Here is a 45,313-nt window from a genome sequence, read left to right on the forward strand (position 1 = left end):
GTCATGCCGTGCAGGTCGAGCCGCGCCTCGGGCACCAGCTTGCCGCGCTTCATCCGGGTAAATGCCTTGGAGTCCATCCGCACTGGTTCGCGCGAAAGCCGGTCCGAGGTGGTACCGAGGTAGTCGTAATGCTCGGGCGACGCGGGCGCGGAGCTGCCCATCGAGAAGGGCGGAAGGGGATCGCGCGGCGGCGGCAGCGGCTTGCGCGGCTTGGCCGAGGGGTCGACCGCGGGCTTCGGCTTGGCCGGAGCGCCAGGGAGCCGCGTCGCGGTCTTCGCGACCTGTTGCCAGAGTTCGAGCTCTTCCGGCCGGAGACGGCGCTTGCTCATAGGACCGATTCCGGCAGCAGCGCATAGGCGCGCTGGATCGGCAGCAGCACGAGCAGCCGCCCCGTGTCCTTGATCTCGCCCGCCCGCTGCCCGGCGGTGTCGCCGGTCCCAAAGAAGATGTCGGCGCGCTGTGCGCCCTTGATGGCCGACCCCGTATCCTGCGCAATCGTCAGGCGACGCATCGGCTCGGCGCCGTCCTTCTCGATCCAGACCGGCGCGCCGAGCGGGGTGAAGGCCGGGTCGACCGCGATCGAACGCATCGGCGTGATCGAGCGGTTCATCGCACCAAGCGGGCCACGGTCGGCCGGAACCTCGTTCACCTCGCGGAAGAACACGTAGGAGTCGTTGTGATAAAGCAGCTCCTCGCCTTCGAGCGGGTTGGTGCGCACCCAATCCTTGATGCGCTCGGCCGAAACCTGGTGCGCTTCGAAGGTGCCACGACGCACCAGTTCCTGCCCGATGGAGTTGTAGGGCTGGCCATTAGCGCCACCGTATCCCACACGCAGATGCCGGCCATCCGGCAGACGGATACGGCCAGATCCTTGAATTTGCAGGAAGAAAAGCTCCACCGGATCATCGACCCAGGCGATCTCGAGATCGCGGCCCTCCATCACCCCCGAGGTCAGGATCTCGCGCCGGGTGAGCCACGGTCGGGTCTCGTTGGCTTCCACCGGCATCCGGTAGATCGGGTAGCGAAACTGCTGCGAGGGCACTTCCGAGCCGTCGAGCTCAGGCTCGAAATAGCCGGTGAAGAGACCGTCCTGACCATCGCTGATCAGGACGGGACGGAAGAAAAGTTCGAAGAAATCGCGGGCGTCGTCTGTTTCACGTGCAACAGCGCAGAGGCTTGTCCAGTCCGGCGCGTTCATGTCGCCACAGGTCTCGGCGAACACCTTCAGCGCCGCGGCGTGATCGTCCTCGGCCCAGCCGTCGAGATCGGCAAAGTCGAGGATCTCGTATGTGGTCTCGGTTTCCGCCGCGCTCATGGTGCCTGCCATCGCCATGCCTGCCACAAGCGCAGCACGGATCGCCCGCCACATCGTTTATTCGTCGGTTGCGACCAGCTGCCAGTTCGGATCGTCGGTGCCCATGTTGCGGGCATAGGTCCAGACATCCTTCTGACGCTTCACCGTCCGGGGGTTGCCCTCGACGATCTCGCCAGCGGCATTTTTCACCACCGAGGTCAACTCGCCCACGTATTTCACCGTGATCTCGGCCAGCTGCCGCGTCTCGTCGAAGCTTGCGTCCACGAGGCTCAGCTCGCGCACGCCGACGAACTCGGCCTCGACGGTCAGCCCCTGCTGGCCACGCTGTTCGATGACATCCGAGAATGTCTCGTAGATCTCGTCCGACAGGAACGGTTTCAGATCCTCGATCTCGCCATTGTCGAAGCCCATGAGGATCATCTCGTAGGCGCCGCGCGCGCCCGAGAGGAACTCGGTCACGTTGAACGATGGCTCGATGCGCTTCATCTTCGCAAGGGCCTCGGCGGCGGGGCTGTTCTCGGGGACGTGGTCGGTGATGTCGTGGTCTGGGCCGCCTTCGATCACCTCGAAGTCGCGCTTGCGGTCATCCCGCTTCGCCGGGGCCGGAGCCTCAGGTTTCTCGAACCCGTCTCGCGTCCCCAGAACGCTGCGCAACCGCAGGATCAGGAAAATTGCGATCCCGGCAAGGACCAGAAGCTGGACGATCGGCGTGTTCATCGGCACCTCATGCGCGCAAACGTGGAACTTTCTGTGTTCCATCCCTATGTAGGTGCTGGGTTCCGGCAAGTCTACCGGGGCTCGGACGCAAGGGAGACCCGACATGTGGCTTTTTCTGGCATTTCTCATGGTGCCTCTCATCGAGATCGGCCTGTTCATCCAGGTCGGAGGGCTGATCGGGCTCTGGCCGACGCTCGCCATCGTGATCCTGACGGCAATACTGGGAACCGCGCTGGTCCGCTCGCAGGGGATCAAGGCGCTTGGGGATGTGCAGGGCTCGTTTTCGCGGCTGGAGGATCCGACCACGCCGCTGGCGCATGGCGCGATGATCCTTCTCGCCGGTGCGCTGCTGCTGACGCCGGGCTTTTTCACCGACGCCATGGGCTTTGCGCTGCTGGCGCCGCCGGTGCGGCTGGCCGTGATGCGCTACGTCTCGAAACGGGTCACCGTGTCGCGCTTCGAGATGGGCGGGCGCACCGCGCCGGGACCGGCACCGCGGCATGACATGCGCCACGATCCGCGCCCGGCAGCGCCGGGCGAGGTGATCGAGGGCGAATTCACCGAGGTTCCGCAGGGGAAGAAGCCCAATCATCCGGGATCTGGCTGGACGAAGCATTGAGGCGTCCGCGACTGGCTGCTATGGCAAGGCAGACCCTGTCCGAGGAGTGAGAGACACCATGGAAGAGATCCAGGAAAACGGCGCTGCGGCAAGCGCGGCACCGGCCCCCGTCAAGATGAACGTGCTGGCACAATTCGTGCGCGACCTGTCCTTCGAGAACATCCTGTCGCAGAAGGGCACCGCGGGCGAGGTTCAGCCCGACGTTCAGGTTCAGGTCAACCTCGACGCCAAGAAGCGCACAGCCGAGCACCAGTACGAAGTGGTGATGAAGCTGAAGGTCGAGTCGAAGTCCAAGGGCTCGGACACCACGCTGTTCCTGCTCGAGATGGACTACGCCGGCGTCTTCCACATCGAGAACGTCCCCGAAGACCAGCTGCACCCGTTCCTGCTGATCGAATGCCCGCGGATGCTGTTCCCTTTCGCGCGCCGCATCGTCTCGGACGTGACCCGCGACGGTGGCTTCCCGCCGCTGAACCTCGAGATGATCGATTTCGTCGCGCTCTATCGCAACGAGCTGGCCCGCCGCGCCCAGGCGCAGGCCGCCGGATCGCAGCGGCTCGACGCCTGATCCTTCAGCCGCGCGTCCAGAGCGCGTTGGCCCCGAGCTTTTCGACAAAGGCGGCGTGAGCCGCCTTTTCTTCCTCGCTGAGCCGCGACGGCAGGGCAACGGCGCGTCGCTGCGGCCGCCAGTCGCCGGCACTGGCGGAGTCGGCCCCTGATTTCTGCCCCGCCGGGGTCAGAACGAGGTCCGGCTGCTTGCCACCGATCAGTTCCAGGTAAACGTCGGCGAGGATTTCGCTGTCGAGAAGCGCGCCGTGCAGGGTCCGCGACGAGTTGTCGATTCCGAAACGGCGGCAAAGCGCGTCGAGCGAGGCCGGCGAGCCCGGAAACTTGCGCCGCGCGATCTCGAGCGTGTCGATGGCGCAGTCGCGGGGCAGCTGAGGGCGCTTCGACCAGCGCAATTCGGCGTTCAGGAACTTCACGTCGAAGGCCGCATTGTGGATCACCAGCTTCGCATCGCCGATGAATTCGAGGAAATCGTCGACGATCTGCGCGAACAGCGGCTTGTCGCGCAGGAAATCGTCGCCCAGCCCGTGAACCTCGAAGGCTTCGTTCGGCATCGAGCGTTCGGGATTGATGTACTGGTGATAGGTCTTGCCGGTGGGAACGTGATTGTAGAGCTCGACGGCGCCGATTTCCACGATCCTGTCCCCGGTCTCGGGCTCGAAGCCCGTGGTTTCCGTATCGAGCACGATCTCACGCATGCCGCCGCCTTTCTATCTCCGTCATAACCTTCTGCACCTGTGCCTGCGCATGCTCAAGCGTGTCGGTGACGATCACGAAATCCGCGCGGGCGCATTTCTCTTCGTTGGGCATCTGCCGGGCGAGGATCCGGTCGAGGTCCTCCGCGCTCATCGTTCCGCGCGCCAGAACGCGCTCGCGCTGGAGTTCCGCTGGAATGGTGACACATGCCACGGCGTCCATCTCGGCCTCGGATCCGGTCTCGAAGAGCAAAGGAATGTCGAAAACCACGACACGATCGGGGTTCGCAGCGGCAAAATCGGATCGATCTGCGCGCACGAGCGGGTGAACGATGGCCTCGATGGCGCGTAGCGCGTCGGGATCGGAGGCGATGATCTCGCGCAGACGGTCACGCGAGACGGCAGCATTCTCGATTGCGGCCGGAAATCGCGCCCGCATCGGCGCCACAGCGGCACCGCCGGGCGCGTAGAGCCGGTGAACGGCCGCATCCGCGTCCCAGACCGCGCAGCCCGCGTCGGAGAAGAACCCAGCGGTCGTGGACTTTCCCATGCCGATGGAGCCGGTGAGCCCGAGCCGGAAGCTCATCCGAGGATGGCCGCGCGGGTGGACTCGTCGACCTCGGGTCGCTGGCCGAACCAGCGCTCGAAGCCGGGCACCGCCTGGTGGATCAGCATGCCGAGCCCGTCCACGCAGGTGCAGCCCTGTTCCTCGGCGACGCGCAGCAATCTTGTCTGCAGCGGCGTGTAAACGAGGTCGGTCACCACGGTTCCCGGCTTCAATCCGTCGAGCGGCACGCGCAGCTCAGCCCTTCCAACCATCCCGAGCGAGGTCGAATTCACCACCAGCGCCGCATCTTCCATGACATTTCCCGCGTGGACCCACTCCACGACGCGCAAACGCGAGCCGAAGTCCTCGCGCAGCTTCTCCGCACGCATCCGCGTGCGGTTCGAGATGAGAATTTCCGGCACACCGGCCTCGAGCAGCGAGGCAACGACGGCACGCGCAGCGCCGCCGGCGCCCAGAAGCACGGCGGGACCGGCTGTCGGGTCCCAATCGGGCGCGCCCTGGCGAAGATTTTCGAGAAATCCGTAGCCGTCGGTGTTGTCAGCGTGAATCCGGCCGTCCTTGCGAAAGATGATCGTGTTCGCGGCACCGATCAGCGTCGCCCGGTCGGAGACCAGATCGGCGATCTCCATCACCTTTTCCTTGTAGGGAATGGTGACGTTCACGCCGACGAACCCGAGATCGGGCATCGTGCGCATGGCCGTCTCGAGCTTTTCGGGCGCGATGTCCATCGGCACATAGAAGCCTGCGAGCCCGTATTGGCGCAGCCAGTGGCCGTGCAGCCGGGGCGACCGCGAATGCGCGACGGGGGATCCGATCACGCCGGCAAGGGGAATACGGTGGTCTGTCATGCGGGAATGATCCTCCGGGCCGACAGGAAGGCAAGAAGTTCGAGCAGCGGCAGCCCGAGGACGGTGAAATGGTCGCCCTCGACGCGTCCGAACAGCCGCACACCCTCTTCCTCGAGCTTGTAGCCGCCCACCGAGTGGCGAATGCTCTCCCAGTTTCGGGCGATATAGTCGTCGAGATAGGCGTCAGAGACATCGCGCATGTGCATTCTCGCCACGCCGACGTGCCGCCAGAGCGGTTCTCCGCCCTGGTAGATCACCGCACCGGAGTAAAGATGGTGCCGTTGACCGCGCAAACGGACGAGCTGAGCGCACGCTTCGGCCGGATTTTGCGGTTTCGCGAAGATTTCGTCGCCGAGCGCGAGGATCTGATCGCATCCAAGGACGAAATCCTGGGGATTTTTCTGCGAAACACGGCGCGCTTTGTACTCCGCGAGCGCGTCGGCGAGGTCCCGAGGGCTCGCACCCTCGTCCTCAAGGGCCGCTCTGATGGAGGATTCGTCGACTCGGGCGGGCTCGATTCGGTGCGGAACGGCCGCATTCCGGAGCATCTGGGCGCGAATTTCGGATCCGGACGCGAGGATGAGCCCCGTCTGCATGTGGAAAAACCTGTCGAAAGCTGTGTGGTTTCGTCAGGGGATGGTTCTGAGGAAAATCCACGCGACATGCAAGCCGGGGGACAAATGCCGAGTTTGCACGATGAGTCGGTGTGAGTCCTCCGCCTGTGGGAAGGGATAACACGTCGCTGGGGACGGCTTGCCTTGAGCACAGCTTGTCCTTGAGTTTTCCCACATGCAGATATGCAGCCGAACTGCCTGTTTTTCGCAGAAATTACGCGTTTCTGAAGAAACTGCAATCTTGCGCTCCACAAAGTTTTCCACAGGCTGTGAAACCCGGGACAAGGCGCGCATAAGCAAATAATCCACCGCGCGACGGAGGGCCTAGATCAACATCTTCCTATTCTATCTTTCTTTTAAAATTATGAATCCTTCCCTCCGCGCACCGATCTTCGAGAATGATTGACTCGACGGGCCGGGATGATTACTTCCATCTCCGACGCCCGTCCGGGTGTGTCGTTTTCCCAAAGACTGCCAGATACGGGGCCGAGCATCGGTCCAAAGGAGTCATGATGAGCGAAGAAAAGCTCAACCTCGCCGACCTGAAGGCCAAGAGCCCCAAAGACCTGCTCTCGATGGCTGAGGAGCTCGAGATCGAGAACGCCTCGACCATGCGCAAGGGCGAGATGATGTTCCAGATCCTTCGCGAGCGGGCGGATGAGGACTGGCAGATCTTCGGTGACGGCGTTCTCGAGGTGCTCCAGGACGGTTTCGGCTTCCTGCGCTCGCCGGAAGCCAACTATCTTCCCGGTCCCGACGACATTTACGTCTCTCCGGAGATGATCCGGAAGTACTCGCTGCGCACCGGCGACACCGTCGAGGGCGAGATCCGCGCGCCCGATGGCGAGGAACGCTATTTCGCGCTGGTCGATGTCACCAAGATCAACTTCGAGGATCCCGATCGGGCGCGTCACAAGATCGCCTTCGACAACCTCACGCCGCTCTATCCCGACGAGCGGCTGAAGATGGAGATCGAAGATCCGACCATCAAGGACCGCTCCGCTCGGATCATCGACCTGGTCGCGCCGATCGGGAAGGGGCAGCGTTCGCTCATCGTGGCGCCGCCGCGGACCGGTAAGACGGTTCTGCTGCAGAATATCGCCGCCTCGATCGAAAAGAACCACCCGGAGTGCTACCTCATCGTCCTGCTGATCGACGAACGGCCGGAAGAGGTCACGGACATGCAGCGGTCGGTGAAGGGCGAGGTGATCTCGTCGACCTTCGACGAACCGGCCACACGGCACGTTGCCGTCTCGGAAATGGTCATCGAAAAGGCCAAGCGGCTTGTTGAGCACAAGCGAGATGTTGTGATCCTGCTCGACTCGATCACAAGACTTGGTCGTGCGTTCAACACTGTGGTGCCGTCTTCGGGCAAGGTTCTGACCGGTGGTGTGGACGCAAACGCTCTGCAGCGGCCGAAGCGGTTCTTCGGGGCTGCGCGGAACATCGAGGAAGGCGGGTCGCTGACCATCATCGCAACCGCGCTGATCGACACCGGCAGCCGGATGGACGAGGTGATTTTCGAGGAATTCAAGGGCACCGGCAACTCCGAGATCGTGCTCGACCGCAAGGTGGCCGACAAGCGCGTGTTCCCTGCGATGGACATCCTCAAGTCGGGCACCCGGAAGGAAGATCTCCTGGTCGACAAGACCGACCTGCAGAAGACGTTCGTGCTGCGCCGGATCCTCAACCCCATGGGCACCACAGATGCCATCGAGTTCCTGATCTCGAAACTGAAGCAGACCAAGACGAACTCGGAATTTTTCGACTCCATGAACAGCTAGGACCCGCCGGGAGGCAGGCTTGGACACCATTTTCGCCCTCGCAAGCGCGCCGGGAAAGGCCGGCGTGGCAGTCATTCGCGTTTCCGGGCCGTTGGCGTGGGAGGCCGGGGTGCGTCTTGCGGGATCCTTGCCAGAGCCACGGCGGACGGCGGTGCGTGTTCTTCGGGACCGGCAGGGTGGTGTGCTCGACGAAGCGCTCGTCCTGGCGTTTCCGGACGGCGCGAGTTTCACCGGCGAGCGAGTGGTGGAGTTCCAGATCCACGGAAGTCAGGCCATCCTGAGGGCGGTTCTGCGGGAGCTCGATGCCGTCGACGGGCTCCGGATGGCTGAGCCGGGCGAGTTCACCCGGCGAGCGCTCGAGAATGACCGACTTGATCTGACCCAGGTCGAGGCCCTGGCGGATCTTATCGAGTCCGAAACCGAGAGCCAGCGGGTTCAGGCGCTTCGGGTGTTTTCCGGAGCGCTCGGTCAGAAGGTCGATGGTTGGCGACGTGATCTGATCCAGGCCGCGTCGCTGCTCGAGGTTACCATCGACTTCGCCGACGAGGAGGTGCCAGTCGATGTCTCTGATGACGTCTCCGATTTTCTGGACCGGGTGACCTCGGCACTCGAGGCAGAGCTGCGCGGGATGGATGCGGCGGAGCGGATCCGCAGCGGGTTCGAAGTTGCCATCGTCGGTGCTCCGAATGTCGGTAAATCAAGTCTTCTCAATGCTTTGGCAGGACGAGATGCCGCCATTACCTCCGAAATTGCGGGCACCACGCGGGACGTGATCGAGGTTCGGATGGAGATCGCGGGCCTTCCGGTGACGCTACTGGACACGGCGGGGTTGCGCGAGACGCAGGATCCGGTCGAAAAGATCGGCATCGCGCGGGCGCTTGATCGGGCGCGGACGTCGGATCTGCGCGTGATCCTTATCGATGATCGCGGGTTGCCTGAGATTACACCTGTCGCGGGCGACATCGTGGTCGGTTCAAAAGCGGATTTGACCGGCCATGCGAACGGGCTTTCGGCGGTGACGGGGCAGGGTGTCGATCGGCTGGTGCGGGAAATCGGCGAGCGCCTTTCAGAGCGGGTGCAATCCGCCGGGCTTGCGACGCGCGAACGGCACCGAGTGGCCTTTGAACAAGGCAAGACTTCGCTTGGTGCGGCGAAGGACCTGCTCACACGTGGTCCTGATTGCTATGATCTTGCGGCGGAGGAAATCCGCTCTGCGATTCGAAGCCTGGAGCTGTTGATCGGGCGTGTGGATGTCGAAAATCTTCTGGACGAAATCTTCTCGAGTTTCTGTCTTGGCAAGTGAGGAGTGTTTCACGTGAAACATCGCGATTTCGATGTGGTCGTCGTGGGGGGCGGTCATGCGGGTGCAGACGCGGCGGCCGCTTCTGCGCGCAAGGGCGCCAAAACGGCGCTCGTCACGCTCACCGAGGCCGGAATCGGGGTGATGTCCTGCAATCCGGCCATCGGTGGACTGGGGAAGGGACACCTCGTCCGCGAGATCGACGCGATGGATGGCGTGATGGGTCGGGTTGCGGACCGGGCTGGCATCCAGTTCCGTCTTCTCAACCGGCGCAAAGGGCCAGCAGTGCAGGGACCGCGGGCCCAGGCTGATCGCAAGATCTACCGCGAAACCATGCAGCGAGAGATGTGCGGGACACCCAACTTGACCGTCGTCGAGGGTGAGGTCGTCGATCTTCTGCTAAACTGCCGAACGGTCGGCGGTGTCGTTCTGGACGATGGCAGCGAGCTCAAGGCATCGGCTGTGGTGCTGACGACCGGGACATTCCTGCGCGGTGTAATCCATATTGGTGACAAGTCCCGTCCCGGCGGACGGATGGGGGACAGGCCTTCCGTTCGCCTTGCCGAGCGGATCGACGAGCTTGGGCTCGAGTTGGGCCGTCTGAAGACTGGGACGCCACCGAGGCTCGACGGTCGGACAATCGCTTGGGATCAGCTCGAAGAACAGCCGGGAGATGAAGATCCGGTGCTGTTCTCTTTCCTGTCAGAGGCGCCTTACGCCCGTCAGGTCAGTTGCGGCATCACGCACACCAATGAGCGGACGCACGAGATCATTCGTGAAAACCTCGACCGGTCTGCGATGTATGGCGGACATATCGAAGGCATCGGCCCGCGCTATTGCCCGTCGATCGAGGACAAGGTCGTGCGGTTTTCCGACAAGTTATCGCACCAGATTTTCCTTGAACCTGAAGGACTTGATGACCACACGATTTATCCGAACGGGATTTCGACCTCGCTCCCGGAAGACGTTCAGGTTGACTATGTCCGCTCGATCTTTGGCCTCGAGAATGCAGTGATCCTGCAGCCGGGCTACGCCATCGAGTATGATTTCGTCGATCCACGCTCACTTGATCTTCGTCTTGCTGTCCGAAATGTCTCTGGTCTCTTCCTCGCAGGCCAGATCAACGGCACGACCGGCTATGAAGAAGCCGCGGCGCAGGGCCTGGTCGCAGGTCTGAATGCCGCTGCCGAGGCGCTTGGTCGGGATCCGGTGCAGTTCGGGCGCTCGGACTCCTATATCGGCGTCATGGTCGACGACCTCACGTCCCGCGGTGTGACCGAGCCGTACCGCATGTTCACCTCGCGCGCCGAGTTCCGGCTTTCACTGCGCGCGGACAACGCCGATCAGAGGCTGACTCCTAAGGCCATTGAGCTTGGCTGCCTGTCCGACCAGCGACGTGCGAGCTTCGAACGCAAGATGGAACGACTCACTCAGGGCAGACAGATGCTGGAGACGCGCCACTTCGCGCCGCGTTCTCTTGTGGATATGGGTCTGCAGGTTGCGCCCGATGGGCAGAAGCGAAATGGGTTTCAGCTTCTGGCCTTCCCTGACGTGACCATGTCGACGCTTGTGAGCGGCGAACCGTCGTTCTCGGAGATTGATCCGGAAATTGCGCTTCAGCTCGAACGCGATGCGCTCTACGCGAACTACATCGAACGCCAAAAGCGCGACGTAGAAGCGCTGCGACGCGACGAGGCCATGGTCATCCCGCGCGACTTCGATTTTGCGGCGATCGAGGGCCTCTCGAACGAACTCAAACACAAACTATCGCTCGCGCGGCCAGAAAATCTTGCTCAAGCGGGGAAGGTTGACGGTATGACCCCCGCGGCGCTCTCCCTTCTGTTGCTTAGGCTGCGGCGCCATGGCCAGGTAAAGTCGGCATGACCCTGTTGGACGCCCGGCTCCCCGGGCTTGATGTTTCACGTGAAACACAGGAAAAACTCGACCACCTCGTTGCCCTCCTCGCCAAGTGGTCCCCGCGCATCAATCTCGTCTCTCGAACCACGCTGAAGGACAGCTGGACGCGCCATATCCTGGATTCGGCGCAGGTTTTCAGCGTTCCCGAGGTCCATTCCGGACACTGGGCCGACTTCGGATCCGGCGGAGGTTTTCCTGGCCTCGTCGTGGCAATCCTCGCGCAGGAGCTGGCGCCGGACCTCAAGGTTACCCTGGTCGAAAGCGACCAGCGGAAGTCCGTTTTTCTTCGTACCGCTCTGCGCGAAACCAAAGTCGACGCACAGATCCTGAGCGAGCGCATCGAAAAGGTCTCGCCACTTCAGGCCGACGTAATAAGCGCCCGCGCGCTCGCGGATCTTACGGTTCTGCTGGCGTTTGCGGATCGGCACATGTCCAAAACCGGGCGTGCGGTCTTCCTTAAAGGCGCAAACTGGAAAAAAGAGCTCGAAGCCGCGCGGGAATCGTGGAAGTTCGACTGCGCCGAGCGTAAGAGTATCACAGATCCCAACGCAGTCGTCCTGAGCATCGGAGCCCTGACTCATGTCTGACCTGTCGCGCCCCAGCGGCCCCAAGATCATTGCCATTGCGAACCAGAAGGGCGGGGTGGGAAAAACCACAACAACCATCAATCTCGGGGCGGCGCTCGCGGAAAAAGGTCTGAAAGTTCTCGTTGTGGACCTCGATCCACAGGGAAACTCGTCGACCGGGCTCGGGATCGAACCCGATGACCGGCAGTTCACCACTTACGAGTTGCTGCTCGAGGACGCGACGCTCGACGAGATCATCCAAAAAACCGATCAGGAGAATCTTTTCCTGATCCCCGCTACGGTCGATCTGAGCTCTGCAGACGTCGAGCTTGTCGCCAACGAGAAGCGTAGTTTCCTGCTTCGTGACGCGCTGCGGCAGTCCGGGATGGCTCAATATGGATACGATTACATCCTGATCGACTGCCCTCCGTCGCTGAACTTGCTGACCGTCAACGCGATGGTCGCGGCGCATTCGGTGCTCGTGCCGCTTCAGAGCGAATTTTTCGCGCTCGAGGGCCTTTCGCAGCTCATGCTCACCATTCGCGAAGTCCGCCAAAGCGCCAATACCGGCCTGAGGATCGAAGGCGTGGTGCTCACCATGTACGATTCCCGCAACAATCTCTCCCGCCAGGTTGAAGATGACGCGCGCGCTAACCTCGGCGAACTCGTGTTCTCGACGGTGATCCCGCGCAACGTGCGCGTGAGCGAGGCGCCGTCCTTCGCCATGCCTGTGCTGACATACGACGGGCAGTCCAAGGGAGCGCTGGCGTACCGCGCGCTGGCAGAGGAACTCCTGCGCAAGAACGCCAAGATGGCGGCCTGATAAACACAAGAAGAAAGAGCAGATATGGCAGACAAGAAGGAACAACGCCGGGGCCTCGGACGCGGACTCTCCGCGCTGATGTCGGACGTCGATCTCGTACCGGCGCAGGAAGTTGACCAGACGACGCCGAGGTCGCCGGATCGTCTCGTTCCGATCGAGTCGATCGTTCCGAACAAGGACCAGCCGCGTCGCACCTTCACCGAAGACCACCTGCGCGAGCTTTCCGAGTCGATCCGCGCCAAGGGTATTCTGCAGCCGATTATCGTCCGTCCCGCGCCCGGCTCCGAAGGCCAGTTCGAGATCGTCGCTGGCGAACGCCGCTGGCGCGCCGCGCAGCTCGCTCAGCTCCATGAAGTTCCGGTGCTTGTCCGCGATCTGGACGATCAGGAAACGCTGGAAATCGCGATCATCGAAAACATCCAGCGCGCTGACCTGAACGCCATCGAAGAGGCGGCGGGCTACAAGCAGCTGATGTTTCGCTTCGGCCACACGCAGGAGAAGATCGCCGAGGCGCTTGGAAAGAGCCGGAGCCACATAGCCAACCTTCTCCGGCTTCTGAACCTTCCCGAAGGCGTGCAGGAGCATGTGCGGAACGGCGAACTCAGCGCCGGCCATGCCCGTACGCTGGTCACGGCCCGCGATCCAGAGACCATGGCGCACCAAATCATGGATAAGAAGCTCTCGGTTCGGCAGGCTGAGGCTCTGTTGCGTGCCGAAAGCCAGCCGCCGCGGCAACGTCCGGATCCTTCATCCTACCCGATGGAGAAGGATGCGGATACGCGCGCGCTCGAGGGCGATCTCTCGGCCGCGGTCGGCATGAAGGTCAGCATCTCGAACAAGCCCGGGGCAGAATCCGGCACGCTGACGATTTCCTACAACAATTTCGAGCAGCTCGACGCGCTCTGCATGATCCTCAGCGCCGCGCGCTGATCGCATCTTTGGCGCGGGGGTGACCCCGCGCCCAGCAGCAGCGAAAAATCAGAGCAGTTCGGACGTCAAAGAGTTCAGCACCATGCGTCCTTGAAGCGTGGCACCAAATCGTGTGGCATCGCGCCAGATGAGCCCCAGATCCTGAAACTTCTCGAGCGGCATCTCCTCGAAACGGGTCCCGCCGATCTCGCGGGCGCGATCCAGATCTAGGCCCTCGGACAGCCTCATCCCCATCATGATGTATTCTGCCCATACATCTCCACCAGTCAGAGGCAAGAGGCTCTCATCGCCGCTCCCAGCTTCGGCAGCCGCGATCCACGGACCCGGAAGTCTCCGCGCGACGCTCGCATGACGGACACCGTTCAGCGTCACCCGGCCATGCGCGCCCGGACCGATCCCGACGTAGTCGCCACCGCGCCAATAGACGAGGTTGTGGCGCGACATCGCGCCCGGTTGGGCATGGTTAGAGACTTCATAGGCCTCGAACCCGGCGGCACCGCAGATTTCCTGCGTCGCAAGATACATGTCCGCGCCCAGATCCTCATCCGGCAAACCCTTCAACCCGCCCGCCTGTGCACGCTCCCAGAAGGCGGTGCCTTCCTCGATGGTCAGCTGGTAAAGCGACAGGTGATCCCCGGCGAGGTCCAGCGCCTCGCGCAGTTCGGTCTCCCAGGCGGCCAGCGACTGACCCTGCCGGCCGTAGATCAGGTCGAAACTGACCCGCGAGAACGTCGAACGCGCGATATCGAGCGCAGACAGAGCCTCATCGACCCCGTGCAACCGGCCGAGCCGGCGGAGATCGTCGGCCCGCAGGGCCTGCACGCCAAGCGACACGCGATTCACGCCGACGCCGGCAAACCCCTCGAACTTGCGGATCTCGACGGAGCGCGGATTGGCCTCGAGCGTGATTTCGATGTCGTTGGCCCAGGCCCAGTGATCGCGTGAGGCGCGCAGCACCGCGCCGACGGTTTCAGGCTGCATCAGAGACGGTGTGCCGCCCCCGAAATAGATCGAGCGCAGCATCCGTCCTTCGGTGAGCGCGCCGTAGCGTGCGAGCTCGCGCACCAGAGCCTCGGCCCAGCGGGCTTGATCCACATGGGCCGTGACGTGGCTGTTGAAATCGCAATAGGGACACTTGGCCTCACAGAAGGGCCAGTGCACATAGAGGCCGAAGCCTCCGTCGCGCCAGGTCTCAGGCAAAACAGCCCTTCACGAACTTGGCGAACGCGTCCGCGCGGTGGCTGATCCGGTTCTTCTCCCAGCGGTCCATCTCGCCGAAGGTGATGTCGTAGCCCTGCGGCTGGAACACCGGGTCGTAGCCGTGCCCCTGATCGCCGCGCATCGGCCAGACCACCTGGCCCTCCATGACGCCCGGGAAAACCTCGTCATGGCCGTCGGGCCAGGCGAGCACCAGCGTGCAGCAGAAGCGCGCGGTCCAGGGCTGCGCCGCGCCCGAGGCCAGAATCTCGTCATGCGCACGGGTCATCGCAATGACGAAGTCGCGGCCATTGCCGGTTTCGGCCCAATCGGCGGTGTAGACACCGGGCGCGCCGCCAAGCGCGTCGATCGCGATGCCGCTGTCGTCGGACAGGGCAGGGAGACCGGTCGCCTGTGCCGCCGCATGCGCCTTGATGCGGGCGTTCTCGACAAAGGTGGTGCCGGTTTCTTCCGGCTCCGGCAGACCCAGCTCGGCATTGCCGACCACGCTCACGCCGAAGGGCTTGAGCAGATCGGTGATCTCGTCGAGCTTGCCCTGGTTGTGGGTGGCGACCAGAAGCCGGTCGCCCTCGAACTTGCGGATCATGCCACTGCGGCCTTCTGTGCCTCGACAAGCTGCGCCACGCCCTTTTCAGCGAGGTCCATGAGCTCGCTCATCTGCGCCCGCGAGAAGGTCGCGCCCTCGGCCGACATCTGCACTTCGATGAGCTGGCCGTCGCCGCGCAGGATGAAGTTGCCGTCGACGCCGGCTTCGCTGTCCTCGGGGTAGTCGAGGTCGAGGATGGGCTGGCCCGCATAGATGCCGCAGCTCACAGCCGCGACCGGCGAGACCAGCGGATCGGTCTTCACGTCGCCGGCCTTCATCAGCTTGCTGACCGCGAGCCGCAGCGCGACCCAGCCGCCGGTGATCGAGGCACAGCGGGTGCCGCCATCGGCCTGGATCACGTCGCAGTCGATGGTGATCTGGCGTTCGCCGAGTGCCACGCGGTCGACACCTGCGCGCAGCGAGCGGCCGATCAGGCGCTGGATCTCGACGGTGCGTCCACCCTGCTTGCCCGAGGTCGCCTCACGGCGCATGCGCGAGCCGGTGGAGCGCGGCAGCATGCCGTATTCCGCGGTGACCCAGCCCAGACCCGACCCCTTGATGAAGGGCGGCACACGCTCTTCAAGCGAGGCGGTGCAGATGACCTGGGTGTCGCCCACCTTGATCAGGCACGAGCCCTCTGCATGTTTCGTGATCCCCGTCTCGATTGAAACGGTGCGCATTTCGCTTAAATGTCGTCCTGACGGTCTCATCGGCGCCCCTTTCTCGGTTGCGTCCGGGATAATGGTGCCTCGCAATCCCCGCAACCCCGATTGACGGCGCCATGGAGCCACCGTTTTATGACCGCAGGACGCGGAGAGGCGACGAATGAAAGAAGGCAGCAGACTGCTCGACGAGATGAACGACCGCTCGCGCGAGGTCTTTCGCAAGGTTGTCGAAAGTTACCTCGAATTCGGCGACCCGGTCGGGTCGCGCACGCTTACCCGGTCGCTCAGCGAAAAGGTCTCCGCTGCGACCATCCGCAACGTGATGCAGGATCTCGAGTTCCTCGGGCTTCTCGACAGCCCGCATGTGAGCGCGGGACGGATTCCCACCCAGCTTGGGCTGCGGATGTTCGTCGACGGGCTGCTCGAGGTGCGCGATCTCGACCATACCGACCGCGAGAAGCTGGATGCGACGCTCGGCAGCGGGGCCGATGACGTGGGCGGCGTGCTTGACCGTGTGGGGGCGGCGCTCTCGGGCGTGACCCATGGCGCGTCTCTGGTGCTGACGCCGAAGCACGAGGCGCCGATCAAGCACATCGAGTTCGTGAGCCTCGGCCACGACCGCGCGCTGGTGGTGCTGGTCTTCGGGGACGGCCACGTCGAGAACCGTCTCTTCACGCCGCCGCCGGGTCAGACCCCGAGCTCGATGCGCGAGGCGGCGAATTTCCTGAATGCATTGATCGGGGGGCGTACGCTGGCCGAACTGCGCCGCATCATGGCCGACGAGATCGCCCGGCGCCGGCAGGAAATCGACACGCTTGCGGCGGATCTGATCGAGGCCGGGCTGGCGAGCTGGGAGGGGCAGGGCGACACTTCGGCGCGTCTCATCGTGCGCGGCAGGGCGAATCTTCTGGGCACCGAGGCCGAGACCGATGAGCTCGGTCGCATTCGCACGCTCTTCGACGACCTCGAGCGCAAGCGGGACATTGCCGAATTTCTGGAGCTGGCCGAAGCGGGCGACGGTGTGCGCATTTTTATCGGTTCGGAGAACAAACTTTTCTCACTTTCGGGTTCCTCTCTGGTGGTCTCTCCATATATGAACGCGGATCGAAAGATCATCGGCGCGGTGGGTGTGATTGGGCCCACGCGTCTAAACTACGGCCGGATCGTCCCAATCGTGGACTACACGGCGCAGCTGGTCGGCAAGCTGATTGCCGAACGGAGCTAGAGGTGAAGAATGGCAGACCCGAAAGACGACGAGTTTCTCGACGATATCGAAGCCGCCGAGGCGGAGGCCATGGCGGATGACGCCGAAGAGATCGACAGCGCAGAGGCAGAGCTCGACGCCCTGCGCGCCGAGCGCGACCAGTTCAAGGACCGCTTCATGCGGGCGCTGGCGGATGCCGAGAACGCCCGCAAGCGGGCCGACAAGGATCGCCGCGAAGCGCAGCAGTATGGCGGCACGCGGCTCGCGCGTGACCTGCTGCCGGTCTACGACAACATGCAGCGGGCGCTGAGCGTGGCGCGCGAGGAGAAGGCTGGCGATGCGCTGATCGAAGGCGTCGAGCTGACGCTGCGCGAGCTTCTCAACGTGTTCTCGAAGCACGGCATGACAGCCATCAAGCCCGAGGTCGGCGACAAGTTCGACCCGCAGCAGCACGAGGCGATGTTCGAGGCGCCGGTGCCTGGCACCCGTGCCGGCGAGATCATCCAGGTCTCGGCCGAGGGCTTCATGCTTTACGACCGCCTGCTGCGTCCGGCTCAGGTCGGTGTGAGCTCGATGCCCGCAAGCTGAAGATTCGGGGAAGAGAGGGGGGCGCTGCCCCCTCGGCACGTTTCGCGCCTCACCCACGGAGTTTACCTGGCAAGATGAAGATCGGAAGAGGGCGGTCCCGAGGTGGGGCCGCCCTCTTGCTATTCCGTCAGCAGCGTCTTGAGCTCGTAGAGAGCCTGAAGCGCCTCGCGAGGGGACATGTCGTCGGGCAGGATGCTCGCCAGCCGTTCCTCGACGGGCGAGGGGCCGGCGGCGGGTTTCGGGGCCGGCGGTGCGACGGCGGCGGCCGAGAAGAGTGGCAGGTCGTCGATGAGCGCTTTGGGGGCGGCGCGCTCTCGTTCGCCCTGTTCCAGCGCGTCGAGGATGGTGCGGGCGCGGTCGGTCACGGCCTTGGGCAGGCCTGCGAGTTGCGCCACCTGCACCCCGTAGGAGCGGTCGGCGGCGCCGTCGCGCACCTCGTGCAGGAAGATGACCTCGCCGTCCCATTCCTTGACCGCGACGGTGGCGTTCTTCACGCCCTCGAGTTTGCCGGCGAGCACCGTGAGCTCGTGGTAGTGCGTGGCGAAGAGGCCGCGCACCCGGTTGACCCCGTGCAGGTGTTCGAGCGTCGCCCAGGCGATGGAGAGCCCGTCGTAGGTCGCGGTGCCGCGACCGATCTCGTCGAGGATCACCAGCGCCCGGTCGTCGGCCTGGTTGAGGATGGCGGCGGTCTCGACCATCTCGACCATGAAGGTCGAACGCCCGCGGGCGAGGTCGTCCGAAGCGCCGACGCGGCTGAAGATCTGGCTGATCAGACCCACATGGGCGCGTTTCGCCGGGACGTAGGAGCCCATCTGGGCCAGCAGCGCGATCAGCGCGTTCTGGCGCAGGAAGGTCGACTTACCGGCCATGTTGGGACCCGTGAGCAGGGTGACCGACGCGGCCTCGCCCTCGGCGGTGAGGCCGCAGTCGTTGGCGATGAAGGGCCCGGCTCCCTGGGCCTGCAACGCGCGCTCGACCACCGGGTGGCGGCCGCCCAGGATGTCGAAGGCGCGGCTCTCGTCCACCTGCGGGCGGCACCAGTCCTGCGCGCGGGCGAGATCGGCCAGACCAAGCGCCAGGTCGAACTCCGACAGCGCCAGGCCGGTCTCGGAGAGCTGCGCCGCCTGCGCGAGAATGGCCTCTCTCAGGCTGGAATAGAGCCGCTTTTCGATCTCGAGCGCCTCGTTCCCGGCATTCAGGATGCGGGTCTCGAGCTCGGTCAGCTCGACGGTGGTGAAGCGCACCTGGTTTGCGGTGGTCTGGCGGTGGATGAAGGTCTCGTTGAGTGGCGCCGACATCATCTTCTCGGCGTGGGTCGCGGTGGTCTCGATGAAGTAGCCCAGCACGTTGTTGTGCTTGATCTTCAGCGAGCTCACCCCGGCCTGTTCCGCGTATTGCGCCTGCATCGCCGCGACCACGCTACGGCCCTCATCGCGCAGCTTTCGGGCCTCGTCGAGGCCCTCGTCGTAGCCGGGTGCGATGAAACCGCCGTCCCGCGCCAGTAGCGGCGGCTCGGCGATCAGCGCGGCGTCGAGCAGGGCCAGCAGGTCGTCATGGCCGTGCAGCGCGGTGCGGGCCTCGGCCAGCATGTCGGGCAGGTCGGCCTCGCCAAGGGCCAGCGCGATCTCCTCGGCCTGTTCCAGCGCATTGCGGACAGAGGCGAGGTCGCGCGGGCCGCCGCGGTCGAGTCCGAGCCGGGACAGCGCACGGTCGAGGTCGGGGACTTTGCGCAGCTTGTCGCGCAGGGCGGCGCCGAGTGCGCTGTCCATGGCCCAGTCGATGGCCTCGAGCCTGCGGCCGATCACCGCGAGGTCGCGGGCAGGGGATGAGACGCGCCGTTCGAGCAGCCGCGCGCCGCCTGGCGTCACCGTGCGGTCGATCACCGAGAGCAGCGAGCCCTGACGGCCGCCGTTCATGGAATGGGTCAGTTCCAGATTGCGCCGGGTCGCCGCGTCGATCTGCAGCAGCCGCGAGATCGCGTCGCGCTGCGGGGCGCGCAAGAGTGGTAGCCGACCCTTCTGGGTGATGTCGAGGTAGTCGACCAGCGCGCCCATCGCCGCGAGCTCGGCGCGGCTGAAGCTTCCGAAGCCTGCCAGCGTCTGCACCCCGTAGAGCGTGCAGAGCCGTGTCTCGGCGCCGCTGGAATCGAAGGAGGCGCGGCCCAGCACCGTGGGGTAGATCCCGAGATCGCCCAGCACCGGCCGCAGTTCCCCGTCGACCGTGTCCGAGACGAGCAGCTCGGAGGGCGCAAGCCGCGCCAGCTCGGCACCGATGCGGGCCTGTGCCAGCGGCATCACGTGGAACGCGCCGGTCGAGATGTCGGCCCATGCCAGGGCCCAGTCGTCTCTGACCCTGCCCAAAGCGACCAGGAAATTGTGCCGGCGCGCCTCGAGCAGCGACTCTTCGGTCAGCGTCCCTGGGGTCACCAGCCGCACCACTTCGCGCCGTACGACGGACTTGGCGCCGCGCTTCTTGGCCTCGGCCGGGCTTTCCATCTGCTCGCAGACGGCGACGCGGAACCCCTTGCGGATCAGCGTCAGGAGATAGCCCTCGGCCGCATGTACCGGCACGCCGCACATGGGGATGTCGTCGCCCGCGTGCTTGCCGCGCTTGGTGAGCGCGATGTCCAGTGCTTCTGCCGCCGCCGCCGCGTCGTCGAAGAAAAGTTCGTAGAAATCGCCCATCCGGTAGAACAGCAGGGCGTCGGGATACTCTGCCTTGATCTCCAGATATTGCGCCATCATCGGCGTGACTGCCGTCATTCCGTCCCCCGCCTGTCGGTTCGGGCCAGACATAACAAAGCCCCCTCCCTGCGCGAAAGGCGAAAACGGCGCTGTTGAGCGAAGGTTTACCCTGCGCTAAGAGCTACGACGCCCAAGCGTTGGAGAGGAAGTCATGGCCAAGATCAAGTTCACCCGGGAAGAGGCGCTCGCCTTCCATCTCGAACCAACCCCAGGCAAGTGGGAGGTGCAGGCCACCGTCCCCATGACGACGCAACGCGATCTGAGCCTCGCCTACTCTCCCGGCGTCGCGATCCCCTGCGAGGACATCGCCGCCAACCCCGAGCTGGCCTATGATTACACCAACAAGGGTAACCTCGTCGCGGTGATCTCGAACGGCACCGCGGTGCTCGGTCTCGGCAACCTTGGAGCGCTCGGCTCGAAGCCGGTGATGGAGGGCAAGTCGGTGCTCTTCAAGCGCTTCGCCGACGTCAACTCGATCGACATCGAGCTCGACACCGAGGACCCCGAGGAATTCATCAAGGCGGTGCGGCTGATGGCGCCGACCTTCGGCGGCATCAACCTCGAGGACATCAAGGCGCCCGAGTGTTTCATCATCGAGCAGCGCCTCAAGGAAGAGTGCGACATCCCGGTGTTCCACGACGACCAGCACGGCACCGCGGTGATCTGTGCGGCGGGCCTGATCAACGCGCTGCACCTGAGCGGCAAGAAGATCGAGGACGTCAAGATCGTGCTGAACGGCGCCGGTGCGGCGGGCATCGCCTGCCTCGAGCTGATCAAGGCGATGGGTGCGAAGCACGACAACTGCATCATGTGCGATACCAAGGGCGTGATCTACCAGGGCCGCACCGAGGGTATGAACCAGTGGAAATCGGCGCACGCGGCGGTGACCGACGCGCGCACGCTCGAGGATGCCATGAAGGACGCCGACGTCTTCCTCGGCGTCTCGGCCAAGGGCGCGGTGACGCAGGACATGGTCCGCAGCATGGCCGAGAACCCGGTGATCTTCGCCATGGCGAACCCCGACCCCGAGATCACCCCGGAAGAGGCCCACGAGGTGCGTCCCGACGCCATCGTCGCCACCGGACGCAGCGACTATCCGAACCAGGTGAACAACGTTCTCGGCTTCCCCTACCTGTTCCGCGGCGCGCTCGACATCCACGCCCGCGCCATCAACGACGAGATGAAGATCGCCTGTGCCGAGGCGCTGGCGGCCATCGCGCGCGAGGATGTGCCGGACGAGGTCGGGCTGGCCTATGGCAAGCAGCTGGCCTTCGGGCGCGACTACATCATCCCGACGCCCTTCGATCCGCGCCTCATCCACCGCATTCCGCCCGCGGTGGCGAAGGCGGGCATGGACACCGGCGCGGCGCGGCGGCCGATCATCGACATGGAGGCCTATGAAGAGACGCTTCGGGGCCGCATGGACTCGACCGCGCCGATCCTCCGCAGCATCAACAACCGCGCGCGCCAGGCGCAGGCCCGGATGATCTTCGCCGAGGGCGACGACCCGCGCGTGCTGCGCGCCGCGGTCATGTACCAGCGCAACGGGCTCGGAAAAGCGCTGGTCGTCGGCCGTGAAGATGACGTGCGCAAGAAGCTCGAGGAAGCCGGTCTCGGCGACGCGGTGCGCGAGCTCGAGGTGGTGAACGCGGGCAACACACCGCATCTCGAGACCTACAAGGACTTCCTCTACAAGCGGCTGCAACGCCGGGGACGGGATCTCAAGGACATCCACCGTCTCGCCGCCCGCGACCGCCACGTCTTTGCCTCGCTGATGCTGGCGCATGGCCATGCCGAGGGTCTGGTGACCGGTGCGACCCGCAAGTCGGCGCATGTGCTCGAGCGCATCAACACAGTCTTCGACGCTGACGCCCAGCACGGCGCGGTGGGCGTGACGGCGCTGCTGCTCAAGGGGCGGATCGTGCTGATCTCGGATACGCTGGTGCACGAGTGGCCCGAGTCCCACGATCTCGCCACCATCGCCGAGCGCGCCGCCGGCGTGGCGCGGCATCTGGGCATGGAGCCCCGCGTCGCCTTCGTTTCGTTCTCGACCTTCGGCTACCCGGTCTCGGAGCGGGCGCAGAAGATGCACATGGCGCCGCAGGTGCTGGACGAGCGCGGCGTCGATTTCGAGTACGAGGGCGAGATGACCGTCGATGTGGCGCTCAACGCCAAGGCGCAGGAGGCCTACCCGTTCCAGCGTCTCACCGGCCCGGCAAACATCCTCGTCGTTCCGGCCCGGCACTCGGCCTCGATCTCGGTCAAGCTGATGCAGGAGATGGCAGGTGCCACGGTGATCGGCCCGATCCTCGCGGGGATCGACCAGTCGATCCAGATCTGCTCGACGAACATGACGGCGAATGACATCCTGAACATGGCGGTGCTCGCGGCCTGCAAGGTGGGCTGAACGCGTCACGTCGCGAGTTAAGGGGACAGAAAACATGACGATCTGGAATCTCGGATCCATCAACATCGACATCGTCTATGCGGTGCCGCACCTTCCCCTACCCGGAGAAACGCTTGCCGCCCTCTCGCTGACGCGGGGCCTGGGCGGCAAGGGCGCCAACATGTCCGTCGCCGCTGCCCGCGCCGCGGCGCGGGTGGTGCATCTGGGCGCCGTCGGCGAAGACGGGGCCTGGGCGGTCGAGCGGATGATGGAATACGGTATCGACACCCGGCTGATCACCACGGTCGATGGGCCCACGGGCCACGCCATCATCCTCGTCGATCGGGCGGGCGAGAATTCCATCGTCTTGCATCCCGGCGCAAATCACCTGATCTCCGAGGACCTGATGGGTCAGGCGCTGTCCGAGGCGGACACCGGCGACTACCTGCTTCTGCAGAACGAAACCCTGTTGCAGCGCGAGGCGGTCACGATGGCGCGCGATCTCGGGCTCAAGGTGGCCTACGCCGCCGCGCCCTTCGACGCCGAGGCCGCGCGCGGCGTGATGAGCCATGCCGATCTCATGGTGCTGAACGCGGTCGAGATGGAGCAGCTGCGCGCCGCCAGCGGGCAGGACCTCGCAGCGATCGGCGTCGAGACGGTGATCGTCACAGAGGGCGGCAGCGGCGGTCGCATCCATCGTGCCGAAAACGGCTGGGAGCCTGAGCATTTCGCCGCCCCCAAGGTCGAGGCGGTGGACACCACCGGGGCAGGGGACACCTTCACCGGCTACCTCGTCGCCGGGCTGGATCGGGGCCTTCCCCTGCGCCAGTCTGTCGAACTCGCGGCACGGGCCGCGGCGCTTATGGTCACGCGGCACGGCACCGCCGACGTGATTCCCGATCTCAAGGACGTGCAGGCGACCCGCTTCGGCTGATCGCCTTCGCGCAGGTCAGCCGCCGGCAAAGGGCGCGGCGCTGCCCCAGAGCTGGCGCACACGCTGGTCGCGCCCGCAGCCATCGCGGTATTTCTTGTAGGCCTTGGCCTGCTGGATCGGCCCGAAGCGGGTGAGCACGATGTTGCTCCCCTTGTAGTAGTCCTGGTGATAGGCCTCGGCGTCCCAGAACCGTCCGGCCTGCAGGATCGGCGTCACGATGTTCCGCCCGAGCGCCGATTGCGCCTCTGCCTTGGCCTTTTCTGCAGCGGCCTTTTCGGCGGCGTTAGAGACGAAAATTGCCGTGCGATAGCTGTTTCCCCGGTCACAGAACTGCCCGCCCGCGTCCGTCGGATCGACCGAGCGGAAGAACATCGCGAAGAGCTGGTCCCGGGACACCCTGGCGCTGTCGTAGCTGATCCGGACGGCCTCGTAATGGCCAGTGCCGCCGCGGCTCACCTCCTTGTATGTGGGGTTGGAGCTCTTGCCGCCGGTATAGCCCGAGACGGCCTCGATCACGCCGGGAACCTTCTCGAAATCCGCCTCGACGCACCAGAAGCAGCCGCCGGCGACGACGATCTGCTGCCTTTCTCCGGCGCTGGCGCGGTGGGATTGCGCCGCGATGCCAAGCAGGATGGCGACGGCAAGGACGATGTTGCGGACCATGGTGACCTCCCTTTTCCACAAGGCTGCGGGAGCGACGAGTTCCGATCAACTGCTGCAACCGGATCTCACCGCATGGTGAGCGGCCGTGACGGGTCTTTCGTCTCACGTGAAACAGTCCTAGCCTGCGCGGGCGACGCAGGAACAGGAGCGCTGAGGTCATGAGAATTGCCATGTGGTCGGGGCCGCGGAACCTGTCGACCGCGATGATGTATTCCTTCGGCAACCGCGCCGATGTCCACGTCGTCGACGAGCCCTTCTACGGACCCTACCTGCGCCTCACGGGCCTTGCCCATCCGATGGCCGACGAGATCATGGCGAGCCGCCCGGAAAGCGCAGACGAGGTTCAACAGAGCCTCATCGGCCCGATCCCGGACGGGAGGCCGCATGCCTATCACAAGCACATGTGCCAGCACATGATCCCCGGTGTGCCGCGCGATTTCATGGCCGACTGCGTGAACGTCTTCCTGCTCCGCCACCCCGCGCGCGTGGTCGCGAGCTTCTCCAAGGGCTACGAGAACCCCACTGCCGCCGACATCGGCTTCGCGGCGCAGTCCGAGCTTTACGATCACGTGGTGTCGCTCGGCCTCACGCCCTACGTCATCGACAGCGCCGACATCCGCACCGACCCCGAGGGCAAGCTTCGCGCGCTCTGTGACGCCATCGGCCTGTCGTTCGACCCGGCGATGCTGGCGTGGCCCGCCGGTGGCCATGCCCAGGACGGGGTCTGGGCGCCGCACTGGTACGCCTCGGTGCATCGCTCGACGGGCTTCGCCGGACCCGAGGGCCCCTTGCCAGACCTCGACGGCGCCGCGGCAGATCTCGCCCGTGAGGCCATGCCGCACTACGAGAAGATGCGGGCGCACGGCCTGATCTGATTTTCCGAGTTTTTCTGAAACTTTGCGTGCCGCGCCTGCGTGACTGTTGTCGCGGCCAGGTGTCCGGGCGACGTGCGCCCGGTGCGGGTCGTGACCACGGGGCCGAAGACTGTTTGGTCACGAGTGACGTGGTCACGTAACGAGTATCGGGGTCCGGCCTCCAACCCCGGACGGATCCCGCGCCGCTCCTGCCTGTCAGCAGGGGCGGCGTTTCAGCCGATCTGCTGCAGCGTTTCCGGGCATCTTGAGCCGGAATAGAGCCTTTCCAGCACCTCGCCGAACACTCCCGGCGCATCCGTCGCGGCCTCGAACAGCGTCATGCAGGACCGCACCTTCAGGGCATCGACCGTGCCGAGGATCTGTTCCGGCGTGCGCTCCGGATGCTGCAACAACAGCTCTGCACAGGTGACCAGCCGCGGCCCGAGCACCGGGTGCGCCAGATACGTCCCGGCCTCTTCGATCCCGGACAGCCCGAAATGCCGCGCCATGGCGGAACGGCCGAGCGTGGCGAGCTGCGGGAACACGTACCAGATCCAGTGCGTCGCCTTTCGCCCGTCCCGCAACTCGCCAAGGATCTGCGGCCAATGCTTGTCCTGCGCGTCGACTAATTCCTGAAGCCCGGCCATGACACTCTCCTCCCACGCAGGGAGTGTCCCGCAGATCGATGCTGCGGTCAAAGCGCCCGTGATGTCTTCCGGCAAAAGGAAACCCCGCCGAAGACGCCTTCGGCGGGGTCAAGCTGGTGCGAGCTCGTGCGAAGGGGCGCACCCCGACGCGACGACCGGGAAATCAGCCCTTCAGGCGACGGTTCCGGGCCGCGAGCAGCTTCAGGCGCAGCGCGTTGAGCTGGATGAAGCCCTTCGCGTCTTCCTGGTTGTAGGCGCCGGCATCCTCTTCGAAGGTCACGTGGGCCTCGGAATAGAGCGAGTGATCCGACCAGCGCGCCACGGTCCGGGCCGAGCCCTTGTAGAGCTTCAGACGGACGGTGCCGGTGACGTGCTCCTGGCTCTTGTCGATCAGCGCCTGCAGCATCTCGCGCTCGGGCGAGAACCAGAAGCCGTTGTAGATCAGCTCGGCGTAGCGCGGCATGATCGAGTCCTTGAGGTGGCCGGCACCGGAATCGAGCGTGATCTGCTCGATGCCACGGTGCGCCTCGAGCAGCAGCGTGCCGCCCGGGGTCTCGTAGACTCCGCGGGATTTCATGCCGACGAAGCGGTTCTCGACGAGGTCCAGAACGCCGATGCCGTGCTTGCCGCCGTACTCGTTGAGCTTGGTGAGGATCGTCGCGGGGGACATCGCCTCGCCGTTGATCGCAACCGCGTCCCCCTTCTCGAAGCTCACCTCGATGAACTCGGGCTCGTTCGGTGCCTGCTCGACCGGAACCACGCGCTGCAGCACGTAATCGGGCGCTTCCTCGGCCGGGTTTTCAAGAACCTTACCCTCGGAAGACGTGTGAAGCAGGTTTGCATCAACCGAGAAGGGAGCCTCGCCGCGCTTGTCCTTGGCGACGGGGATCTGGTTCTGCTCGGCGAACTCGAGCAGGCGGGTGCGCGAGGTCAGGTCCCAGAGACGCCACGGCGCGATCACCTTGATATCGGGGTTCAGCGCGTAGGCGGCGAGTTCGAAGCGCACCTGGTCGTTGCCCTTGCCGGTGGCACCGTGGGCCACGGCGTCGGCGCCCTCGGCAGCGGCGATCTCGACCAGCCGCTTCGAGATCAGCGGACGGGCGATCGAGGTGCCGAGCAGGTACAGGCCCTCGTAGAGCGCGTTGGCCCGGAACATCGGGAACACGAAGTCGCGGACGAACTCCTCGCGGAGGTCCTCGATATAGACCTTCGACACACCCAGCATCTCGGCCTTCTTGCGTGCCGGTTCCAGCTCTTCCCCCTGGCCGAGGTCTGCGGTGAAGGTCACCACTTCGCAGCCGTATTCGGTCTGGAGCCATTTCAGGATGATCGAGGTGTCGAGGCCACCGGAATAGGCCAGGACGACTTTCTTAGGCGCGGACATCGGTATCCCTCTCGTGAATTCTTCGGGCGCGGATACCGCCTTTTCGGCGCCGGTTCAAGGATCGCCCGTTGACCGCGGGCCCTGCTGTGCTAGCCCTGCCGTGATTGGTCGATGCAAGGGCGGTTGGGTTTGATGGGCTGGAAGATCTTCGTTCACTCGGTGCGCATGGTGCTGGACAACCTCGGAGCGGCGCTGCGGGTGTCGCTTCTGCTCTACCTCGTGCAGGTGGTGAACCAGGTCATCGTCTACGCCAGCCCGCAGATCGGGGCCGCCTCGGGTGAGCCGATGCAGAGCCCCGCGGCGTCCTTCGAGCTTCTCATCATGATGATCCTCGCGCTGATCGCGAGCCTGTGGATCGCCGTCGGCTGGCACCGCTTCGTGCTGACCGGCGAACAGCCGCGCGGAGTCCTGCCGCACTGGCACGGCACCGCCATCATGAGCTATCTCGGCCGCTCGATCATGATCGGCCTGCTTCTGGGTCTCGGCATCGCGGTGGTCGCAGGCCTTGCGCTGGGTCTCGCGACCGCAGTGCCGGGTCTCGTCGGTGTGGTGGTCTTCGGTCTCGTGGGGCTGGCGAGCTATCTCTTCTTCCGCATCGGGCTCATTCTGCCCGCGGCGGCGCTTGGCGAGCGGCTGACCCTGCGCGAGTCGTGGCAGGCGTCGGGCCAGGACGACAAGGCAATCCTCGTGCTGGCGCTGATCGTCATGGGCGCGCGGCTGCTGATCGAACTTCCGGCGATGATCGACGGCAGCACCGGCACCGTGGTGAGCCTGATTTACGGCATCGTGGTGAATTGGTTCGTGACGATGATCGGCATCTCGGTGCTGACGACGCTCTACGGCCACTTCGTCGAGGGCCGCTCGATCGACTGAGGCGCTTGCCAAAGCGCGCGGATTGCGCAAGGTCAGGCGGATGACACGCTTTCTCGATGACGCCCGCCAAGCCGCCCAGCACATGCGCGAGGTTTTTCCCGAAACTCCCCTGCTGCGCAACGCGCACCTCTCGGAGCGCTTCGGCGCCGAGATCTGGCTCAAGCGCGAGGATCTGAGCCCGGTCCGCAGCTACAAGCTGCGCGGCGCGTTCAATGCCATGAGCAAGCGCCCCGAGGCCGATCTCTTCGTCGCGGCCAGCGCCGGCAACCACGCGCAGGGCGTGGCCTACATGTGCCGCCACTTCGGCAAGAAGGGCGTGATCTTCATGCCGGTCACCACGCCCGACCAGAAGATCCAGAAGACCCGGATGTTCGGCGGCGACGCGGTCGAGATCGTGATGACCGGCGATTATTTCGACGACACGCTCGCCGCGGCGCAGGCCTTCTGTGCCGAGAAGGGCGGGCATTTCCTGTCGCCCTTCGACGACGAGGACGTGATCGAGGGGCAGGCCAGCGTCGCGGTCGAGATCGAGGCGCAGCTGGGCCGTGCGCCCGACCACGTGGTGATCCCGGTGGGCGGCGGCGGGCTTGGCGCCGGGATGCTGAGCTACTTCGGCAACGACACGCAATACACCTTCGTCGAGCCGTCGGGCGGGGCCTGCCTGCGGGCGGCGCTCGAGGCGGGCAAGCCGGTGACGCTGCCCGGAGTCAACACCTTTGCCGACGGTGCCGCCGTGGCGCGCATCGGTGCGCGGACCTTCGAGCGGCTCAAGGGCGTGGGGCTCGCCAACACGCTGACGATCAGCGAGGACAGGCTCTGCACCACCATGCTCGAGATGCTGAACGTCGAGGGCATCGTGCTCGAACCAGCCGGTGCGCTGGCGGTCGATGCGCTCAAGGATCTCGGCCAGTCGATCCGCGGCCGGACCGTGGTCTGCGTTACTTCGGGCGGGAACTTCGATTTCGAGCGTCTGCCCGAGGTCAAGGAACGGGCGCAGCGCTACTCGGGGGTGAAGAAGTACTTCATCCTGCGGCTGCCGCAGCGTCCCGGCGCGCTCAAGGATTTCCTCAACCTGCTGGGTCCCGAAGATGACATTGCCCGGTTCGAGTATCTGAAGAAGTCCGCGCGCAACTTCGGTTCGGTGCTGATCGGGATCGAGACCTCTGACCCCGCGAACTTCGGGCGGCTCTTCGCCGAGCTCGGCACCCGCGGCTACACCTATCGCGACATCACCGAGGACGAGGTCCTGTCGCAGTTCCTGATCTGACCCTTTCACGGGTCAGGCGGCAAGCCGCTGCGGCAGCTCGCGCAGGAATTCGGCGCGCGAGCGTTCATAGACCTCGGCCACCCGGTCGAGAGAGATACCGCCGGTCGCGCCCCTGCGCGCGGCCGTCTCGCCATGATGGCAGAGCTCGGACAGCGCCGCGAAACCGAGGTTCAGCGCGCTTCCCTTGAGGAAATGCAGCCGCGCCTCGAGTTCGCCGGGGTCTTCCGCCGCCTCCTGAAGTTCGGCAAGGGCGCCTGCAACCTCGTCCAGGAACAGGTCGACCACCTCCTGAAAATCCTCGGCCCCAATTTCGTCGCGCAACTCGGCGACGCGGCTCCAGTCGATCATAGCGCACCTCCCGGTCGTGTTCAGGACTAGGAGCAAAAGGTGAAGATTCCCTTGTCTCGCTTTGCCGGCGGCGGACCGGCGACGAACCCGCGTAAGGGGGACATTAAGACCGGCTCCGGAAAACATCTTGCACCCCCCGTTCGTGAGGAGCCTGCTTGCAGCCGAAGCCCGCCGATACGATTGCCGCCTCGACCTCGGAGGCCTCGCTCCAGCGCGTGCTCGTGGTGGATGACAGCCCCGTGCAGCTCAAGATTCTCTGCGCCGTGATGCGGCGCTGGGGGTTCGAGGTGCTCGAGGCCAGCAGCGGCGAGCAGGCGCTCGAGATCTGTCGCACCATGGTGCCCGACGCGGTGCTGTCGGACTGGATGATGCCGGGGATGGACGGGCTCGAGTTCTGCCGACAGTTCCGCGAGCTGAAGCGCGACCGCTACGGCTATTTCATCCTGCTCACCTCGAAGGGCGAAAAGGAAGAGATCGCGCGCGGGCTCGACGCGGGGGCCGACGACTTTCTGACCAAGCCGGTGAATTCCTACGAGCTGCGTGCCCGGATCAATGCCGGCGCACGGATCCTGTCGATGCAGCGGCAACTGTCGGACACGCTCGGCCGGCTGCGCAGTGCCTATGACGCCATCGACCGCGATCTCCGGCAGGCCCGCACGATCCAGGAGGCACTGGTCCCCGAGCGCAGCCGCGATTTCGGCACCGCCCGCGTCAGCCTGCTGCTGAAACCCTGCGGGCACGTCGGCGGCGATCTCGTCGGAATGTTCAGCCCCAATGCGACCGGCGTCGGGGTCTACAGCCTCGACGTCTCGGGCCACGGCATCACCTCGGCGCTGATGACCGCGCGGGTGGCGGGATATCTCGGCAACGACTTCCCCGACCAGAACATCGCGCTTGAACGGAGGTACAACAGATTCCTCGCCTTCCGCCCGCCGGAAGAGGTGGCGGTGCGGCTCAACGACCGGCTCTCCGCCGATCCCGGGGTGCTGGAATATCTCACCATGGTCTACATGACGCTGAACTTCGCCACCGGCGACGTGACGCTGGTGCAGGCCGGGCACCCGCCGCCGCTGCTGATCCGGGCCGATGGCAGCATGTCCTTCATCGGCGAGGGCGGTCTGCCGGTGGGGCTGGTGACGGGGGTGAGCTATGCGCCGATCCAGTTCACCATGGCGCCGGGCGACCGGCTTCTGCTCTATTCCGACGGTATCACCGAGGCCGAGCTCAAGGACAACACCATGCTCGAAGAGGACGGGCTGCGGGCGCTGGTCGGTCGTTACCTCGCTGCCGGCGGGACCGAGTTTCTCGACGATCTCTACTGGAACCTCAGCCAGATCACCCGCAAGGGCACCGCGCTGCAGGACGACGTCTCGGCGGCGCTGGTGGAATATGTCGGTTGCTAGGGCGCGCTCAGCGCATGCAGCGCGCGACGAAATCGCGGTCGCCGGGGTTGCCCAGCAGCTCCATCGCAAGCTCGGGCGCCATCCAGTGCGCGCTGTGGCCGGGCTCGGTCGGCTCGCCGCGGGGCCGGACGGGAAGGGCGGTGTAGATGATGCAGAGCTTCTCGGCCCAGAGATCGTATTCCGGCATGTAGGCGAAGCGGCGGAACGCTCCCAGCCGGCGCGGCCGGGCGATGTGCCAGCCGGTCTCTTCGTAGACCTCGCGGTGCAGGGCGGTCAGGGGCTGCTCGCCCGCGTCGATGCCGCCGCCGGGCAGCTGGAACTCGGGCCAGGGCTCTTGCTGATGGGTCACCAGCAGCGCCCCGTCGCGCGGCAGGATCGCGTAGACCCCGGGGCGAAGCGTGTAGCGGCGGCCGGGTTCCGGCGAAGCTCCGTAGCGTGCGATCATGTCGGCCCCCTTGGTATCTGGCTTGTCCTGCCTATATGGTGCCGGTATGCCAACGCGCGGCAGATAAGGAAACCCCATGACCATCGGCAGCAAACTTGCCTGGGACGATACCGTCCTTCCGTTTCAGCTTGATCTCTCCGACATCCGTGGCCGGGTGGCGCGGCTTGACGGTGCGCTGAACGGCATCCTGAGCCAGCATGACTACCCGGAACCGGTCGAGGCACTGGTCGCCGAGATGGCGCTGCTGACGGCGCTGATCGGGCAGACGGTGAAACTGCGGTGGAAGCTTTCGCTGCAGGTGCAGACCCGCGGCGCCCTGCGGATGATTGCGACCGACTACTTCGCCCCCGAGAAAGAGGGGCAGCCGGCGCGCATCCGGGCCTATGCCAGCTATGACGCCAGCAAGATCAGCGACGCCGCCGCCTTCGACCAGCTCGAGGACGGCTATTTCGCGATCCTCGTCGACCAGGGCAAGGGCACCACGCCCTACCAGGGCATCACCCCGCTTGCGGGCGGTTCGCTCGCGGCGTGTGCCGAGTCCTATTTCGCGCAGTCCGAGCAGCTGCCGACCCGTTTCGCGCTGAACTTCGGCAAGGCAAAGCTGGCGGACGGCACCGGCGAATGGCGCGCCGGCGGCCTGATGATCCAGACCATGCCCAAGGCCTCGCCCTTCGCCTCGGGCGAAGGCGGCACCGGCGAAAACGGACTGCTCCGCCCCGAGGACCTGGTCACCGGCGACGAGGAAGAGAACTGGCGCCGCGTGAACTTCCACGTGGACACCGTCGACGAGCTCGAACTGATCGGTCCGGACCTGCCGCCGACCGACCTGCTCGTGCGGCTCTTCCACGAGGAACAGCCCCGCGTCTTCGACGCCCAGTCGGTGCGCTTCGGCTGCACCTGTTCGGAAGATCGGGTGCGCCAGTCGCTGTCGATCTACTCGGCCAAGGACATCCAGAAGATGACCACCGAGGACGGGCTGGTCACCGCGGACTGCCAGTTCTGCGGTCGCCATTATGAGCTCGACCCCGAGAGCGTGGGGTTCGAGGCCCGGAAGTGAGCCGAACCGGGGAGCAGATCGCGGCCCTGCGCCGGGCGATGGCGGAAACCGGCGCGCCTTCGTCCGATTTCGATCTGAACCCCGGCACGGTTCTTCCCGAAAATCGCAAACTGCGGCCGGCCGGTGTGCTGGCCGCGTTCCTGCCCGGACCCGAGGGGCTCGAGCTGGTGCTCACCAAGCGCTCTTCCCGCCTCAAGCACCACCCGGGCCAGATCGCCTTTCCCGGCGGCAAGGTGGATCCGGAAGACGACGGCCCCGTCGCCGCCGCTCTGCGCGAGGCGCGCGAAGAGGTCGGTCTCCGGTCCGAAACGGTCGAGATCCTCGGCACGATGCCCCCGCACGAGACCGTCACCGGCTTTCTCGTCACCCCGGTCGTGGGCCTTGTCAGTGACAGGTTCGACCCGGTGCCCGAGCCCGGCGAGGTCGCCGAGATCTTCCGGGTTCCCTTCGAGCACGTCACCGATCGGTCGCGGTTCTCGGTGCAGGGACGGCGCTGGCGCGGCCAGCGCAGGCTCTATTACACCGTTCCCTACGGTCCCTATTACATCTGGGGCGCCACTGCGCGGATGCTGAGGGCGCTGGCCGGGCGGATGGACGGGTGACACAGGTTTCCGGCGACTGGCTGAGCTGTGATTCCACACAGCACGTGCTCGCCATGCTCGAGGCCGGCGGGCACGAGGCCTACGTGGTCGGCGGCTGCGTGCGCAATGCACTGATGAATGTCGCGGTCGGTGACGTCGACATCGCCACCAACGCGCGGCCCGAACGCGTGGTCTTGCTGGCCGAGAGCGCCGGTCTCAAGGCGGTTCCCACCGGCATCGAGCACGGCACCGTCACCGTGGTCGCCGACGGCGTAGGGCACGAGGTCACCACCTATCGCGCCGATGTCGAAACCGATGGCCGTCGCGCCGTGGTGCGCTATGCCGATGACGTGGCCGAGGATGCCGCGCGGCGCGACTTCACCATGAATGCGCTCTATGCCGACGCGCGGGGCAGGGTGCTCGACCCGCTCGGCGGGCTGACGGATCTCGAGGCACGGCGCGTGCGCTTCATCGGCGACGCGGGCGAGCGCATCCGCGAGGATTATCTGCGCATCCTGCGCTTCTTCCGTTTCATCGCATGGTACGGCGACCCCGCCGAGGGTGTCGACGCCGAGGCGCTGGCCGGGATCGCGGCCAATCTCGACGGTCTGCAAAAGCTCTCGGCCGAGCGTGTCGGGCACGAGATGGTGCGGCTCCTGCGGGCGCCCGAGCCCGAGATCGCGATCTGCGTCATGGCCGAGAGCGGGGTGCTCGACAAGGTTTTGCCCGGCGCCAGCATTCTGGCGATCCAGCCGCTTGTCGCGCTGGAACAGGGCCACGGGCTCGCGCCCGACCCGATGCGCCGGCTGGCGGGGCTTGGGTATTATGACGGCGCGTCGCTGCGGCTCTCGCGGGGGCAACAGAAGCGACTTGGGCTGTATCAGAGCCTGTTGTCCTCGGACGAGCCCATCGCCGAGACCGCCTGGCGGCACGGCGCGGAGATTGCGCTCGACGTGGCGATCCTGCGGGCGGCGAGTCTCGGGCAGCCGGTCGCGCCCTTCGTCAAGGACGAGATCGCCAAGGGCGCCGGGGCGAAGTTTCCCGTGAAACCGCGCGACCTGATGCCCGGGGTGCAGGGCCCGGAACTGGGCGAGGCGCTGCGCAGGCTCGAACGGCGCTGGATCGCCTCGGGGTTCATGCTGTCCCGGGACGACCTGCTGGAATGATCCTCGATCCGCTCTACGGGTTCGTGTTCTTCGGCCTGTTCTCGCCCGGTCCGAACGTCGTGCTGCTCACCGCCTCCGGTGCCCGCTTCGGCCTGCGCCGGACCTTACCGCATCTCTTCGGCGTGGTGCTGGGCGTGGGCGTCACCGCCGGGCTCACCGGGCTTGGCATCGCGGCACTGCTGCGCGAGGCGCCGGCGCTGGAACTCATCCTCAAGATCGCCGCCAGCGGCTGGATGATGTGGATGGCCTGGGGCCTCTGGACGGCGGACCGGCGTCGCGGCAAGGCCGATCGCGACCGGCCCATGACGCTGATCGAAGGCGCGCTCTTCCAGTGGGTGAATCCCAAGGTCTGGGCGGTGGCACTTGCCGCGGCCTCGGCCTATCCCGGCGGTGGCGGCCCGCTGGCCGAGGCACTGCGGCTTGGTAGCGCCTTTTCCGGAATCAACCTCTTCTGCTGCACCTTCTGGACCAGCGCGGGGGCACTGCTGACGTACCTGCTGACGACCCCGCGGGCGTGGCGGATTTTCGCCCGGATCATGGCGCTCGCGCTGGGGAGCTTTTCGGTCATGGTTTTCCTGTAGGGAATCGGGGAGACTTCGCGCCTCAATGACGAAGGCCCAATTCCCGTGTTCCGTTACTTTGAAGATCTCGTAGATCCGTACACCGACTACCCGCCGACCGACCGTCCTCCGACCCGGCTGCTCCCGTTCCTCACCGATTACGCGCGCCCGTTCCGCCGTGTCTTCATCTGGGCGGCGCTGCTCTCTGTCGCCGTGGCGTCGGTCGAGATCGGGTTGATCTGGGCCATGGGCTGGGTCGTGGACATTCTCGCCGGCGACCCGTCGCAGGTCTGGGAGGAACACGGCACCGCGCTGATCCTGCTCGGGCTTTTCATCCTGCTGCTCCGTCCGCTGCTGCAGGCGCTCGACGTGCTGGTGCTGAACAACGCGATCACGCCGAACTTCGGCACGCTGATCCGCTGGAGGGCACACGCGCAGGTGCTGCGCCAGTCCATCGGCTGGTTCGAGAACGATTTCGCCGGGCGCATCGCCAACCGCATCATGCAGACCCCGCCCGCCGCGGGCGAGGCGGTGTTCCAGGTCTTCGACGCCATCACTTTCGCGCTGGCCTACGTCGTTGGCGCGGCGGTGCTGCTTGCCGATGCCGACCCGCGCCTGCTGCTGCCGCTGCTGATGTGGTTCGGTGCCTACGCGCTGCTGATGCGCTGGACGATCCGGCGCGTCGGTCACGCGTCCAAGGCCGCTTCGGATGCGCGGAGCTTCGTGAACGGCCGGGTCGTGGACGCCTACACCAACATCCACTCGGTGAAGATGTTCGCGCAGGACGCGCAGGAGCTCGACTACGCCAAGGAGGCCATCGAGCGTTCGCGTGTCACGCTGCAGCGCGAAATGCGGCTCTATACCATCATGGATGTGGCCCTGGTGATCCTCAACGGGCTGCTGATCGTCGGTGTGGTGGGCTGGGGGCTTCTGCTGTGGATGCAGGGCGGGGCCTCGGTCGGCGTGGTGGCCGCCGCAACCGCGCTGACGCTTCGGCTCAATGCCATGACCGGCTGGATCATGTGGGCGCTCACCACCTTCTTCCGCCAGCTCGGTGTCGTGGCCGAGGGGATGGAGACCATCGCCCAGCCGATCACCCTGACCGACGCGCCGGGCGCCGCGCCGCTGGTGCTCGACCGGGGCGAGATCACCCTCGAGAACGTCAGCCACCATTACGGTCGCGGGCAGGGCGGGCTCGACCGCATCTCGCTGACCATCGAGCCGGGCGAGAAGATCGGGCTGGTGGGGCGCTCGGGGGCGGGGAAATCGACCCTCGTGAAGCTGCTTCTGCGGTTCTACGACGCCGAGGGCGGCCGCATCCTGATCGATGGGCAGGACGTGACGAAGGTCCAGCAGGACAGCCTGCGCCGCACCATCGGCATGGTGCAGCAGGACAGCGCGCTCCTGCACCGCTCGGTTCGCGAGAACCTGCTCTACGGTCGCCCGGGCGCCAGCGAAGAGCAGATCGTCGCGGCGGCGAAGCAGGCGCAGGCGCACGAGTTCATCCTCACCCTGCAGGATCCGCAGGGGCGCAGCGGCTACGATGCCCATGTGGGCGAGCGCGGCGTAAAGCTCTCGGGCGGGCAGCGGCAGCGTATCGCGCTGGCGCGGGTCATCCTCAAGGACGCGCCGATCCTGCTCCTCGACGAGGCGACCTCGGCGCTTGATTCCGAGGTCGAGGCGGCGATCCAGGACACGCTCTACGGCATGATGGAGGGCAAGACCGTGATCGCGATCGCGCACCGGCTCTCGACCATCGCGCAAATGGACCGTATCCTCGTGCTCGACGGTGGACGCATCGTCGAACAAGGCAGCCATGACGTGCTTCTGCACCAAGCCGGCCTATATGCGAGCTTCTGGGCCCGCCAGTCCGGCGGGTTTCTCGACCCCGACATGCAAGGTGACAAGGCATCGGAATGAGCTTTTCCGACATAATAGACCCGTTTTCGCGCGCGCAGACCCCGCCTCCCCAGACCCTCGGACGCTTCGTCCTCTGGGCGCTGAAGGGCGCCTGGCCGGTGCTGATCCCCGCCGGCATCCTGTCGGCACTGGGCGGTGCCTTCGAGGTCCTGACGGCGAAACTGCTGGGCGACGTGATCGACCGCACGCTCGAGAGCGACGCCACGACCGTGTTCTCGGCGCACTGGCCGTTCCTGCTGTTCTGCGCGGTGTTCTTCATCGCGGTGCGGCCGGGGATCGCCGGGCTTTCCGCCTACATCCAGTCGGTCGTGATGCAGCCCAACGTGTTCAACCTGATCCTGAGCCGGGTGCACCGCTACACGCTGGGCCATTCCGTCACCTTCTTCGACAACGACTTCGCGGGGCGGATCTCGCAGAAGGAGATGCAGACCGCTCGGGCGCTGAACGACGTGATCTCCGAGGTGGTGCAGGCGATCCTCTTCGCGCTGGCCTCGGTGGTGGGCTCGGTGCTGCTGGTGGGGTCCATCGACTGGCGCATCGCCATGGGGCTGCTGGCCTGGGTTGTGGCCTATGCCTTTTTGCTGCGGTTCTTCATGCCGCGCATCCGGGCCCGCTCCAAGGCGCGCGCCGCCGCACGGGCCATGGTGACCGGTCAGCTCGTCGATACGGTGACCAACATCAAGACCGTGAAGCTCTTCGCTCATGACGACTTCGAGGACGAGGCCGCGCTCGGCGCCATGTCGACCTACCGCGACCGCTTCATCTCGTTCGGGCGGGTCGCGTCGGCGTTCCGGCTTTGTCTCATGGCGCTGGCGGGGACGCTGCCGGTGGTGCTGATCGGCGGTGCGCTGTTCTTCTGGTCGCAGAGCTTCGTCACCGCGGGCGACATCGCCGCCACCGGCGCGGTCGCGATCCGGCTCAGCCAGATGACCGGCTGGGTCAGCTTCACGCTCATGGGCATCTACGCCAACATCGGCGAGATCGAGGATGGCATCCGCACCATCACCCCGGCGCACACGCTGCTCGACGCCCCCGGCGCGACGCCGCTCGAGGTTACCAGCGGCGAGATCGATTTCCGCGACGTGGCGTTCTCCTACGGGCGCAAGGAGGGCGGGGTCGAGCACATCGCCGTGACCCTCGCTCCGGGTGAGAAGGTCGGCGTCGTCGGCGCCTCGGGCGCCGGCAAGTCGACCATGGTTGCGCTGCTGTTGCGGCTCTATGACGCCGAAAAGGGCGGTATTTTCATCGACGGCCAGAACATCGCCGAGGTCACGCAGGAGAGCCTGCGCCGCCAGATCGGCATGGTCACGCAGGAGACCGCGATGTTCAACCGCTCGGCGCTGGACAACATCCGCTACGGCCGGCCCGGTGCCACCATGGAGGATGTCATCGCCGCCGCCGAGAAGGCCGAGGCGCATGAGTTCATCCTTGGCCTGCGCGACCACATGGGGCGCGAGGGCTATGACGCGCATCTGGGCGAGCGCGGCGTAAAGCTCTCGGGCGGGCAGCGGCAGCGCATTGCGCTGGCCCGCGCCATCCTCAAGGACGCGCCGATCCTGGTGCTGGACGAGGCCACCTCTGCGCTCGATTCCGAGGTCGAGGCGGCGATCCAGTCGGCGCTCGAGCGGGTGATGGAGGGCAAGACGGTCATGGCCATCGCGCACCGGCTCTCGACCCTCTCCGAGATGGACCGGATCATCGTGCTGGACCGCGGCCACATCGTCGAGCAGGGCACCCATGACGAACTGCTGGCGCAGGACGGGCTCTACGCGCGGTACTGGCACCGGCAGTCGGGCGGGTTCATCGTGCCCGAGGCAGAGGCGGTGGAGGACGCCGCCGAGTGAAACGCGTTATGATTGTCGGGCAGCCGGGCGCTGGGAAATCGACCCTCGCCCGGCAGCTTGGCGCACGCACCGGCCTGCCGGTCGTGCACATCGACCACATCCACTGGACGCCCGGATGGGTCGAACGCGAGCGCGAGGAGAAGCTCGCGATGATGCGCGCCGCCGAGCGCAAGGAGAGCTGGATCATCGAGGGCGGGCTCTCGGCCACGTGGGACACGCGGCTCGCCCGCGCCGACCCGGTCCTCGTGCTCGCCATTCCGCTTGCTCTGCGGCTTGGGCGGTTGCTGAGGCGGGGGTTCGAGTTCGCCGGCGGCCAGCCCCGCCCCGATCTTCCCGACAATTGCCCCGAGCGCTTCGACGCCGAGTTCCTGAAATGGGTCTGGGACACGCGGCACAGCAACCGTGTCCGCAACCGTTCGGTGGCCGATCAGGCCGGCCCCGGGGTCCGCACCGTGGTGCTGACTTCGCCCCGCGCGGTGCGGCGCTTTCTGCGCGATCTCGACAGCGGGGCCGTTGCGGGGCATTAGTCCCGCATGGAACAGGTCACGATCGAACGTCTCGGGCATCAGGGGGATGGCATTGCGCCGGGCCCTGTCTTCGTGCCCGGAGCTCTGCCCGGCGAAACCGTCGAGGGCGAGATTGCCAACAACGTGATGGCGGCGCCGCGCATCGTCACGCCCTCGGAGATGCGGGTGAAGGCGCCCTGTCGCCACGCCAAGGGCTGCGGCGGCTGCCAGCTTCAGCACGCCCGCGACGATTTCGTCGAGGACTGGAAGGTCGGGGTGGTTCGGCACGCGCTCTCCGCCCACAAGCTCGAGACCGAGTTTCGACCCTGCGCAACCTCGAAACCGCAAAGCCGGCGGCGCGCGACCTTCTCGGCCCGGCGTACCAAGAAGGGCGCGCTGGCGGGGTTCCACATGAAGGGCTCGGACGTCATCGTGCCGGTGCCCGATTGCCTGCTGGTCGATCCGAAGCTCGCCGCCGGCCTGCCGCTGGTCGAGGCGATGGCCGTGCTCGGCGGCAGCCGCAAGGGAGAGCTGTCGGTACTGTTGACGACCGGGGCCAACGGGCTCGACGTCAGGGTGAGCGGCGGCAAGGAGCTCGATCCGCAGCTGCAGTCCGAGCTCGCCGATCTGGCGCGTGCGCATGACGTGGCGCGGGTCGCCTGGGGCGACGAGGTGGCGCTGACCCGGCGCCCGGCGGTGCAGAAGATGGGCCGCGCCGAGGTCGTACCGCCGCCCGGCGCCTTCCTGCAGGCCACGCCCGAAGGCGAGGCCGCGCTGCTGGCCGGTGTGCGCGAAGCGGTGGGCGACGCCAGCCATATCGTCGATCTCTTTGCCGGTTGCGGTACCTTTGCGCTGCCGCTGGCGGAAAACGCGCGGGTCCACGCGGTCGAGGGCGACAAGGCGATGACCGTCGCGCTCGACAAGGGCTGGCGCATGGCCGAGGGGCTGCGTCATGTCACCTCCGAGGCGCGCGATCTCTTCCGCAACCCGCTGCTGCCCGAGGACCTGCACCGCTTCGATGCCGCGGTGATCGACCCGCCCCGCGCCGGCGCCGAGGCACAGGTGGCCGAGCTTGCCGCGGCCCGGATCCCGCGCATCGCCTTCGTCTCGTGCAACCCGGTGACCTTCGCCCGCGACGCGTCGGTTCTGGTGGCCGCGGGCTATACGCTCGACTGGTTGCAGGTGGTGGATCAGTTCCGCTGGTCGACCCACGTGGAACTGGTGGCGCAGCTCAGCCTCACGGATCGGTGAAACCGTTAGATTCCGCAGAAGCGCCGACTATGCCGGAGGCTGAATTTGCGCTATAAACTGGTCGCAAAAAGAGACCGAAAATAACAACGAGCGGACAGATGCGGTTTTTCAGGCTGATTCTCATCATCGCCTTGCTGGGCGGCCTCGGGGCATGCAGCAGCAAGTTCAGGACCTACAACGGGCCCGAAGTGACTCAGGTCGTGGTCAAGAAGAGCACCCGCAGGATGTATCTCCTGCACAATGACAAGGTGCTCGAAAGCTACGACATCGGGCTCGGCTTCCAGCCCCAGGGTCACAAGCAGTACGAGGGCGACGGCAAGACGCCCGAGGGGCTCTATTTCATCGACCGGCGCAACCCGAACTCGAATTTCCACCTGAGCATCGGGATTTCCTACCCCAACCCCTACGACCGCGCCTTCGCGGCGTCTTCGGGGAAAAGCCCGGGCGGCGACATCTTCATCCACGGCGGTCCGCCGAAGGACAAGAAGCGTCGCGGCGGCGGCAGCTGGAGAAGCAACGGCCGCGACTGGACCTGGGGATGCATCGCCGTCTCCGACCGCGAGATGGAAGACATCTACGCCATGGTCCGCGACGGCACGCCGATCACCATCCAGCCCTGATCCGGGGCTTATGCCCAAAGAAAAGCCCGGCCACCGCAAGGGGCCGGGCGATTCGTGTCACGTGGCGGGCGGGATCAGACCGCGCCGGCCCCCGGCGCGCCGGTCACCAGCGTCCACCAGATCTTGCCGTTGCTCTCCTGATACCAGGCGAAGCCCATGTCGCGGGCCGAGGCGTCGAGGATGACGTTGCGGGTTGCGTCCTCTTCCATCCACGCTGCGAGGGTCTCGAGCTCGGTCTCGTAGGTCTCGGAGATGTTCTCTCCCACGAGGCGGCCGGAGTAGCCCACGCGCTGCACCCGGTCGATCGGCGAGGAGCCGTCCGAGCCGAAGTGCCACGGGCGGTTCTGCACCGACATGTCGCGCGCGTGAGTTGCGGCGGCGGCGTTGAGCCTTGCATCAAGCTGAAGCGGCGCCACGCCGCGCGCCTGGCGCAGTGCGTTGACCGAATCGAGCATGTTGTATTCGATCTTGCCTTCGGACCCCGCGGGAATCCGGTAGGCACGAGGCAGGGGTTTGCCGTCCGGGCCGAGTTGCGGTGCGGTGACCGTCGGGCCACAGGAAGCGGCCAGGAGCGCCGCGGAAATCATGAGGAACGAGCGTCGGTTCATGGTCCTGCCTAGCTATATCGTGGGTTTTCCCGCCTTAACGTGCGCGCCTAGGCTAATCAAACGCACAACGTCGTGAAGTGGCCAACGTAACACGGTTTGACACGCGACTGAGGCTTTACGGCCATAACCCGGGACCGGTATCATGGGACATGATCCCCAGTTTTTGGGGCTTTTGGCGTTTGTGCAACAAGGATACCACCGACATGGCACAGAAAGGCTTTGACCGTCGCGCGTTTCTCGCCGGCAGCGCGGCACTGATCGGGACGCCTGCGCTCGCGCAGAACGTGAACGGCAGTGACACCGTCGAGATCGAGCGGGACATCTCGCCCGCGACGCGGCGCAACATCTCGAGCTTCCGGTCGCTCGACTGGCACCCGCACTTCAACTCGCTGAACAACGGGGCCATCCTCGTCGACATCAGCTCGCGCGCGCTGCACTTCTGGGAAGCGTCCGGCGCGTACCACCTGTACCCGTGCTCGGTCCCGCTGACCGAGGACCTGACCCGCCGCGGTCGTACCCAGGTGGTTCTCAAGGACCCGTCGCCCGACTGGCGGCCGACCCCCTCGATGAAAGAGCGCAACCCCGAGTGGCCCGATTACGTCGGCCCCGGCCCGGACAATCCGCTCGGCACCCGTGCCATGCATCTGAGCTGGACGTACTACCGTATCCACGGTACCCATGACACACGCAAGATCGGGCGTCGGTCCTCTAACGGTTGTATCGGGCTCTACAACGAGCACATCGAACAGCTCTACAATATGTCCGTCGTGGGCACTCAGGTGTTGCTGATTTAACCACAGGGCGAGCGCGACGCATTCGGCGTCAACAACTTGAGTTTGCATTCACCAGGAATTGCTGCTTAGACAGATTTACGAGGTAAGTCTTGGGTGCTTGACGTGGAAATTTCTATCTGCGTCAGGCGATTATCTGGAGGATAACATGAAAAAACTCGTTCTCGCCGCCGTGCTTGCCGGTACCGCATCGACCGCAATGGCCGGTTCCTATGCCAAAGACGACGTGGTCATGGAGCCCGTCGTCGTCGTGGAAGAGACTCAACAGAGCTCGTCCTCGGCCGGCATCGTGATCCCGCTGCTGCTGATCGCCGTGATTGCCGCTGCCGCATCGGCCGACTGATCACCGATCGTCTTCGGACAAGGAAAAGGCGGTGCCTCGGCACCGCCTTTTTCTTTGCGCAGAGCCTGGCCCGTCGCCCCTGGGCGGGTCAGGAGACCCAGCCCGCGAGGTTCTGCTCGATGACCTCCGACAGCGCGTCGATATGCGCAGGATCGTCGTTGAGGCAGGGGATGTAGGTGAACTGCTCCCCGCCCGCGTGCTCGAAACTCTCGCGGATTTCCTCGTTGATCTCTTCCAGCGTCTCGATGCAATCCGCCGAGAAGGCCGGCGCGATCACCGCGATCTTCTTCTTGCCCAGCTTTGCCAGCTCGGCCACGTGCTCGACCGTGTAGGGTTTGAGCCATTCCTCCGGACCGAAGACCGACTGGAAGGTCGTGGTGATCCGGTCCTCGCCCCAGCCCAGCCGCTCGCGCAGAAGCCGCGTCGTCTTCTGGCACTGGCAATGGTACGGATCGCCCTGCATCAGGTAGCGCTTGGGCATGCCATGGTAGCTCACCACCAGGATGTCCGGCTTCTCGGCCAGCGCCCCGTAGCCGCGCTCGACCGACTGGGCCAGGGCCTCGATGTAGCTCGGCTGCTCGAAATACGGATCCACGACGCGGGCGGTGGGCTGCCACGCCTCGTCCATCAGCGCCCGGAAGAACTGGTCGTTGGCCGTGGCCGAGGTGGCGCCGGCGTAGTGCGGGTAGAGCGGGAAGAACAGGATCTTGCGGCAGCCGGCCTTGACCATCGTCTCGACCTTGGACTTGGTCGAGGGGTTGCCGTAGCGCATGCAGAAATCGACCATGACCTGATCGCCGTAGCGCGCCTGCATCTTGGCGGCGATGGCGGCGGTCTGCTGCTTGGTGATGGTCATGAGGGGGCTCTCGTTGAGCTCCTCGTTCCAGATCGACTTGTAGTTGGCGCCCGAGCTGAACGGCCGCTTGGTCAGGATGATCCCCTGCAGCAGCGGCTGCCACTTCCACTTCGGATAGTCGATGACCCGCGTGTCAGAGAGGAACTCGTTCAGGTACCGCCGCATCGGCCAGTAGGAGTAGTGGTCCGGCGTGCCGAGGTTGGCGAGAAGGACCCCGACTTTCGGTGCGGAGATCGCGGGGTGATCGGAGGGCCCGTGAGCGGGGCGGGCGGCCTTGTCGGTGGCGTCGAGCATTGTCCTGTCCTGAGGTGATCCTGATGACTTTACTTAGGTATCTCGTCTTTGGAATGATTCAATCTTCAAGAGGTGTTTCATTGACGTTCAGGGCGTCAGCGAGACGTTGCGCCGCAGATCCCGGGCGCAGCGGCTTCTGCTGGCTCGCGTCCGGGGCCCATCCGGTGAGGGTCACGATCTCGAAACTGGCGGTGACGCGGCCGCTGTCGTCGGAGAAGCCCTCGGCATAGAGCTCGGCGGCGCGCAGCAGCACGGCGCGGCGGGTCGGGCGGCGGAGGCGGGCGGTCAGGGCGTTGGTCTCGCCCATGGCGCGCAGGTCGCGCATCAGGTGCAGCGCCGAGTCGTAGCTGGCGGTGAGCGTGAAGCTGTCCGCCACCGGCAGCGCCAGCCCGGCCCTTTGCAGCAGGCCACCAAGGCCGCGGATCTCGCCCATCGGCAGCACCCGGGGCGAGAGGCCGCCGGTGATCTCGATCTCGGCCTGGCCGAGCGCCGAGCGCAGCTCGTGCAGGGTCTGCCCGCCGAAGCACAGCGCGAGCAGCAGCCCGTCGGCCCTCAGCGCGCGGCGGCATTGCACCAGCTGGCCCACCGGGTCGTTGGCCCAGTGCAGCGCCATGGCGTGGACCACGAGGTCATGCGCGCCTTCGTCGAGCGCCAGCACTTCGTCGTCGGGCAGGATCCGGGCGTCGGGGAGGAAGCCGTCCCAGACCTGCGGAAAAGCTGTCACGACGGCCGGTGATTTAAACGTTCTGTTAACCACCATCAGCCGATCCTGCACCTCGTCGCGGGCGGCCTCGTGCAAGAACACTGCAGGGTCGTTCGCGGCACGAGCGCGGTGTCGGCTCAGGGCGATGCGGTCGGTGAGGGGCGCGGGGCTGGACATGGAGGTTGCTTAGAATGTTCGCGCCCGCCTTGCAAACCATGCTGCGTATCGTCTACCCGGCCCGCTGCCTGCTCTGCGGTGGCCTCGTCGAAAGCGACTTCGGCCTGTGTGGGCCGTGCTGGCGCGACACCCCCTTCACCTCGGGACTGGCCTGCGCCACCTGCGGCACGCCGCTGCCCGGCAGCTCCGAGGAAGAAGAGTTCTGCGACGCATGCCTGACCACGCCGCCGCCGTGGCAGCGCGGGGTTGCGGCGATGCTCTACCGCGACAACGGCCGCAAGCTCGTGCTGATGTTGAAGCACGGCGACCGTCACGACATCGCCGGGGCCGCTGCGGTCTGGATGGCGCGCAAGGCCCGCGCGCTCGTGCGTCCCGAGATGATCGCGGTGCCGGTGCCTCTGCACCTGCGGCGGCATCTGCGGCGGCGCTTCAACCAGTCGGCGCTTCTCGCCCGCGGACTGGCGCGGGAGCTCGATCTCGACTGGTGCCCCGACGCGCTCGAGCGTCCGCGCCACACCCCTGCGCTTGACGGCAAGACCCGCGAGGAGCGCTGCGTCACGCTTG

The 45,313-nt window shown here is 65.6% G+C and carries 46 protein-coding genes and 1 pseudogene; 28 read left to right on the top strand and 19 right to left on the bottom strand.

Features of this window, described 5'->3' with window-relative positions; genetic code table 11:
- From HC022_RS01735 to HC022_RS01745, 3 genes and pseudogenes are all read right to left on the bottom strand, one after another.
- Positions 1 to 329 (bottom strand): annotated as a pseudogene (locus HC022_RS01735) (DNA mismatch repair protein MutS); the annotation flags it as partial.
- The gene (locus tag HC022_RS01740; RefSeq protein WP_167451103.1) at positions 326 to 1,369 is read right to left on the bottom strand and encodes a murein transglycosylase A; all 1,044 of its coding nucleotides are present in this window, start codon (positions 1,367 to 1,369) and stop codon (positions 326 to 328) included. The gene HC022_RS01740 and the pseudogene HC022_RS01735, both read right to left, overlap by 4 nt.
- Positions 1,370 to 1,372: 3 nt before the next feature.
- On the bottom strand, positions 1,373 to 2,032 hold the full coding sequence (locus HC022_RS01745; RefSeq protein WP_008887087.1) for a Tim44/TimA family putative adaptor protein: 660 nt from the start codon (positions 2,030 to 2,032) through the stop codon (positions 1,373 to 1,375).
- Positions 2,033 to 2,135: 103 nt separating this feature from the next.
- Between HC022_RS01745 and HC022_RS01750 the strand changes: the two genes are divergently transcribed.
- Together HC022_RS01750 and secB are read left to right on the top strand one after the other, a co-directional pair.
- Entirely contained in the window at positions 2,136 to 2,651 is a 516-nt protein-coding gene (locus tag HC022_RS01750) for an FxsA family protein (RefSeq protein WP_089956381.1), read from the top strand.
- Positions 2,652 to 2,709: 58 nt separating this feature from the next.
- Positions 2,710 to 3,219 (top strand): protein-export chaperone SecB, encoded by a 510-nt coding sequence (gene secB, locus HC022_RS01755; RefSeq protein WP_089956378.1) that lies wholly within the window; start codon positions 2,710 to 2,712, stop codon positions 3,217 to 3,219.
- A gap of 4 nt (positions 3,220 to 3,223) precedes the next feature.
- On the opposite strand, the gene dnaQ is transcribed toward secB, so the two are convergent.
- The 4 genes from dnaQ to HC022_RS01775 are packed head-to-tail and all read right to left on the bottom strand — an operon-like array spanning position 3,224 to position 5,925.
- Positions 3,224 to 3,916 carry a DNA polymerase III subunit epsilon gene (gene dnaQ / locus HC022_RS01760; protein ID WP_008886966.1) on the bottom strand — a complete coding sequence of 231 codons (693 nt, stop codon included), beginning with the start codon at positions 3,914 to 3,916 and terminating at the stop codon, positions 3,224 to 3,226.
- A complete protein-coding gene (coaE, locus tag HC022_RS01765) occupies positions 3,909 to 4,499 on the bottom strand; it encodes a dephospho-CoA kinase (RefSeq protein WP_167451104.1) in 591 nt (196 codons plus the stop codon). Before coaE ends, dnaQ begins: the two co-directional genes overlap by 8 nt.
- A complete protein-coding gene (locus HC022_RS01770) occupies positions 4,496 to 5,329 on the bottom strand; it encodes a shikimate dehydrogenase (RefSeq protein WP_089956368.1) in 834 nt (277 codons plus the stop codon). The genes coaE and HC022_RS01770 overlap by 4 nt, the downstream gene beginning before the upstream one ends.
- Positions 5,326 to 5,925, bottom strand: a complete 600-nt coding sequence (locus HC022_RS01775) for a nucleoside triphosphate pyrophosphatase (protein WP_167451105.1) — start codon at positions 5,923 to 5,925, stop codon at positions 5,326 to 5,328. The genes HC022_RS01770 and HC022_RS01775 overlap by 4 nt, the downstream gene beginning before the upstream one ends.
- Positions 5,926 to 6,455: 530 nt before the next feature.
- Here HC022_RS01775 and rho point away from each other — a divergent pair.
- Genes rho through HC022_RS01805 form a run of 6 tightly spaced genes read left to right on the top strand, consistent with a single transcriptional unit; the run spans position 6,456 to position 13,263 of the window.
- Positions 6,456 to 7,727, top strand: a complete 1,272-nt coding sequence (rho, locus tag HC022_RS01780; RefSeq protein WP_008887316.1) for a transcription termination factor Rho — start codon at positions 6,456 to 6,458, stop codon at positions 7,725 to 7,727.
- 19 nt (positions 7,728 to 7,746) lie between these two features.
- The gene (gene mnmE, locus HC022_RS01785; RefSeq protein ID WP_167451106.1) at positions 7,747 to 9,030 is read left to right on the top strand and encodes a tRNA uridine-5-carboxymethylaminomethyl(34) synthesis GTPase MnmE; all 1,284 of its coding nucleotides are present in this window, start codon (positions 7,747 to 7,749) and stop codon (positions 9,028 to 9,030) included.
- A gap of 12 nt (positions 9,031 to 9,042) precedes the next feature.
- Positions 9,043 to 10,911, top strand: a complete 1,869-nt coding sequence (mnmG, locus tag HC022_RS01790; RefSeq protein WP_167451107.1) for a tRNA uridine-5-carboxymethylaminomethyl(34) synthesis enzyme MnmG — start codon at positions 9,043 to 9,045, stop codon at positions 10,909 to 10,911.
- A complete protein-coding gene (gene rsmG, locus HC022_RS01795; RefSeq protein ID WP_167451108.1) occupies positions 10,908 to 11,531 on the top strand; it encodes a 16S rRNA (guanine(527)-N(7))-methyltransferase RsmG in 624 nt (207 codons plus the stop codon). The genes mnmG and rsmG overlap by 4 nt, the downstream gene beginning before the upstream one ends.
- Positions 11,524 to 12,333: a ParA family protein gene (locus HC022_RS01800; RefSeq protein WP_167451109.1), complete on the top strand. Its 810-nt coding sequence runs from the start codon at positions 11,524 to 11,526 to the stop codon at positions 12,331 to 12,333. Before rsmG ends, HC022_RS01800 begins: the two co-directional genes overlap by 8 nt.
- Positions 12,334 to 12,357: 24 nt before the next feature.
- The gene (locus HC022_RS01805) at positions 12,358 to 13,263 is read left to right on the top strand and encodes a ParB/RepB/Spo0J family partition protein (RefSeq protein WP_167451110.1); all 906 of its coding nucleotides are present in this window, start codon (positions 12,358 to 12,360) and stop codon (positions 13,261 to 13,263) included.
- Between the two features lie 48 nt (positions 13,264 to 13,311).
- Here HC022_RS01805 and hemW read toward each other — a convergent pair whose 3' ends face one another.
- From hemW to rph, 3 genes are read right to left on the bottom strand one after another with little or no spacing between them, the layout of a single operon-like run.
- Positions 13,312 to 14,463 carry a radical SAM family heme chaperone HemW gene (hemW, locus tag HC022_RS01810; protein ID WP_167451111.1) on the bottom strand — a complete coding sequence of 384 codons (1,152 nt, stop codon included), beginning with the start codon at positions 14,461 to 14,463 and terminating at the stop codon, positions 13,312 to 13,314.
- Complete coding sequence (gene rdgB / locus HC022_RS01815) at positions 14,456 to 15,067, bottom strand: RdgB/HAM1 family non-canonical purine NTP pyrophosphatase (RefSeq protein ID WP_167451112.1); 612 nt, start codon at positions 15,065 to 15,067, stop codon at positions 14,456 to 14,458. The genes hemW and rdgB overlap by 8 nt, the downstream gene beginning before the upstream one ends.
- Positions 15,064 to 15,777, bottom strand: a complete 714-nt coding sequence (gene rph, locus HC022_RS01820; protein WP_167451113.1) for a ribonuclease PH — start codon at positions 15,775 to 15,777, stop codon at positions 15,064 to 15,066. The genes rdgB and rph overlap by 4 nt, the downstream gene beginning before the upstream one ends.
- Before the next feature lie 115 nt (positions 15,778 to 15,892).
- Between rph and hrcA the strand changes: the two genes are divergently transcribed.
- Positions 15,893 to 16,957 carry a heat-inducible transcriptional repressor HrcA gene (hrcA, locus tag HC022_RS01825; RefSeq protein ID WP_008886507.1) on the top strand — a complete coding sequence of 355 codons (1,065 nt, stop codon included), beginning with the start codon at positions 15,893 to 15,895 and terminating at the stop codon, positions 16,955 to 16,957.
- A 9-nt stretch (positions 16,958 to 16,966) separates the two neighbouring features.
- Positions 16,967 to 17,524 (top strand): nucleotide exchange factor GrpE, encoded by a 558-nt coding sequence (locus HC022_RS01830; RefSeq protein WP_089956333.1) that lies wholly within the window; start codon positions 16,967 to 16,969, stop codon positions 17,522 to 17,524.
- Positions 17,525 to 17,643: 119 nt separating this feature from the next.
- On the opposite strand, the gene mutS is transcribed toward HC022_RS01830, so the two are convergent.
- Complete coding sequence (gene mutS / locus HC022_RS01835) at positions 17,644 to 20,286, bottom strand: DNA mismatch repair protein MutS (protein WP_167451114.1); 2,643 nt, start codon at positions 20,284 to 20,286, stop codon at positions 17,644 to 17,646.
- 133 nt (positions 20,287 to 20,419) lie between these two features.
- Between mutS and HC022_RS01840 the strand changes: the two genes are divergently transcribed.
- Both HC022_RS01840 and HC022_RS01845 read left to right on the top strand, forming a co-directional pair.
- Complete coding sequence (locus HC022_RS01840; RefSeq protein ID WP_167451115.1) at positions 20,420 to 22,675, top strand: NADP-dependent malic enzyme; 2,256 nt, start codon at positions 20,420 to 20,422, stop codon at positions 22,673 to 22,675.
- Between the two features lie 34 nt (positions 22,676 to 22,709).
- The gene (locus tag HC022_RS01845; protein WP_167451116.1) at positions 22,710 to 23,588 is read left to right on the top strand and encodes a ribokinase; all 879 of its coding nucleotides are present in this window, start codon (positions 22,710 to 22,712) and stop codon (positions 23,586 to 23,588) included.
- A gap of 15 nt (positions 23,589 to 23,603) precedes the next feature.
- Here the strand turns inward: HC022_RS01845 and msrA are convergent, their stop codons facing one another.
- Entirely contained in the window at positions 23,604 to 24,251 is a 648-nt protein-coding gene (gene msrA / locus HC022_RS01850) for a peptide-methionine (S)-S-oxide reductase MsrA (protein WP_167451117.1), read from the bottom strand.
- A gap of 158 nt (positions 24,252 to 24,409) precedes the next feature.
- Here msrA and HC022_RS01855 point away from each other — a divergent pair, with 158 nt between their 5' ends.
- Positions 24,410 to 25,126, top strand: coding sequence for a sulfotransferase family protein (locus HC022_RS01855; protein WP_089956318.1), 717 nt, complete (start codon positions 24,410 to 24,412; stop codon positions 25,124 to 25,126).
- 212 nt (positions 25,127 to 25,338) lie between these two features.
- On the opposite strand, the gene HC022_RS01860 is transcribed toward HC022_RS01855, so the two are convergent.
- Both HC022_RS01860 and HC022_RS01865 read right to left on the bottom strand, forming a co-directional pair.
- Entirely contained in the window at positions 25,339 to 25,752 is a 414-nt protein-coding gene (locus HC022_RS01860) for a DUF1810 domain-containing protein (protein WP_167451118.1), read from the bottom strand.
- A gap of 163 nt (positions 25,753 to 25,915) precedes the next feature.
- The gene (locus HC022_RS01865) at positions 25,916 to 27,136 is read right to left on the bottom strand and encodes an argininosuccinate synthase (RefSeq protein ID WP_089956311.1); all 1,221 of its coding nucleotides are present in this window, start codon (positions 27,134 to 27,136) and stop codon (positions 25,916 to 25,918) included.
- A 132-nt stretch (positions 27,137 to 27,268) separates the two neighbouring features.
- Between HC022_RS01865 and HC022_RS01870 the strand changes: the two genes are divergently transcribed.
- Together HC022_RS01870 and ilvA are read left to right on the top strand one after the other, a co-directional pair.
- On the top strand, positions 27,269 to 28,009 hold the full coding sequence (locus HC022_RS01870) for a hypothetical protein (protein ID WP_008886817.1): 741 nt from the start codon (positions 27,269 to 27,271) through the stop codon (positions 28,007 to 28,009).
- Between the two features lie 40 nt (positions 28,010 to 28,049).
- Entirely contained in the window at positions 28,050 to 29,276 is a 1,227-nt protein-coding gene (gene ilvA, locus HC022_RS01875) for a threonine ammonia-lyase IlvA (protein ID WP_167451119.1), read from the top strand.
- Positions 29,277 to 29,288: 12 nt separating this feature from the next.
- Here ilvA and HC022_RS01880 read toward each other — a convergent pair whose 3' ends face one another.
- Positions 29,289 to 29,624, bottom strand: coding sequence for an Hpt domain-containing protein (locus HC022_RS01880; RefSeq protein WP_167451120.1), 336 nt, complete (start codon positions 29,622 to 29,624; stop codon positions 29,289 to 29,291).
- Positions 29,625 to 29,779: 155 nt separating this feature from the next.
- Here HC022_RS01880 and HC022_RS01885 point away from each other — a divergent pair, with 155 nt between their 5' ends.
- On the top strand, positions 29,780 to 31,027 hold the full coding sequence (locus HC022_RS01885; protein ID WP_167451121.1) for a PP2C family protein-serine/threonine phosphatase: 1,248 nt from the start codon (positions 29,780 to 29,782) through the stop codon (positions 31,025 to 31,027).
- A 7-nt stretch (positions 31,028 to 31,034) separates the two neighbouring features.
- On the opposite strand, the gene HC022_RS01890 is transcribed toward HC022_RS01885, so the two are convergent.
- Positions 31,035 to 31,472, bottom strand: a complete 438-nt coding sequence (locus tag HC022_RS01890) for an NUDIX domain-containing protein (protein WP_008886553.1) — start codon at positions 31,470 to 31,472, stop codon at positions 31,035 to 31,037.
- Between the two features lie 76 nt (positions 31,473 to 31,548).
- Here HC022_RS01890 and HC022_RS01895 point away from each other — a divergent pair, with 76 nt between their 5' ends.
- The 9 genes from HC022_RS01895 (at position 31,549) to HC022_RS01935 (ending at position 40,977) form a co-directional block, all read left to right on the top strand.
- The gene (locus HC022_RS01895) at positions 31,549 to 32,529 is read left to right on the top strand and encodes an Hsp33 family molecular chaperone HslO (protein WP_167451122.1); all 981 of its coding nucleotides are present in this window, start codon (positions 31,549 to 31,551) and stop codon (positions 32,527 to 32,529) included.
- Positions 32,526 to 33,131 (top strand): CoA pyrophosphatase, encoded by a 606-nt coding sequence (locus HC022_RS01900; RefSeq protein ID WP_368484596.1) that lies wholly within the window; start codon positions 32,526 to 32,528, stop codon positions 33,129 to 33,131. Before HC022_RS01895 ends, HC022_RS01900 begins: the two co-directional genes overlap by 4 nt.
- Positions 33,128 to 34,276, top strand: a complete 1,149-nt coding sequence (locus HC022_RS01905; protein ID WP_167451123.1) for a CCA tRNA nucleotidyltransferase — start codon at positions 33,128 to 33,130, stop codon at positions 34,274 to 34,276. Before HC022_RS01900 ends, HC022_RS01905 begins: the two co-directional genes overlap by 4 nt.
- Positions 34,273 to 34,857, top strand: a complete 585-nt coding sequence (locus HC022_RS01910; RefSeq protein ID WP_008887008.1) for a LysE family translocator — start codon at positions 34,273 to 34,275, stop codon at positions 34,855 to 34,857. The genes HC022_RS01905 and HC022_RS01910 overlap by 4 nt, the downstream gene beginning before the upstream one ends.
- Positions 34,858 to 34,902: 45 nt before the next feature.
- A complete protein-coding gene (locus HC022_RS01915; RefSeq protein WP_167451124.1) occupies positions 34,903 to 36,756 on the top strand; it encodes an ABC transporter ATP-binding protein in 1,854 nt (617 codons plus the stop codon).
- The gene (locus HC022_RS01920; RefSeq protein ID WP_167451125.1) at positions 36,753 to 38,600 is read left to right on the top strand and encodes an ABC transporter ATP-binding protein; all 1,848 of its coding nucleotides are present in this window, start codon (positions 36,753 to 36,755) and stop codon (positions 38,598 to 38,600) included. The genes HC022_RS01915 and HC022_RS01920 overlap by 4 nt, the downstream gene beginning before the upstream one ends.
- Positions 38,597 to 39,127, top strand: a complete 531-nt coding sequence (locus HC022_RS01925) for an AAA family ATPase (RefSeq protein ID WP_167451126.1) — start codon at positions 38,597 to 38,599, stop codon at positions 39,125 to 39,127. Before HC022_RS01920 ends, HC022_RS01925 begins: the two co-directional genes overlap by 4 nt.
- 6 nt (positions 39,128 to 39,133) lie before the next feature.
- Entirely contained in the window at positions 39,134 to 40,357 is a 1,224-nt protein-coding gene (locus HC022_RS01930) for a class I SAM-dependent RNA methyltransferase (protein ID WP_167451127.1), read from the top strand.
- Between the two features lie 98 nt (positions 40,358 to 40,455).
- Entirely contained in the window at positions 40,456 to 40,977 is a 522-nt protein-coding gene (locus HC022_RS01935) for a murein L,D-transpeptidase family protein (protein WP_008886933.1), read from the top strand.
- A 74-nt stretch (positions 40,978 to 41,051) separates the two neighbouring features.
- Here the strand turns inward: HC022_RS01935 and HC022_RS01940 are convergent, their stop codons facing one another.
- Positions 41,052 to 41,585 (bottom strand): CAP domain-containing protein, encoded by a 534-nt coding sequence (locus tag HC022_RS01940; RefSeq protein ID WP_008886867.1) that lies wholly within the window; start codon positions 41,583 to 41,585, stop codon positions 41,052 to 41,054.
- 203 nt (positions 41,586 to 41,788) lie between these two features.
- On the opposite strand from HC022_RS01940, the gene HC022_RS01945 reads away from it, so the two are divergent.
- Both HC022_RS01945 and HC022_RS01950 read left to right on the top strand, forming a co-directional pair.
- Positions 41,789 to 42,379, top strand: coding sequence for a L,D-transpeptidase (locus HC022_RS01945; protein WP_008887256.1), 591 nt, complete (start codon positions 41,789 to 41,791; stop codon positions 42,377 to 42,379).
- Positions 42,380 to 42,524: 145 nt separating this feature from the next.
- The gene (locus tag HC022_RS01950) at positions 42,525 to 42,719 is read left to right on the top strand and encodes a hypothetical protein (RefSeq protein ID WP_008887140.1); all 195 of its coding nucleotides are present in this window, start codon (positions 42,525 to 42,527) and stop codon (positions 42,717 to 42,719) included.
- A gap of 88 nt (positions 42,720 to 42,807) precedes the next feature.
- Here HC022_RS01950 and hemH read toward each other — a convergent pair whose 3' ends face one another.
- Both hemH and HC022_RS01960 read right to left on the bottom strand, forming a co-directional pair.
- Complete coding sequence (gene hemH / locus HC022_RS01955) at positions 42,808 to 43,869, bottom strand: ferrochelatase (protein WP_167451128.1); 1,062 nt, start codon at positions 43,867 to 43,869, stop codon at positions 42,808 to 42,810.
- A gap of 58 nt (positions 43,870 to 43,927) precedes the next feature.
- A complete protein-coding gene (locus HC022_RS01960) occupies positions 43,928 to 44,749 on the bottom strand; it encodes an SAM-dependent methyltransferase (protein ID WP_167451129.1) in 822 nt (273 codons plus the stop codon).
- Positions 44,750 to 44,763: 14 nt separating this feature from the next.
- Between HC022_RS01960 and HC022_RS01965 the strand changes: the two genes are divergently transcribed.
- Positions 44,764 to 45,313 (top strand): double zinc ribbon domain-containing protein (locus HC022_RS01965; RefSeq protein ID WP_167451130.1); only part of this gene is annotated, 550 nt, incomplete at its 3' end.

Origin of the sequence: Salipiger sp. HF18 (assembly GCF_011806505.1) — a bacterium.
Taxonomy (GTDB): Bacteria; Pseudomonadota; Alphaproteobacteria; order Rhodobacterales; family Rhodobacteraceae; genus Salipiger; species Salipiger thiooxidans.

What these genes read in the sequence shown, in the direction of transcription:
- msrA (WP_167451117.1), bottom strand. Translation starts at nt 24,251, where the DNA reads ATGGTCCGCAACATCGTCCTTGCCGTCGCCATCCTGCTTGGCATCGCG.
- HC022_RS01770 (WP_089956368.1), bottom strand. Translation starts at nt 5,329, where the DNA reads ATGACAGACCACCGTATTCCCCTTGCCGGCGTGATCGGATCCCCCGTC.
- HC022_RS01870 (WP_008886817.1), top strand. Translation starts at nt 27,269, where the DNA reads ATGGGCTGGAAGATCTTCGTTCACTCGGTGCGCATGGTGCTGGACAAC.
- hrcA (WP_008886507.1), top strand. Translation starts at nt 15,893, where the DNA reads ATGAAAGAAGGCAGCAGACTGCTCGACGAGATGAACGACCGCTCGCGC.
- HC022_RS01935 (WP_008886933.1), top strand. Translation starts at nt 40,456, where the DNA reads ATGCGGTTTTTCAGGCTGATTCTCATCATCGCCTTGCTGGGCGGCCTC.
- ilvA (WP_167451119.1), top strand. Translation starts at nt 28,050, where the DNA reads ATGACACGCTTTCTCGATGACGCCCGCCAAGCCGCCCAGCACATGCGC.
- HC022_RS01930 (WP_167451127.1), top strand. Translation starts at nt 39,134, where the DNA reads ATGGAACAGGTCACGATCGAACGTCTCGGGCATCAGGGGGATGGCATT.
- HC022_RS01845 (WP_167451116.1), top strand. Translation starts at nt 22,710, where the DNA reads ATGACGATCTGGAATCTCGGATCCATCAACATCGACATCGTCTATGCG.
- HC022_RS01960 (WP_167451129.1), bottom strand. Translation starts at nt 44,749, where the DNA reads ATGTCCAGCCCCGCGCCCCTCACCGACCGCATCGCCCTGAGCCGACAC.
- HC022_RS01830 (WP_089956333.1), top strand. Translation starts at nt 16,967, where the DNA reads ATGGCAGACCCGAAAGACGACGAGTTTCTCGACGATATCGAAGCCGCC.
- rsmG (WP_167451108.1), top strand. Translation starts at nt 10,908, where the DNA reads ATGACCCTGTTGGACGCCCGGCTCCCCGGGCTTGATGTTTCACGTGAA.
- HC022_RS01920 (WP_167451125.1), top strand. Translation starts at nt 36,753, where the DNA reads ATGAGCTTTTCCGACATAATAGACCCGTTTTCGCGCGCGCAGACCCCG.
- HC022_RS01950 (WP_008887140.1), top strand. Translation starts at nt 42,525, where the DNA reads ATGAAAAAACTCGTTCTCGCCGCCGTGCTTGCCGGTACCGCATCGACC.
- HC022_RS01740 (WP_167451103.1), bottom strand. Translation starts at nt 1,369, where the DNA reads ATGTGGCGGGCGATCCGTGCTGCGCTTGTGGCAGGCATGGCGATGGCA.
- HC022_RS01910 (WP_008887008.1), top strand. Translation starts at nt 34,273, where the DNA reads ATGATCCTCGATCCGCTCTACGGGTTCGTGTTCTTCGGCCTGTTCTCG.
- HC022_RS01865 (WP_089956311.1), bottom strand. Translation starts at nt 27,136, where the DNA reads ATGTCCGCGCCTAAGAAAGTCGTCCTGGCCTATTCCGGTGGCCTCGAC.
- HC022_RS01800 (WP_167451109.1), top strand. Translation starts at nt 11,524, where the DNA reads ATGTCTGACCTGTCGCGCCCCAGCGGCCCCAAGATCATTGCCATTGCG.
- hemH (WP_167451128.1), bottom strand. Translation starts at nt 43,869, where the DNA reads ATGCTCGACGCCACCGACAAGGCCGCCCGCCCCGCTCACGGGCCCTCC.
- rdgB (WP_167451112.1), bottom strand. Translation starts at nt 15,067, where the DNA reads ATGATCCGCAAGTTCGAGGGCGACCGGCTTCTGGTCGCCACCCACAAC.
- rho (WP_008887316.1), top strand. Translation starts at nt 6,456, where the DNA reads ATGAGCGAAGAAAAGCTCAACCTCGCCGACCTGAAGGCCAAGAGCCCC.
- HC022_RS01890 (WP_008886553.1), bottom strand. Translation starts at nt 31,472, where the DNA reads ATGATCGCACGCTACGGAGCTTCGCCGGAACCCGGCCGCCGCTACACG.
- mutS (WP_167451114.1), bottom strand. Translation starts at nt 20,286, where the DNA reads ATGACGGCAGTCACGCCGATGATGGCGCAATATCTGGAGATCAAGGCA.
- HC022_RS01745 (WP_008887087.1), bottom strand. Translation starts at nt 2,032, where the DNA reads ATGAACACGCCGATCGTCCAGCTTCTGGTCCTTGCCGGGATCGCAATT.
- HC022_RS01750 (WP_089956381.1), top strand. Translation starts at nt 2,136, where the DNA reads ATGTGGCTTTTTCTGGCATTTCTCATGGTGCCTCTCATCGAGATCGGC.
- HC022_RS01775 (WP_167451105.1), bottom strand. Translation starts at nt 5,925, where the DNA reads ATGCAGACGGGGCTCATCCTCGCGTCCGGATCCGAAATTCGCGCCCAG.
- HC022_RS01840 (WP_167451115.1), top strand. Translation starts at nt 20,420, where the DNA reads ATGGCCAAGATCAAGTTCACCCGGGAAGAGGCGCTCGCCTTCCATCTC.
- dnaQ (WP_008886966.1), bottom strand. Translation starts at nt 3,916, where the DNA reads ATGCGTGAGATCGTGCTCGATACGGAAACCACGGGCTTCGAGCCCGAG.
- HC022_RS01945 (WP_008887256.1), top strand. Translation starts at nt 41,789, where the DNA reads ATGGCACAGAAAGGCTTTGACCGTCGCGCGTTTCTCGCCGGCAGCGCG.
- secB (WP_089956378.1), top strand. Translation starts at nt 2,710, where the DNA reads ATGGAAGAGATCCAGGAAAACGGCGCTGCGGCAAGCGCGGCACCGGCC.
- rph (WP_167451113.1), bottom strand. Translation starts at nt 15,777, where the DNA reads ATGAGACCGTCAGGACGACATTTAAGCGAAATGCGCACCGTTTCAATC.
- HC022_RS01895 (WP_167451122.1), top strand. Translation starts at nt 31,549, where the DNA reads ATGACCATCGGCAGCAAACTTGCCTGGGACGATACCGTCCTTCCGTTT.
- HC022_RS01940 (WP_008886867.1), bottom strand. Translation starts at nt 41,585, where the DNA reads ATGAACCGACGCTCGTTCCTCATGATTTCCGCGGCGCTCCTGGCCGCT.
- HC022_RS01855 (WP_089956318.1), top strand. Translation starts at nt 24,410, where the DNA reads ATGAGAATTGCCATGTGGTCGGGGCCGCGGAACCTGTCGACCGCGATG.
- HC022_RS01860 (WP_167451118.1), bottom strand. Translation starts at nt 25,752, where the DNA reads ATGGCCGGGCTTCAGGAATTAGTCGACGCGCAGGACAAGCATTGGCCG.
- coaE (WP_167451104.1), bottom strand. Translation starts at nt 4,499, where the DNA reads ATGAGCTTCCGGCTCGGGCTCACCGGCTCCATCGGCATGGGAAAGTCC.
- HC022_RS01805 (WP_167451110.1), top strand. Translation starts at nt 12,358, where the DNA reads ATGGCAGACAAGAAGGAACAACGCCGGGGCCTCGGACGCGGACTCTCC.
- HC022_RS01880 (WP_167451120.1), bottom strand. Translation starts at nt 29,624, where the DNA reads ATGATCGACTGGAGCCGCGTCGCCGAGTTGCGCGACGAAATTGGGGCC.